Origin of the sequence: Aquabacterium sp. (assembly GCF_049274795.1) — a bacterium.
Lineage (GTDB): Bacteria > Pseudomonadota > Gammaproteobacteria > Burkholderiales > Burkholderiaceae_C > Aquabacterium.
The window spans coordinates 57,062-114,732 of sequence record NZ_JBASTH010000088.1; the positions used below are offsets into that span (position 1 = coordinate 57,062).

Sequence of the window (57,671 nt, forward strand, 5' to 3'; positions counted from 1 at the left end):
CATTTTCGCCGATCGCGCCATCACAATCTCGGGTCGTTGAAAGGGCCCAATCCGTCAATAACGATCAGAACGCGACCCTCGCCGACAAGACGGCCCAACAAACGGACGCCCGCCCCCGCTGCCCTCCATGAGCACACCACACGAGATCTCGCTGCTGCGCATCAATTACCTGCGCGGCCCCAACATCTGGACCTACCGTCCGGTGCTCGAAGTCTGGCTAGACCTTGGCCGACTCGAAGAGTTCCCCTCCAACAAGCTGCCCGGCCTGAACGATCGCCTGACCAACTGGCTGCCCAATCTGGTCGAGCACCACTGCGGCGTCGGCGAGCGCGGCGGCTTCCTGCAACGCCTGGAAGAAGGCACCTGGGCCGGCCACATCCTGGAGCACGTGGTCATCGAGCTGCTGAACCTGGCGGGCATGCCCACCGGTTTCGGCCAGACCCGCGAGACCAGCACATCCGGCGTCTACCGCATGGTGTTCCGCGCCCGGGATGAGCAGGTCGCGCGCAGCGCCCTGACCGAGGGCCACGCCCTGCTGACGGCCGCCATCAATTTCAAGGAGGGCGATGCGCCCTTCGACGTGGCCGCCGCCGTGACCCGCGTGCAGGGCCAGATCGACGACTGCTACCTGGGCCCCAGCACCGCGGCCATCGTGAACGCCGCCATCGACCGGGGCATCCCGCACCTGCGCCTGAACGAGGGCAACCTGGTCCAGCTGGGCCACGGTGCCGCCCAGCGCCGCATCTGGACGGCCGAGACCGACCTGACCAGCGCCATCGCCGAGGGCATCGCCCGCGACAAGGACCTGACCAAGACGCTGCTGCAATCCTGCGGCGTGCCGGTGCCTCAGGGCGAGATCGTCTCTACGGCTGAAGAGGCCTGGGAAGCCGCCGAAAACATCGGCCTGCCCGTGGTGGTCAAGCCGCTGGACGGCAACCATGGCCGGGGCGTCTCTCTTGAATTGAGCACCCAGGCCGATGTGGAAGCCGCTTTCCACGTGGCGCAAAAAGAGGGCAGCGAGGTCATCGTCGAGCGCTTCGTGCCCGGCAACGAGCACCGCCTGCTGGTGGTCGGCGGCAAGGTGGTGGCTGCTACCCGTGGCGAGAGCCTGTGGATCACCGGCGATGGCCGCCACACCGTGGCCGCCCTGATCGACAGCCAACTCAACAGCGACCCCCGCCGCGGCGAGGCCGAGGAGTTCCCGCTGGAAACCATCGTGCTGGCGCGTGAGCCGGCCATGCGCCTGCTGCTGCAGCGCCAGGGCCTGGACGCCGACTCGGTGCCCGCCGCCGGCCTGCGCGTGCTGATCCAGCGCAACGGCAACCTCACCATCGACTGCACGGACGACGTGCACCCCGAGGTGGCCTATGCCGCCAGCCTGGCCGCCCGTGTGGTGGGCCTGGACATCGCCGGTATCGACATGGTGGCCCAGGACATCGCCAAGCCCCTGCAGTTCCAGGGCGGCGCCATCGTCGAGGTGAACGCCGGCCCCGGCCTGCTGATGCACCTCAAGCCCGCACTGGGCCTGCCCCGCCCCGTGGGCCGCGCCATCGTCGACCACCTGTTCGATGAAGACGCCACCGGCCGCATCCCCATCGTGGGCATCGCCGGCTCGCAGGGCACCAACACCATCGCCCGCCTGGTGGCCTGGCTGCTGCACCTGAGCGGCCGCCACGTGGGCCTGGCCTGCCAGGACGGCCTGTTCCTGGGCAGCCGCCAGATCGACCAGCGCCCCGGTGCCAATTGGGCCGCCGGCCGGCGCCTGCTGATGAACCGCGAGGTCAACACCGTGGTGCTGGAAACCAGCCCCGCCGCCATCCTCGACGACGGCCTGGCCTATGACCGCTGCCTGGTCGGCATCGTGACCGACCTGCAGGACATCACCGGCCTGGAGCGCCATGACATCCGCGAGACCGACCAGCTCTTCAAGGTGCTGCGCACGCAGGTAGACGTGGTGATGCCCGAGGGCGTGGCCGTGCTCAACGCCGACGACGCCCGCCTGGTGCAGATGGCCGAGCTGTGCGACGGCGACGTGATCTTCTACAGCCAGGATCCCTCGCTGCCCGCCATCGCCGACCACCGCGCCAAGGGCGGCCGGGCCGTGCTGGCCCAGCATGGCCGCCTGGTGCTGGCCGAAGGCGCCGCCCAGATCCCCAGCGTCCCGCTGGACAGTCCCGCCGTCAAGCGCCTGTGCGAAGACTACGGCCCGCCGGTGCTCATGGCCGCCATCGCCACCGCCTGGGCCCTGGGCATCTCGCCCGAGCTGATCGCCGCCGGCATCGAAACCTGCCTGACCGCACCGGCACCGGCGCCCCAACCGCTGGGCACCATCCACCAGGCCCGCTGAGCCGCCAGAAAGAAGACACGCCACCATGGACGTATCCCGCATCCGGGCCCTGCGCGGCCCCAACCTCTGGAGCCGCCACACCGCCGTCGAGGCGATCGTGCGCTGCGAACCCGAAGAGCGCTCCCTGGCCACCCTGCCCGGCCTTGAAAAGCGCCTGCGTGAACTCTTCCCCGCCATCGGTGCGCTGCGCCCGGATGGCCGCCCGGATCAGATCCCGTTGGCCCACGTGCTGGAGGCCACGGCCCTGGCGCTGCAAGCCCAGGCGGGCTGCCCGGTCACCTTCAGCCGCACGGCCGCCACGGTCGAGCCCGGCATCTACCAGCTGGTGGTCGAGTACACAGAAGAAGCCGTGGGCCGCCTGGCCCTGGAGTTGGCCGAAGCGCTGGTCCAGGCCGCGCGCCAGGGCGCTGAGGGCCAGTTCGATGTCGAGGCCGCCATCGGCCGCCTGCGCGAACTCGATGAAGACGTGCGCCTGGGGCCCAGCACGGGCTCCATCGTGGACGCCGCCATCGCCCGCGGTATCCCCTTCCGCCGCATGACGACCGGCAGCCTGGTGCAACTGGGCTGGGGCTCGCGCCAGCGCCGCATCTGGGCGGCCGAGGTCGACTCCACCAGCGCCGTCTCCGAATCCATCGCGCAAGACAAGGACCTGAGCAAGACCCTGCTGGCTGCCGCCGGCGTGCCGGTGCCCATCGGCCGCCCGGTCACAGATGCCGACGATGCCTGGGCCGCCGCCCAGGAGATCGGCCTGCCCGTGGTCTGCAAGCCGCAGGACGGCAACCAGGGCAAGGGCGTGACGGTCAACATCGTCAGCCGCGAGCATCTGGACATGGCCTACCGCGCCGCCGCCGAGATCGGCGAGGTGATGGTCGAGAAGTACCTGCCCGGCAGCGACTTCCGCCTGCTGGTGGTGGGCGACAAGCTGGTGGCCGCCGCGCGCCGCGATCCGCCCCATGTGATCGGCGATGGCGAGCACACCGTGCGCGAGCTGGTCGACCTGGTCAACGCCGACCCCCGCCGTGGCGAAGGCCACGCCACCTCGCTCACCAAGATCCGCTTCGACGAGATCGCCGTGGCGCGGCTTGATGTGCAGGGCCTGACGCCCGAGTCCGTGCCCGACAAGGGCCGCCGCGTGATCCTGCGCAACAACGCTAACCTGAGCACCGGCGGCACCGCCACCGACGTGACGGACGACGTGCACCCCGAGGTGGCCGCCCGCGCCATCGCGGCCGCACAGACGGTGGGCCTGGACATCTGCGGCGTCGACGTGGTGTGCGAGAGCGTGCACAAGCCGCTCGAAGGCCAGCATGGCGGCATCGTCGAGGTGAACGCCGCGCCCGGCCTGCGCATGCACCTGTCGCCGTCCTACGGCAAGGGCCGCCAGGTGGGCGAGGCCATGATCTCGCACCTGTTCAAGAACGGCGATGACGGCCGCGTGCCCGTGGTCGCCGTGACAGGTACCAACGGCAAGACCACCACCACCCGCCTGATCGCGCACCTGATGGCCACCAGCGGCCTGCGCGTGGGCATGACCAACACCGATGGCGTCTATGTGGACGGCCGCCAGATCGACAGCGGCGATTGCTCCGGCCCCAAAAGCGCCCGCAATGTGCTGATGCACCCCGACGTGGACGCGGCCGTGCTGGAAACCGCGCGCGGCGGCATGCTGCGCGAGGGCCTGGGCTTCGACCGTTGCCAGACCGCCGTGGTGACCAACATCGGCGCCGGCGACCACCTGGGCCTGAACTACATCACCACGGTGGAAGACCTGGCCGTGCTCAAGCGCGTGATCGTGATGAACGTGGCGCCCACGGGCTACGCGGTGCTCAACGCCGCCGACCCCATCGTGGCGGCCATGGCGCCCAAGTGCCCGGGCGGCATCATCTTCTTCGCGGCGGACCACCACCACCCCATCCTGGCCACGCACCGTGCCCAGGGCAAGCGCACCTTGAGCGTCGATGGCGACAGCATCGTGGCCTGCGAAGGCGCCTGGCGCGAGAACATCCCGCTGCGCGACATCCCGCTCACGCGCAACGGCACCATCGGCTTCCAGGTGGACAACGCCATGGCCTCCATCGGCGCGGCCTGGAGCACGGGGCTGGATTGGGACACCATCCGCCGCGGCGTGGCCAGCTTCTCCAACGACGCTGACAACGCCCCCGGCCGCTTCAACGTGATGGACTACAAGGGCGCCACCGTGATCGCCGACTACGGCCACAACCCGGACGCCATGCGCGCCCTGGTCGAGGCTGTGAACGCGATGCCGGCCAAGCGCCGCAGCGTGGTGATCAGCGGTGCCGGCGACCGCCGTGACGACGACATCCGCGAGCAGACCGCCATCCTGGGCAAGGCCTTCGACGAGGTGATCCTGTTCCAGGACGCCTGCCAGCGTGGCCGTGAAGACGGCGAAGTACTGAGCCTGCTGCGCGACGGCCTCAAGGGTGCGCCGCGCACCAAGCACGTCGAAGAGATCCATGGCGAGTTCATCGCCATCGATGCGGCCCTCAAGCGCCTGGAGCCAGGCGACCTGTGCCTGGTGCTGGTGGACCAGGTGGAAGAATCGCTGGCGCATCTGGCGCAGCGCATCGAAGAGACCTGCTGAAGCAGGTGCCCGCCCTACCCTGAGGACGCTGAGGGCGGGCCGATGCAACACGCGGCCTCAACTGGCCACGCGGTTGCGCCCGTCCATCTTGGCCTGGTAGAGCAGCTCGTCGGCCCGGGCATAGATGGCATCAGGCGCCAGGCCCGTGTCCTGCGGGCCCAGCAGCATCAGCCCGAAGCTGGCGGTGACCACGCCGTGGGCTGAGTCCTCATGCGTGATGGCCATGGCCTCGATGGCCTCGCACAGCTCCTCCACGAAGGTGCGGCCACCTTCCAGCGTGTGCTCCACGCTCAGCAGCACGCCGAACTCCTCGCCGCCCAGGCGGAACAGCAGATCACCGCTGCGGCGCAGGCGCTGGCGCACGGCCTGCGCGATGCTGCGCAGCACCTCGTCCCCGGCCTGGTGGCCATAGCGGTCGTTGTAGGCCTTGAAGTGGTCCACATCGAACAGGCTGAAGACCAGCGGCGTGCCGTGGCGCTGGTGACGCGCCACCTCGTCGGCGAACACCTGGTTGAAGTGCCGCCGGTTGAAGGCACCCGTGAGTTCGTCCGTGATGGACAGGGCCGCCAGGCGCTGGTTGGCCTGCTCCAGATCCTCGGTGCGCTGGCGCACCAGGGCATCGAGCCGCGTGGCCAGTGCTTTCTGCGCCATCAGGGCCTCATGCTCGGCCCGCAGCTTCTGTGACTTGAGCGTGTTGAGCCGGTCGGCCACACCGAAGGCCAGCAGCAGAGCCTGCAACGAGGCGCCCACTTCCAGGCCGTACTCCGTGACCCAGCCGGCGGGCAGCACGCCCAGCACGCTGAAGTAGTACAGCAGCATGCCCGTGCTCAGGGCCGCGAAGGACAGGGTCATGTAGAAGGCCGGGCGGGACCCCTTGCTCAACAGGTACAAGGTGCACACGCCGCCCACCACCACGAAGGCGAAGCCCGCCAGCATGATCAACCCGAAGGACAGTGCATAGACGCCGAACAGCGGCGGCAGCATGCACAGCAGGTTCAGCACCACCACGGCCACCAGCAGTTTGAACAGCCGGGGCGCCTGGCGCCGCACATCCAGGTAGTAGATCTGGAACAGCCCCACGGTGGCCATGGCCGCGCCCACGCTGGCCGCCAGGATCTGGTTGTTCAGATCGGGGTGCTCCGGCCACAGGTAGCGCAACCCGAAGCCACGGAAGGTGAAGGACCACACCAGAAAGCTGGCCAGGTGCAGCACGTAGAAGCCGAAGGCCCGGGAACGCGCCGACACGCACAGGAAGGTGTTGTAGGCCAGCATGCCCATCAGCAGGCCGAAGTACAGGCCGAACGCCAGCGATTCGTTGCCGGCATGAGAGGCTTGGGCTTCGGCCGTGCGCAGCACTGGCGTGATGGCCTCCTGCAGGCCATCGTGGCTGCTCAGGCGCAGGTAGAGATCGCGCTGCTCGCCAGCGTCGAGCCACACGGGAAAGGCCGGCGTGCGCTGGCGCAGCGGCCATTCATCCAGCGGCACACGGTCGCCCGCCACATCCTGGCGCAGCACATTGCCCGCCATGTCGAGCTGCCAGACCTCGATGCGGTCCGGCAGCGAAGAGCCTATATCCAGCACGGCCTGCAGGCGCTGCCCCTGGTCATTGCTCACCCGCACGCGCACCCACCAGCGGCCAGGCGAGAAGCCTGGGCTGAAGGTCGATCGATCGTGATCGCGCCAGCGTGTGGCGTCGGCACGGGCGTGCGCCACATCCAGGGTGCCATCGGGATCGTGCAGCACCTGCAGCTCCGTCCCCAGCGCCACGCTCTGGATCTGATCCCCGATGGGCTGGCTTGATGGCGTGGACGCCTGGGCCCTCAGCCCCGAGAAGGCCAGGGCCATGAACAGCAGGCAGGCCAGCCCGAAACGCCAGATGGCGGCGCGCTCTGCCCTCCCACGCCAAGGCTGGATGCACGGGAGACTCATGCCGCTGCCTTCAAGGCGATGCCGCGGCTTGCGAGACAGAGCAGCATGGCCACGAGCTTACGTTACACCGTCTCACAAAGGGGCGTGTTTTCATTTTTCGGACAAGCCGATGGTCCGGTTTTCCACGGTTTGCAGGGTTTCGGCGTGCTGGCCAAGCCTCAGGCTGCCGTGCGGGCGATCTCCTCGCGCAGCCAGTCACGCAGCAGGGCTGCCCACCGTGCCTGCGCGGCGTCCATGGCCTGGTGCTTGATCGGGCCGAAGCCACGGATGTCTTCCGGCACACGGGCGATCTCGACGGCGCGGGCCAGCCGCTCGGCGTTGAGCTGGCCCAGCAGGCCCTGGATCAGTCCGCGGTACTGGGCGATCAGGGCGCGCTCGGCACGGCGTTCGGCGCTGTGGCCGAAGGGATCGAGCGGCGTGCCGCGCAGGCCCTTGAAGCGCGCCAGCAGGCCCATGGCGGGCTGCATCCAGGCACCGAAGCGCCGCTTGGCCGGGCGGGTGCCGTCTTTCGCTTCACCCAGCGTGGGCGGTGCCAGGTGGAAGGCCACCTTGTAGTCGCCCTCGAAATCCTGAGCGATCTGCGCCTGAAAGGCGGGATCGCTCAACAGGCGCGCCACCTCGTACTCGTCCTTGTAGGCCATCAGCTTGAAGAGGTTGCGGGCCACGGCCAGCGTGAGCGCCTGGCCACCCAGAGGTTGCTCGACCTCGGCCACGCGGTCGATGAAATCGACGTACTGGCGGGCGTAGGCGGCATTCTGGTAGGCCGTGAGGTACTCGGCGCGGCGGTTGACCACGGCCTCCAGCGACTCATGCTTGTCAGCCTTCTTGGGTGTCCACTGCACGGGCTGCGCGGGCAAGGCCAGTCGCTGCACGGCGGCCAGGTCGTGCGCGGCGCAGCGCCCCCATTCAAAGGCGGCCTGGTTGTTGGCCACCTGCACCTCGTTGAGCTCGATGGCGCGCAGGATGGCGGCGCGGCTCAGCGGCACCCAGCCCTTCTGCCACGCATAGCCCAGCATCAGCGGGTTGGCATAGATGGTGTCGCCCAACAAGGCCGTGGCGAGCTGGTTGGCATCGAGCCGGCCCACGGCGTGGATGGGCTGGTCATCGGCGCCCAGGGCCTCGCCATCAGCCATGGCGCCATCACCGGGGCCGGCCACGGCAGCATCGATCAGGCTGTCGCAATGCCCGCCAGGGAACTGCCACTGCGCGTTCTTCACGAAGGCGGCCGAGGGCGTGCCGTGTACGTTCAGCGCCACGCGGGTGCGCCCATTGGCCATGGTGCCCAGCGTGGCCGGTTGCGCCGCCACCAACGGATCACACGCGATGACCAGATCGGCCGCGCCAGTGGACACGCGCGTGGTGTGGATGGCCTGCTGCGAATCGGCGATCTGGATGTGGCTCCAGGTGGCGCCGCCCTTCTGCGCCAGGCCGGCCGCATCCTGCGTGACGATGCCCTTGCCTTCGATGTGCGCGGCCACGCCCAGCAACTGGCCGATGGTGATCACGCCCGTGCCGCCGATGCCGGCCACGACGATGCCGTAGGCGCTGGCGGTGCGCGGTACCGTGGGCTCGGGCAGTTGGTCTGCCGGCAGAACAGGCATGGTCTTGTCGGCCTTGTGCTTCTTGCGCAGCGTGCCGCCTTCGACCGTGACCAGGCTGGGGCAGAAGCCCTTCACGCAGGTGGTGTCCTGGTTGCAGGTGCTCTGGTTGATGCGGCGCTTGCGGCCGAACGCCGTGTCCACCGGCTCCACGCTCAGGCAGTTGGACTGCACCGAGCAATCGCCACAGCCTTCGCACACCAACTCGTTGATGACGACGTGCTTCGTGGCCTGCGCCATGGTGCCGCGCTTGCGGCGGCGGCGCTTCTCGGTGGCGCAGGTCTGGTCGTAGATGATGATGGTGCAGCCGGGCAGCTCACGCATCTGGCGCTGGATGGCATCAAGGTCATCACGGTGGTGCACGGTGGCGCCCGGGGCCAGGTCGGTGCAGTTGTCGTACTTCTCGGGCTCATCGCTGACGATGGCGATGCGGCCCACGCCCTCGGCGTGCAGCTCGCGGCTGATGGCGGGCACGCCCAGGCTGCCGTCCAGCGGCTGGCCGCCGGTCATGGCCACCGCGTCGTTGTAGAGGATCTTGTAGGTGATGTTGACCTTGGCCGCGATGCTCTGGCGCACGGCCAGCAGGCCCGAGTGGAAGTAGGTGCCATCGCCCAGATTGGCGAACACGTGCTGCTCGGTGGTGAAGGGCGCTTGGCCCACCCAGCTCACGCCCTCGCCGCCCATCTGCGTGAAGGTGCTCGTGCTGCGGTCCATCCACACCACCATGTAGTGGCAGCCGATGCCGGCCATGGCGCGCGATCCTTCGGGCACGCGGGTGGAGGTGTTGTGCGGGCAGCCGCTGCAGAACCAGGGCGCACGGTCGGTGGCGGCCTTGCCGCCTTGGGCAGTGCTCACGTTCAGGGCCACGCGCTCCTTGGCCTCGATCAGGGCCAGGCGCTCGTCGATGCGGCGGCGGGTGTCTTCATCGAGCAAGGCCTTCAGGCCCAGCGCATCGAGGCGCTGCGCCACGGCACGCGCCACCAATGATGGGTTCAGGTCGGCCTTGGCGCGCAGCAGCCAGTGGGCCGCCGGGTTGGCGCGTGACCACTCGCCGCCGGTCTGGTCGCCCAGGGGCTCGTCGAACTTGCCCAGCACGTTGGGGCGCACGTCCTCGCGCCAGTTGTAGAGCTCTTCCTTGAGCTGGTATTCGATGACCTGGCGCTTCTCTTCGATCACCAGGATCTCTTGCAGGCCGGTGGCGAACTCGCGCGTGGTGGTCGCCTCCAATGGCCACACGACGTTGACCTTGTGCACGCGCAGGCCGACGCGCGCACAGGTGGCGTCATCAAGCCCCAGATCCACCAAGGCCTGGCGCAGGTCGTTGTAGGCCTTGCCGCTGGCGATCAGGCCCAGGCGCGCGTGCAGCGAGTCGATCACCGTGTGGTTGAGCCGGTTGGCGCGGATGTAGGCCAGCGCGGCGTACCACTTGTAGTCCATCAGCCGCGCTTCCTGATCGAGCGGCGAATCGGGCCAGCGGATGTGCAGGCCGCCGGCGGGCATATAGAAATCCTCCGGCATCACGATGCGCACGCGGTCCGGATCGACCGAGACGCTGCTGGCGGATTCGACCACCTCTTGAATCGTCTTCATGCCGGCCCACAGGCCCGAGAAGCGGCTCATGGCCCAGGCATGCAGGCCCAGGTCCAGGATCTCCTGCACGGTGCTGGGAAAGAACACCGGCAGCCCGCAGGCCTTGAAGATGTGGTCGCTCTGGTGCGCCACGGAAGAGCTTTTGGCCACGTGGTCGTCACCCGCCACGGCGATCACGCCGCCCAGGCGCGCGGTGCCGGCCATGTTGGCGTGCTTGAAGACATCGGAGCAGCGGTCCACCCCCGGGCCCTTGCCGTACCAGAGGCCGAAGACGCCGTCGAAGCGCTTGTGTTCGGGATAGAGATCGAGCTGCTGCGTGCCCCACACGGCGGTGGCGCCCAGCTCTTCGTTCACGCCGGGCTGGAAGACCACGTTGTGTGATTCGAGGTGCTCGCGTGCCTTCCACAAGGCCTGGTCGTAACCGCCGAGGGGCGAGCCGCGGTAGCCGCTGATGAAGCCGGCGGTGTGCAGGCCGGCCATCGTGTCGCGCGTGTGCTGCAGCATGGGCAGCCGCACCAGGGCCTGGATGCCGCTCATGAAGACGCGGCCCTGCTCTTGCGCGTATTTGTCGTCCAGGCTGAGGGAAGCCAGGGCCTTGAGCACCGATTCGGGCAAGGGAGCGTTCATGCGCACAACCTCCGCGGGATGTGCCGTGTCGCTCTCCAGGCCGCTTGTGGCGACCCGTGCGCTCGGCAGGGATCCACGGGTTCAGTGTAGGCAGCACGCGGGCAACGTGGGTACTGGTTTGCTGCCGGAAAACCCTTATTCTTGACCTTCACTCACTATTTTTCGTGTTGTTTTGCCTGTGAACCCCGATTGACGCCAGGCCATGGCTGCTGATAATTGAGCAGCACTCAAATATCAAACCCATGCCCGCCACTGACCTCCAGCAGCCCCGCACGCCTCTGCAGCGCACCGCCCCCCGGCGAGCCAAGTCGCAGCAGCGCGTGGCCGAGTTGCTGGCCGCCGCCCGCGCGGTGTTCTCGGAGCACGGCTTCCAGCGCGCCACCACCGCGCAGATCGCCGAGAAGGCGGGCGTGTCCGAGGCCACGGTGTTCACCTACTTCGCGGGCAAGCGCGAGCTGTGCATCCAGGTGATCTCCGACTGGTACGACGAGATCAGCGGCGACCTGGAAGCACAGGTGCCTCGTCTGCAGGGCGTGCGCGCCAAGCTGGCCTACGTGATCCGCCAGCACCTGGTCACCCTGCTGGCCGATGGTTCCGGCATGTGCGCCCTGGTGCTGGGCGAGGCCCGCGCCACCGCGCCCGAACTGGCCGAGGTGATCACCGACTGCAAGCGCCGCTACACCGCGCCGCTGATGGAGGCGCTGGCCCAGGCGCGTGATGAGGGCCGCATCCGCCAGGACATGCCGCTGCGGCTGATGCGCGATCTGGTCTACGGCTCGATGGAGCATGTGCTGTGGGATTCGATCACGGCGCAGCGGCGGCCGTCGATCGACGAAACCGCCGAGCAACTGACCACCTTGGTCTGGAGCGCGCTGGTACTGCCGGCCGCTCTGCCCTCCATTACGCAAGATCGTGCTGGCACCGCCCCAGCAGCAGCCAGCGATCCCCCTCTTGATGCTGCCCAGGCCCACGCCCAGTTCCGCGACGAGGTTGCTGCCGCCATGGCACGGCTGAACCAGCACTTGGCGAGTTTCTGACGCCGCCACGTCGCACAGCCATCAAGCCCACGAAAGAACACCGAGCCCGACGCCCACCATGCCCACCATGCCCGCCATCGTCACCCAGCTCAACCCGCGCGCCGAGAGCTTTCGCGCCAACGCCCAGGCCATGCAGGCCCTGGTGGCCGACCTGGATGCTCAGTTCGACCGCATCGCGCAAGGCGGCGGCGAGGCCGCACGCGCCAAGCACCTCTCGCGCGGCAAGCTGCTGCCGCGCGATCGCCTGGCACGCCTGCTCGACCCCGGCTCGCCCTTCCTGGAGATCGCCCCGCTGGCCGCGCTGAACGTGTACGACAACGCGTCACCCTGCGCCGGCGTGATCGCGGGCATCGGCCGCGTGGCCGGCGTGGAATGCATGGTCGTCTGCAACGACGCCACCGTGAAGGGCGGCACCTACTACCCGCTCACCGTCAAGAAGCACCTGCGCGCGCAGGAAATCGCCTGGACCAACCGCCTGCCCTGCATCTACCTGGTGGACAGCGGTGGCGCCAACCTGCCCAACCAGGACGAGGTCTTTCCTGATCGCGATCACTTCGGCCGGATCTTCTACAACCAGGCACACATGAGCGCCCTGGGCATCCCCCAGATCGCCGTGGTGATGGGCTCGTGCACGGCCGGCGGCGCCTACATGCCCGCCATGAGCGACGAGACCATCATCGTGAAGAACCAGGGCACGATCTTTTTGGGTGGCCCACCGCTGGTGAAGGCCGCGACGGGCGAGGTCGTGACCAGCGAAGACCTGGGCGGTGGCGATGTGCACACGCGATTGTCGGGCGTGGCCGATCACCTGGCTGATGACGACCTGCATGCGCTGGCCATCGCGCGGCAGAGCGTGGCGCGGCTCAATCGCTCCAGCTACAACAAGCCCGGCGAACTACAGCAAGCACTGCAAGCTGCACGACCGCCTCTGTACGCCGCCGAAGAACTCGACGGCGTGATCCCCACTGACACGCGCAAGCCCTTCGACGTGCGCGAGGTGATCGCCCGCCTGGTCGATGGCTCCGAATTCGACGAGTTCAAGGCGCGCTACGGCACCACGCTGGTCACCGGGTTCGCGCACATCGAGGGCATGCCCGTGGGCATCATCGCCAACAACGGCATCCTGTTCTCGGAGAGCGCCAACAAGGGCGCGCACTTCATCGAGCTGTGCTGCCAGCGCAAGATCCCGCTGGTGTTCCTGCAAAACATCACCGGCTTCATGGTGGGCCGCAAGTTCGAGAACGAAGGCATCGCGCGGGCCGGCGCCAAGATGGTCACGGCCGTGGCCTGCGCGGCGGTGCCGAAGTTCACGGTGATCATCGGCGGCTCGTTCGGCGCGGGCAACTACGGCATGTGCGGCCGGGCCTTCGATCCGCGCTTCGTGTGGATGTGGCCCAACGCGCGCATCAGCGTGATGGGCGGCGAGCAGGCCGCCAGCGTGCTGGCCACCGTCAAGCGCGATGGCATCGAGGGCAAGGGGGGGCAGTGGTCGGCGGATGACGAAGCCGCTTTCAAGGCCCCGATCCGCGAGCAGTACGAAGCGCAGGGCCATCCCTACTATGCCTCGGCCCGCCTGTGGGACGACGGCGTGATCCGTCCCGCCGACACGCGCCGCGTGCTGGCCCTGGGCCTGAGCGCCAGCCTCAACGCACCGATCGCCGAGACGCGCTACGGCGTCTTCCGCATGTGAGCCCGATCACCATGAACTCGACTCTCGACATTCAACGGCAGGACCTGGCCGGCGGCCACGTGGCCACCGTGCGCCTGAACCGCCCCGAGCGCCGCAACGCCTTCGACGCCGACGTGATCACCGAACTCACGGCCACCTTCCAGGCGCTGGCGGCCGAGGATGGCCTGCGCGCCGTGGTGCTGGGTGCGCACGGCAAGGCCTTCTGCGCCGGCGCCGACCTGAACTGGATGCGCGCCATGGCCGACTACAGCTGGGACGAAAACCGCGCCGACGGTGCCCGCCTGGCCGACCTGCTGTGGACGCTGGCCGCCTGCCCTGTGCCGCTGATCGGCCAGGTGCAGGGTGACTGCTACGGCGGTGGCGTGGGCCTGGCCGCCACATGCGATATCGTGGTCGCGGCGCACGAGGCCGTGTTCAGCCTGTCGGAGGTGAAGCTGGGCCTGATCCCCGCCACCATCAGCCCCTACGTGATCCGCGCCATCGGCGAACGCAACGCGCGCCGCTACTTCACCACCGCCGAGCGCTTCGATGCTGCCACGGCGCAGCACCTGGGTCTGGTGCACGAGGTGTGCTCGGCTGACGAGTTGCCCGGCAAGGTCGATGCACTGGTGCAGGCCATCGCGGCCAACGGCCCGCAGGCCGTGCGCGCCAGCAAGCGCCTGATCCACGACATCGCCGATGCCGTGATCGAGCCGGCCCTGAGCGAGCGCACCGCGAAGATCATCGCCGACGTGCGTGCCAGCGATGAAGGCCGCGAAGGCATGCGCGCCTTCCTGGACAAGCGTTCGCCCGCGTGGCAATCCAAGGCGTGAGGACGACAACACCATGTTCAACAAAATCCTGATCGCCAACCGCGGTGAGATTGCCTGCCGAGTCGCGGCCACAGCACGCCGCCTGGGCATCCGCACCGTGGCCGTCTACTCCGATGCGGACGCGAACGCCGCGCACGTGCAGGCCTGCGACGAGGCCGTGCGCCTGGGCCCCGCCGCCGCACGTGACAGCTACCTGCGTGCTGACCTGATCCTGGCTGCCGCGCAGGCCACCGGCGCCCAGGCCGTGCACCCGGGCTATGGCTTTCTCAGCGAGAACGAAGATTTCGCCCAGGCCTGCGCCGATGCCGGCATCGCTTTCATCGGCCCGCCCGCTTCGGCCATCGCGGCCATGGGCAGCAAGTCGGCGGCCAAGCAGTTGATGGAACAGGCCGACGTGCCCCTGGTGCCCGGCTACCACGGCGACCAGCAGGACTCCGCCTTCCTGCGCGAGCAGGCCACACGCATCGGCTACCCGGTGCTGATCAAGGCCAGCGCGGGCGGTGGCGGCAAGGGCATGCGCGTGGTGCGCAGCGAGGCCGATTTCGACGCGGCCCTCGCTTCGTGCCAACGCGAAGCCGCCGCCAGCTTCGGCAGCGCGCAGGTGCTGGTCGAGCGCTACCTGCAACGCCCGCGCCACATCGAGATCCAGGTGTTCGGTGACACGCAGGGCCACTACGTGCACCTCTTCGAACGCGACTGCTCCGTGCAGCGCCGCCACCAGAAGGTGCTGGAAGAAGCGCCCGCCCCTGGCATGAAGCCCGAGCACCGCGCCGCCATGGGAGCCGCAGCCATCGCTGCCGCGCGCAGCGTGGGCTATGTGGGCGCGGGCACGGTGGAGTTCATCGTCGAGCACGATTTCGCCGAGACGGGCCGCTTCTACTTCATGGAGATGAACACGCGCCTGCAGGTAGAGCACCCCGTCACCGAGGCCATCACCGGGCATGACCTGGTTGAATGGCAGTTGCGCGTGGCGGCGGGCGAGCCGCTGCCCGTCACGCAGGATCAGCTGGGCATCCACGGCCACGCCATCGAGGCCCGCATCTGCGCCGAGAACCCGGACCAGCAGTTCCTGCCGGCCATTGGTCACTTGAACCTGCTGCGCACGCCATCAGCATCGGCCTTCACGCGTGCCGACGTACGCATCGACAGCGGCGTGCGCGAGGGAGATGAGATCACGCCGCACTACGACTCGATGATCGCCAAGCTCATCGTGTGGGCACCGGATCGTGCGCAGGCACTGGCCCGGCTGGATACAGCGCTGGCGCACCTGCACATCAGCGATCTGGGCGAGGGCGGGCTGCACACCAACGTGGACTTCCTGCGGCGTGTGGCGGCCACGGAGTCCTTCTCCAAGGCCGAGCTGGACACGGGCTTGATCGAGCGGGAGCAGGCCACGTTGTTTGCACCGCGCGACTCGTCGCCCGCTTGGCTGGCCGCTGCGGCGGCCGCACGCCTGCTGCATCCCGGCGACACAAGCCGTGGCGACAGCGACCGCTCAGGACAAGGCTCTGCCCACAACGCGTCCCCCGCAGCCAACCTCGCCTTCGCCTCGCCCTGGTCACAATCCGACGGCTGGCGCCTGCAAGCCGGCCAAGGCCGACGCTGGCTGGACTTGGCCGTGCAAGGCCAAAGCGAACCGCTGCACGCTGTACTCGCCCACCACCGCGATGGCAGCTTGGCCCTGGAGATCGCCGACGAGCGGCACACGCTCCGGATCCAACCCTTGAGCCACGATCAGTTCGACATCACCATCAATGGTGAACGCCGCCGCCTCAGCATCCACCAGCATGGCGCCACCATCGAGGTGTTCGGCGACACACTGCATACCCGCCTCTCCCTGATCGATCCCTTCTCGCGCAGCACCGGAGGCGACAGCCACGTCGGCCAGCTCGTCACGCAGATGCCCGGCCGCGTGCTGGCCCTGCTCGTGTCCGCGGGTCAGCAGGTCAGCAAGGGCCAGCCGCTGGTCGTCACCGAAGCGATGAAGATGGAACACACGCTCAGCGCTCCGCGCGACGGCACCGTGGCCGAGCTGCTGTGCCAGGTCGGCGACCAGGTGGCCGAAGGCACGGAGCTGCTGCGCCTGGATGCCTCCGCCTGAACACGCACAACACAGACACCCCCAGGACACGCCCCATGCTCCCCACCCATGTCCAGCTCGTCGACGTCGGCCCGCGCGACGGCTTGCAGAACGAAGCCCAGCCCGTCGCCGCTGCCCACAAGATCGAACTCGTGCACCGCCTGCAGGCTGCCGGACTGAAACAGATCGAGGTCACCAGCTTCGTCAGCCCCAAGTGGGTGCCGCAGATGGGCGACAACACCGAGGTCATGGCCGGCCTCCAGCGCCAGCCCGGCGTACGCTACTCAGTGCTCACGCCCAACATGAAGGGCTTCGAAGGCGCCATCGCCGCCAAGGCCGACGAGGTCGTGATCTTCGCGGCCGCGAGCGAAGCCTTCAGCCAGCGCAACATCAACTGCTCCATTGCCGAGTCCATCGAGCGCTTCCGCCCGGTGGCCCAGGCCGCGCGTGAGCATGGCCTGCGCGTGCGCGCGGCCGTGTCCTGCGCGCTGGGCTGCCCCTACGAAGGCGAGATCGCCATCGACAAGGTGGTGGACGTGGCCCGCCGCCTGCTGGACATCGGCAGCGACCACATCGGCATCGCCGACACCATCGGCGTGGGCACGGCCGGCCGCGTGAGCGCGGTGATGGAGGCCACGCTCAAGCACGTGCCGCTGGCCGAATTGAGCGGCCACTTCCACGACACCTACGGCCAGGCCCTGACCAACATCCACGCCTGCCTGCAGTTGGGCATCCACACCTTCGACGCGAGCATCGCCGGCCTGGGCGGCTGCCCGTATGCCAAGGGCGCCACCGGCAACGTGGCCACGGAAGACGTGGTCTACCTGCTGCACGGCCTGGGCATCCACACCGGGCTGGACCTGGACGCGCTGGTCGATGCCGGTGCCTTCATCAGCGGCGTGCTGGGCCGCCCGCCCGCCTCGCGCGTGGCCCGTGCGCTGCTGGCCAAGCGCGCCAGCGCCTGAACACACCGACCAACGACACGGACACTCACCGAGGAGACACCATGAGCGCCACCCTGCCCGGCCTGAACCACATGCTCGGCGACGACATCGATGCGCTGCGCGATGCTGTACGCACCTTCGCCGAGCGCGAGATCGCGCCGCGTGCCGCCGCCATCGACCGCGACAACTTCTTCCCAGCCGACGTGTGGAAAAAGCTGGGCGACCTGGGCCTGCACGGCCTGACCGTGTCCGAGGAGTACGGCGGCACCAACCTGGGCTACACCGCCCACATGGTGGCCATGGAAGAAGTCAGCCGCGCCAGCGCCTCCGTGGGCCTGAGCTACGGCGCGCACTCCAACCTGGCCGTCAACCAGATCCACCGCAACGGCACCGAGGCACAGAAGCGCAAGTACCTGCCCAAGCTGGTCAACGGCGAGCACGTGGGCGCGCTGGCCATGAGCGAGCCCAATGCCGGCTCCGACGTGATCAGCATGAAGCTGCGCGCCGACAAGAAGGGCGACCGCTACGTGCTCAACGGCAGCAAGATGTGGATCACCAACGGCGGTGATGCCGACACCCTGGTCGTCTACGCCAAGACCGAGCCCGAGGCCGGCGCCAAGGGCATGACCGCCTTCATCATCGAAAAAGGCTTCAAGGGTTTCAGCAAGGGCCAGCACCTGGACAAGCTGGGCATGCGCGGCTCCAACACCTACCCGCTGTTCTTCGAGGATTGCGAGGTGCCGGCCGAGAACATCCTGGGCGGTGAAGGCAACGGCGCCAAGGTGCTGATGAGCGGCCTGGACTACGAGCGTGCCGTGCTGTCGGGCGGTCCGCTGGGCATCATGCAGGCCGTGATGGACAACGTGGTTCCCTATGTGCACGATCGCAAGCAGTTCGGCCAGGCCATCGGCGAGTTCCAGTTGCTGCAGGGCAAGCTGGCCGACATGTACACGGTTCAGCAGGCCGCACGTGCCTTCGCCTACACCGTGGCCAAGAACCTTGATGCCATGGGCCCCGCGCACGCGCGTCATGTCCGCAAGGACTGCGCCGCGCTGATCCTATGGACGGCCGAGAAAGCCACCTGGATGGCCGGCGAAGGCGTGCAGATCTTCGGCGGCAACGGCTACATCAACGACTACCCGCTGGGCCGCCTGTGGCGCGACGCCAAGCTCTACGAGATCGGCGCAGGCACCTCCGAGATCCGTCGCATGCTGATCGGCCGCGAGCTGTTTGCCGAAACGGCCTGAGCCATCCCATCGATCAAACCAAAACAGAAAACATCCCCATGAAGATCCAGAACAGCGTCTTCCTCATCACCGGCGGCAGCTCCGGCCTTGGCGCCGCCACCGCATTGGCCGCCTTGCAGGCCGGCGCACGCGTCGTCATTGCCGACCTGCGCGAGCCTCCGGCCGACAGTCCGCTCGCCAACGATGCGAACGCCGTGTTCATCACCACCGACGTGAGCAAGGCCGACAGCGCGCAGAGGGCCGTGGACACCGCCATGAGCCGCTTCGGCCGGCTCGACGTGCTGGTCAATGCCGCAGGCATCGGACCCGCCGAAAAGATCCACGGCAAGAACGGCCCGCACCGGCTGGACAGCTTCGCGCGCACGCTGGAGGTCAACCTGACGGGCAGCTTCAACATGATGCGCCTGGCCGTGCCCGCCATGATCAGCTCCGGCCCCAGCACCGATGATGCGAGCGACAAGAGCGCCTCGCAGGGCGTGATCGTCAACACCGCCTCGGTGGCCGCCTTCGACGGCCAGATCGGCCAGTGCGCCTACGCCGCGTCCAAAGGCGGCATCGTCGCCATGACCCTGCCCGCCGCGCGCGAGCTGGCCCGCGACCGCATCCGCGTGCTCACCATCGCCCCCGGCATCTTCGAGACCCCCATGCTCAAGGGGCTGCCGCAGGAGGTGCAGGACTCACTCGGCGCCAGCGTGCCCCACCCGGCACGCCTGGGCCGCCCCACCGAGTACGCCGCCACCGTGCGCCACATCGTCGAGAACGAGTACCTCAACGGCGAGGTGATCCGGCTGGACGGCGCGATCCGCATGGCGCCACGCTGAGCCGGCAGCATCTGCCCGCACGAACAACACTGACCGGAGCGACCATGAGTGACAACCGCGACCCCATCGTCATCATTGGCGCGCGCCGGACACCCATCGGCAGCTTCCAGGGCGCGCTCTCATCGCTGAGTGGCCCCGCACTGGGCGGTGTGGCCATCGCCGGTGCCCTAGCGCAGGCCGGCGTGCCGCCCGACATGGTCGATGAAGTACTGATGGGCAACTGCCTGATGGCCGGTGTGGGCCAGGCCCCGGCGCGCCAGGCCCTGCGTGCCGCCGGCCTGCCTGTGAGCGTGCCCGCCACCACCCTGAGCAAGATGTGCGGCTCGGCCATGAAGACCGTGATGCTGGCGCATGACCAACTGCTGGCGGGCACCGCCGGTGTGCTGGTGGCTGGCGGCATGGAATCCATGAGCCAGGCCCCCTACCTGCTGCCATCGGCCCGCGCAGGGCAGCGGCTGGGTCACGGCCAGATGGTGGACCACATGTTCTTCGACGGCCTGCAGGATGCTTACGACGGTCAGCTGATGGGCGTGCACGCCGATCGCGTGGCGCAGCGGCTGGGCTTTGATCGCGCCAGTCAGGATGCCTGGGCACTGCGCTCCGTGCAGCGCGCGCAAGCCGCCGTGACCCAAGGCCTCTTCAACGATGAGATCAGCCCCGTTGCCTTGCCTGCAGCGAAAGGCACCTCAAGCCGCACCGTGAACCAGGACGAGGCACCCGGCCAGTGCCAACCCGACAAGATCGGCCGACTCAAGCCCGCCTTCCGATCCGCCGACGATGGCGGCACCATCACACCCGCCAGCTCGGCCTCCATCTCTGATGGCGCTGCCGCCTTGGTGCTGTGCCGTGAGAGCACTGCCATCACCAAAGGCTGGCGGCCACTGGCCAGGCTGCTGGCGCACAGCACGCACGCCGCCGAGCCGGGTGACTTTGCGAGCGCGCCGGTGGGCGCCATCCGCAAGCTGTTCACGCGCACCGGCTGGCAAGCGGCTGATGTGGACCTCTACGAGATCAACGAGGCCTTCGCCGTGGTGCCCATGATCGCTGTCCGTGAACTGGGCCTTGATGACGAGCGCGTGAACGTGCGCGGGGGCGCCTGTGCCATGGGGCATCCCATCGGCGCCACCGGTGCCCGCATCATCGTGACCTTGCTGCACGCGCTGGCACAGACTGGGGGCACACGCGGCGTGGCCTCACTGTGCATTGGCGGCGGCGAGGCCACGGCCGTGGCGCTGGAACGGCTGGGTTGATCAGCGCCCAGCGGGCTTGAACAACGCACCAGGCGTTTTACCGGTCGCCCCGTCGCTCGATGTTGCGGCCCATGAAGCGCCGCTCAGAGGGCGGTGAGCCCTCGCTCCGACCACCCTCCGCATCCTGCTGCCGAGGCTTGCCGCGAGGCACCATGCTCGCCGGTGGGTTGTCTCGATGAGGCACTGACCTGCCGATCAAACCATGGCGAGCCCGTCCGTCGCCCCCTCGGGCCTCGGGGCCTGCCGGAGCGGGTACCGGCGTCGGCAGAGGTGCAGGGGTAGCCGGCATGCCGCTGCTCGGAGGCTGCGATGGTGCCGTCAGCCCTCCAGGCCGGCGATAAGAGCCCCATCGCACGCCTGGCGAAGGGTTATCAGCATCCCTTGGCGCAGTACCCATCGGCGGATGCCCTCCAAGGCCAGGCCGAGGCTCCGTATGTGGGGGCAACGGTGACGATGAGGGCGGTGGCTGCACCGCCTGTGGCGGACGAGGCAGTGGCATGGGCCTCACAGGCGGCCCCACAGGCGGCAACCCATGGGCGCTCCGCACGGGCCGTCGCAGATACGGCGGCGGGGGCGCGAACATGGCATGGGGCGCACACCAGAACCCCGACACGAACACCACGACCCCACCCCGGCGCTCGTAATACGGGTTCATCCAGACATAGCCCGGGCGAGGCGGCGGCAACCAGCGCCCCGGCGCCCAGACCCAGCGCGACTGCCAGCCCCAGTAACCGGGCACCCACACCACCTGGCCATAAGGGCGCGCCGGAATGACCTCGGCCACCAATGGCGGCGGCCCTTCATCGATGAACAGGGGATCCGGCTGCACCATCGGCGCGTTCTCGACCACGTAGCCGCCGGGCGCCGCCCCCCACACCCCGGCGTCGGCTACAGGGGGATAGGGGTTCACCGGCTCATAGGCACACCCAGCCAGCAGCGCGGCGGCCGCCAGACCCAAAATGCCACCGAAGGCTCGCTCAAGACGCATCGTCAACCTTTCAGGGATGCCCCTTTCCCTTAACGCAAGCTGTGCAGCCGGCGTTGACGAGCCCTGTGCATCCAGGGGGCTCAGCGCATTCCAGGCCGGAACATCGACCGCCGACTGATCACCTTGCCTGCCACCATGAACACCCCATTTCCCGTGTAGTGCAATGCCTGCGGATGCCGAGGCGATGCCGCCACATGCGCCGCAACAACCTCGAAGGCAAAGAAGTTGCAACGACCGACCATCGCGTCATCGTGCAAACGGCATTCGAAACTGGCGCGGCAATCGGCTCATGCCCAGGCTCCCTCATCAGCGGACTGCAGCAGATAGTCCACCAGCGCCTGGCACCCCGCCGAAGCCTGGCGGCCTGGATCGGTGCACAACAGCAGACGCCTGCGTGACCAGGCGTCCGACAAAGGCAGCATGCGGACACGCTCATCCTGCCAGCGCCGCGCCGTGCTCAGCGGCACCACCGCTACCCCGGCACCATCGGCCACGATGCGGGCCAAAGCATCCAACGTGCTCACGCGGACGCGGTGATGCGGCAGACGCCCGCCCAGGCTGGCCTGCCGATGCAGAAAGCGGCTGAGCCCGCTGTCCGGTGACAGGCCGATGAACTCTTCGTCGAGCAGATCGGCAAAGGACACGGTACGCGCGGCCTTGCTCCGAGCCATGCCACGCCCTTTGCGGTGCGGCAACAAAGCCACCAGCTGATCGCCCAGCCAGGGCCTCACCTTCAACCCAGAGGGGTCGACATGGTCGGCGACGATACCCAGATCCGCCGCACCACGGCGCAGGCCGTCCAGCACGGCTTCGCTGGGCAGATCCTGCAGGTGCAGGTCCAGATCAGGGTGCTTCGCCAGGAAAGCGCCGAGGCGCGGGGGCAAGGCTTCAGCCACGGCCGCAGTGTTGCCCATCACGCGAACGGTGCCGCGCAGGCCATGGCCGAACGAGGCCATCTCCAGATGCAGCGCCTCCAGATCCCCCAGCACACGGTGGGCATGCCGGGCCAATGCCCGCCCTGCATCGGTTGGCGTGGCACCGGCCTTGGCGCGTACCAGCAGTGTTGCCCCCACCGCATCCTCCAGGGCCTTCAAGCGCGCACTGGTCGCGGCCAGCGACAGGTGCGCCGCACGGGCTGCGGCGGTGATCGTGCCGTGCTCCAGTACCGCGGTGAACAGACGCAGATCGAAAGGGTCGACTCGGTAGGTCAGGGCTTTGGCAGCAGGCATGGGCACATCCTTCGGAATAGGCGAAGGATAAACACAGTGCTTCAAGCTGGTCGGGCTGAGCCGCGTTACGCAAGATGCACGCATGGATTACGCAACGATCTCGCAAACGCTTCTGGTCACCTGCATCTTCACACTGGCAGGGGCCGTCAAGGGCATCTCGGGCATGGGCCTGCCCACGGTGGCCATGAGCCTGCTGGGCCTGTGGATGCCCGCCACGCAAGCGGCGGCACTGCTGATCGCGCCATCGCTGGCCACCAACCTGGCGCAGTGCCATGGCCCCCATGGGCGCTCACTGGCACGCCGGCTGTGGCCTTTGTGGCTGGGCCTGGCGGCCATGACCTTGTGGGCGCCCGGCCTTGGCAGCGGGTCAGAATCCACGGCACGCCGCCTGCTGGGTGTGGCCCTGGTGTCCTACGGCGTGTGGGGTCTGTGGCGACCCACCTTGCCGCAGTTGTCGGCGGAGCAGCGCTGGGTGGGTGCCGTGGCGGGCCTGCTCACAGGGGCAGTGACGGCCGCCACTGCGGTCTTCGTGCTCCCCATGGTGCCCTACCTGCAGGCCCTGCGGCTCGACAAGGACGAGATGGTCCAGGCCCTGGGGCTCTCGTTCGGGGTGGCCACGCTGGCCTTGGCAGTACGTCTGGGGCTGGGGGCAGACACCTCGGCCGGCAGCACTTGGCTGACACCCTTGTCGGCCTGGGCCTTGGGCGCAGCTTTTGCCGGACTATGGCTAGGTACCCGTCTGCGCGCCACCCTGAGCGGTGCAGCCTTTCAGCGCAGCCTGTTCCTGATCTTCATCGGGCTGGGGGCGGCCAACCTGCTCAAGGCGGGTTGATCAGGCGCATCAGTTCAAGATGAAGCCTTGGGGCTCGGCCTCGGGCAAGGCAGGCTCACCGATCATTTCCCGCAGCACGTTCTCGATGCTGCGCGACATCGCATCCAGGGCCAGGTCATTGGCGGCCAGGCCGAAGGGCTCTTCGATCTCGGCGCCCAGCGCCTCCAGCGCGAAGAAGGTGTAAGCGATGAAGGCCACGATCACGGGCGTCATCACGCCGATCTGGTCGACCAGGCCGAAGGGCAGCAGCAGGCAGTACAGGTAAATGGTGCGGTGGATGATGACCGCGTACGTGAAGGGGATCGGTGTGCTGGCGATGCGTTCGCAGCCGCCCAGGGCTTCCGTCAGGCGGCCCAAGTGGTGCTCCATGGCCGGCACCAGCACCGGCGCCAGGGTGCCATCACGGCGTTGCTCGCGCAGCCATTCACCCATCATCAGCAGCAACATCGACGGCTTGCCGCGCGTGCCGGCCAGCCGCGCCAGATCGTCGGGTGCCAGCAAGCGGCGCAGGTCGGCATCGCCATCGGTGCCACGCAACTGGTGGCGCAGGGCGTGCACGAAGGCCATCAACTGCCTGGTCAGGCCCTGCGCCCGGGCCGGATCGTCCGACAGCGTCAGCGCCTGGCGCAGCAAGCTGCGTGTTTCGTTGAGCAGCGAGCCCCACAGCATGCGCGCCTCCCAGTAGCGCGCGTAGCTGGTGCTGTTGCGAAAGCCCAGGAAGATGGCCAGCGTGAGGCCGATCAGCGAGAAAGGCACGAAGGTCAGCGGGATCTTCCAGTTGAAGACCTGGCCGTGCAGCAAGGTCACGGCCACGGCCAGCAGCGTGGTGCAGATGAGCTGGGGCGCGATGTCGGACAGGATGGAGCCGCGCCACACGAACAGCATGCGCAACCAATGGGGGCGGGGTCGGACGATCATCGGGCGGAACCTGGCGGCCTGCATCAGGCCTTCAGGGCGGGCAGTGTACGCCTGCCCTCTGAACCGGCCCATGGCTTTGTACCAAATCAGGCAAAGCGCCCTGCGATGCACTGGGTGATTGCGGACCCGCTAAGCTGATGTCCGGAGCCCCGTGGGCGACCGGCCCGACCGTGGCCGTGGCGCAGGCCCCGACCACCGCTTCCACAAGGGAGACCGCCTGCCCCATGAATGGCGCAGCCGTCAGCATCTGCTCAACGACTGGCACGCCCACCATCTGAAGCGGCCGCCTCGCGGCTACCACTGGGTCCACACCGGCCCAGATTATGTGCTGGCGGCCATCGCGACAGGCGTGATCGCCCAGATCATCCTGTCTCAATGAGCGATGGCCGGCAAGGCCTTCCATCACGCCTCGCCATCGAGTTCCGGGTAGTGCCGGAACAGGCCGTCGGAGAACGGCAGCCTGCGCTCGCTGGCAAGGTAGTCCTGCAGTTCCGGCAAGGCTTGCACCGCGTCACGCAAGGCCGACACCCGCTTGAAATCTGGCGCCAGCATGGCCATGCGACGAGGGAAGGCAAAGCGCAAGCCCTCCACCACATGGAAAAGGGACAAGTCGGCATAGCTCCAGTGCTTGCCGCCCGCCAACCAGTCGCCCCGCTGCAACAGCACACGTTCGAAGTAGTCGAGGAACTTGGGCAGGCGCTTTGAGCGGAATCCCTCTGCCCTGCGAGCGGCTTCGGGCTTCTGGTCTTCGTAGTAGAGGTCCATGCCGACAGGGTGGTGCACGTCGTGCGACTCGGCCACCCAGTCCATCAGCGTGAGCTGCAACTGGTGCACCCAGTGCCGGCCAGCCAGTTCGCGCGGTGCGATGCGCGGGTGCTTTTCGCCCAGGTAGAGCAGGATGTTCGCCGTCTGTGAGATCGCGGCGCCGTCCTCGGTGACCAGGTAGGGCGGCGCAAAGGGCGGATCAACACGCTGGCGAGCCATGTCCTTGACCAAGGCAGCGTCCCCATCGCGCTGCCAGGCCTTCTCCCGGTAAGGGATGCCGGCGGCCTCCAGTGGCAGCCGCACGAACTCACCACGACCGGGGATGCCGCTCCAGTACCAGAGGTCATAGCTCATGGCCATCTCCTTGATGGTTCTCGACTGCGATCATCCCCGGGCGGGGTGCTCACCCAGCTTGAGTGAATTACTTCTTCTTGTCCAGGCTGGCGTGCAGATCGTGCGCCTGCTTGAGGTGCGCCTCCAGCGTGGGCAGGGTCTTGGTGGCGAAGGCCTTCACATCGGCATCGGTGGCTTCGGCCACGGCACGCTTGAACAGCTTGATGCTGCTCTCGTGCGCCTTGATGCCGATGGACTCGACGAAGTGCTTGTCGTAGCCTTCACCATCGCGCAGCGACAGGATCTTGGCCTTGGCCTTTTGCCCGATCGAAGGCGCCTTGGGCAGCTCCACGCCCTTGCTGGACGCCAGGGCCGTCAGCTCGGTGTTGGCCTTGGTGTGGTCGTCGATCAGCTTCTGCGCGAAGGACTTCACGCGCGCGTCCGTGCCCTTTTCCAGCGCGGCCTTGGCACCGTCGATCTCGGCATGGCCATTTTGCGCCACCTGCTCCAGGAAGGCGCCGTCAAAGGCGGACAGCTTGCCGCTGTTGCCGGCCACGCCCGAAGCCATGATGGCGGGCTTGGGTGCGCTGGCCGGCAAGGTGGTCTGGGCCACGGCAGTACCGTCCACAGCGATACCGGCCATGGCCAGGGAGGCCAGCACGGACAGGGTCAGGGGGCGGATGCGTCGGGTCATGAGCGTTCTCCTCGGTGTTGCTTGACAGGAGCAAGCACCTCGGCAAACGCCATGCCCGCCATGTATCGGCCTGCGTCAAATCGTCACAAAGGCATCGCCGCCTTCAAACGCCCGCCATCGAAGTAGTAGCCTCGCAGGTTGTCCAGCGTGAGGTCACCCATGGCTTCACGGGTCTCCTCGGTGGCACTGGCGATGTGCGGCAGCAGCACCACGTTGTCCAGGGCAAACAGGGCTTCGGGCACATGGGGCTCGTTGTCGAACACATCCAGGCCGGCCCCGGCGATCACGCCGTTCTGCAGAGCCTGCACCAGCGCCGCCTCGTCGATCACCGAGCCGCGCGCCACATTCACCAGAAACCCCCGTGGGCCCAGCGCCTGCAACACCCGCGCATCGATCAGGTGGCGGGTGCCTGCCCCGCCCGCCACGATCACCACGAGGAAATCGCTCCATTCGGCCAGTGCCAGCAGCGAGGGCTCGTGGGTCCAGTGCACGTCGGCCACCGGGTTGCGCGAGTGGTAGCGCACGCTCATGTCGAAACCGCTCACACGCCTGGCAATGGTCTGGCCGATGCGCCCCAGGCCGACGATGCCCAGCTTGGCCCCACTGACCTTGCGGCCCAGCCCGATGCTCTTGCCCCCACCGCTGGCCCACTTGCCTGCCCGCACGAAGCGATCAGCCTCCATGCTGCGCCGGGCTACATCCAGCATCAGGCCCACGGCCACGTCCGCCACGCAATCGTTGAGCACATCGGGTGTGTGGCCCACCGCGATGCCGCGCGCCTTGGCCGCCGCCAGGTCGATGCGGTCCACGCCCACGCCAAAGTTGGAGATCACCTGCAGCGAAGGCAATGCATTGATCAACGCTGCATCGGCCCCGGCGAAGGCAGACGTGACCACGCCCGTGAAACGAGCACCCTGATCGCGCAGGAAGGCCGCGCGGTCGGTCTGGGCCTCCAGCAAGGTGATGTCGAACTCGTCGTTCAGACGCTGTTCAAGCCAGAGCGGCAGCCTTCCGACCTGCAGGACGATGGGCTTGCCAGAGGGGGAAACGGCCGATGGGGAGGGGGTTGAAGCAGTCATCAGGACAGCATAGCGGGATGCCCCTGCCCGAGCGAAACCAGGGGTCGATCGCTACACTGCCCGCACCATGCTGTCCCACCTTGCCGACCTGATCGCCCAGCGCCAGTTCATTCGCTTCTGGGTGGCCCGATTGGCCGGCACCATCGCCAACCAGATGCTGATGGTGGCGGTGGCTTGGCACATGTACGACATCACCTCCAGCCCCTGGGATCTGGGCCTGGTCGGCCTGTTCCAGTTCGTGCCCGCGCTGGTGATGACCCTGCCCGCCGGCCATGTGGCCGACCGCGTGCACCGCGGCCGCATCTTTGCCGGCTGCATGATGACGCAGGCGCTGATGGCCCTGCTGTTGCTGGTGGCCACCCACGAACACGCCACGACGCGGGAACTGATCCTGGGCATCTCGATCGTGCTGGGTGTGTGCCGGGCCTTCCAGATGCCCGCGCAGCAGGCGCTCACGCCCCAGTTGGTGCCACGCGAACTGCTGCCCCGCGCCATCGCCCTGAGTTCCAGCGGCATGGAGGCCGCCATCATCGGCGGGCCGGCGCTGGGCGGGGTGCTCTACGTCACCGGGGCCAACACCGTCTACGCCACCTGCATGGTGCTGTTGCTGGCGGCCTGCACGCTGGCCCTGTTCGTGCGCTACGCCCACCAGCGCGCCACGAGCGCGGCCAACTGGGGCACCTTCTTCGCGGGGCTGGGGTTCGTGTGGCGGCACAAGCTGATCCTTGGCGCCACCTCGCTGGACCTGTTCGCGGTGCTGCTGGGCGGCGCCACGGCCCTGCTGCCCATCTACGCGCGGGACATCCTGCACATCGGCCCCGTGGGCCTGGGCCTGCTGCGCGCAGCACCCGCCGTGGGTGCCTTGTGCATGTCGCTGGTGCTGGTGCACTGGCCACTGGAACGCCACGTGGGCCCCAAGCTGATGGGCGCGGTGGCCGTGTTCGGGCTGGCCATGGTGGTGTTCGGCCTGTCCGAGCACTTCGTGCTGTCGCTGCTTGCGCTGGCCGTCACGGGCGCGGCGGACAACGTCAGCGTGGTCACGCGCTCCACCCTGGTCCAGCTGGAAACACCTGACGAGATGCGCGGCCGCGTGTCGGCCGTCAACTCCATCTTCATCGGGGCGTCCAACCAGTTGGGCGAGTTCGAGTCCGGCGCCACCGCGGCCCTGATGGGGCCGGTGGGCTCCGTCGTGTTCGGCGGCACCGGCACACTGCTGGTGGCCGCGCTGTGGTTCCGCCTGTTCCCGACCCTGGCGCGCCGCGACCACATGGTCGAGCCCGGGCCTCAGCCCGCCAGGGTGGCCTGAGCGCGCAGCTTACTTGCGCAACAGCACGTTCAGGCCGGGCACCAGATCGGTCTCATCCAAGTAGCCGATGGCACCGGGCGTTCGGCCCACCATCTCGATCATCTCCGATGGCTGCTTGACCTCGGGCGGCGGCGTGCCCTTGCCCACATAGCGGCGCACCGTCCAATAGCCCATGTACTGGTCCTCATCGGTCTGCAGGTACTGGCTCAGGAAGCGCTGGCGCACAGGCAGGCCAGGCGCGGCATTGACGGGCTGCACCCGCACACCGTCGACCTCGATGGTCTTGCCGGTGAAGATGCGCTGCAGCGTGGCGGCATCGAGCTTGCGCACAGTGGGGTGGCCGATCACCACCACGCGGTCGGCCGCATGGGCCAGCGTGACACCGGCCAGCAGCATGGCGCACAGGAGGCGGTTGAATTTAAGGCGTGTCATCGTGGCACTCCTTAAAATGCGAAGCTGTAGCTCAGCGAGAACACGTCCACCGTCTCGTCGGAGACCGACGCTCCGAACGCTGGCGAGTCGATCATGATCGACCCCTTGTCCACCCAGGTGCGCAGCCATTCGGCCTTGATCTTGCTGTGCGGCGACAGCGAGAACGAGGTGCCCAGGGCCAGGGAGTGCTGGTCATAGAAGGGCACGGCATCGGCCAGCATGCGCTGCCCGGCATTGATCACATCGGCCTGAGGGATGAATGCCGGCACGGAAGACTGGCTCAAGGCCTCCTGCAGGCGCTTGGGCGCGCCCACGGACTTCAGCGCGGAGACCATCACATACGGGGTCCAGCGGTCCAGGTTCTTGAGCACAGCCACATAACCACCCAGCGTGTTGGCGCCGAAATCGGTCTTGTGCTGGACGTTGCGGCCCACCTCTGCCATCACACGCCAGTTCCCTGGCAGTTGCTGGTCCACCCCCACAGTGATGATGTCGTTGCTGATCTCGGAGGGGCTGCCTTCAGGCGTGTAATAGCCCACACCAGGCATCACGGCGTTGTAGCGCGCCGTGCTGCTGAAGCCGTTCGGACCGCGCGGCTGCGTCGCTGCATGGTGCCAACCCATGCGCAGCGTGGTTTCGTCGCCGCGCCACGTGAGCACCACGCCACTGACCCGGGTGCTGAACTCGCTGTACAAGGCACCAGTGTCTCGCGTGTAGACCCGGTTCCAGACGCGCGCCCCACCCGTGTAGGCATCCAGGCTCAAATCTGCATCACCAAGCACCCAGTTGCGCGTGAGGAACAGCCCGATCACATCGGTGGTGGGCGCAATGGAATACATGTCCGTGGGCAGCCGGGCCAGGTCGTAGCTTTGGCCTACATCCAGGTTCTCCGAAGCCAGGTACAGCGGGATGCGCAGCTTGCCGGCCCGCACCAGCCAGTCATTGTTGGGCCGCCACGAGACAAAGGCCCAGCTCGCATTCAGGTCCCAGCGGCTGTCCCTGCGCATCGAGGGTGCCGCCTTCGCCTGCACGGTGGCGGACCACTCGGGCGTGAACTGCACATCCACCTGGGCGCCCAGCACGCTGTCGCGCGAGAGCGTGCCGTCCGAATCGATGGCGCGCTGAAACTTGTAGTCCTTGTTGGACACCGCCGCCCCCATGGTGCCGAACAGCGAGTAGGACATCTTCTGCTGGGCCTGTGCGCCCATGGCCGCCAGCGCGAGCAGGCTGGCCGTGGCCAGTCTCCAGGGTTGTAGGTCCGTCATGGTCATCTTTCCTCTCGATGATGTGATGGTGTGGTGGTCAGTCCTGCCATTCGCGTGCGATGGCGGCGATGGTGTCCTGGATGTCGTGCAGCGCCTGCACGATCTGCGGATCGAAATGCTTGCCCCGGCCTTCCTCGATCATGCGCAGGGCCGTCTCGTGCGGGAAAGGCTCCTTGTAGGGGCGCCGGCTGATCAGGGCGTCGTACACATCGGCCACGGCCATCAGGCGGGCCGACAGCGGGATGCGCTCGCCCACCAACTGGTCCGGATAGCCCGAGCCATCCCACTTCTCGTGGTGCGAGCGGGCAATCTCCATGGCGTAGCGCAGGAAGTCGGTGTCCTCGCCCAGCCGCGACGCGGCGCGGTGCAGCATGTCCCAGCCATGCATGGGGTGGCGCTTCATCACCTCGAACTCCTCAAGCGTGAGCTTGGCCGGCTTGAGCAGGATGTTGTCGGGGATGGCCACCTTGCCGATGTCGTGCAGCGGCGCGGACTTGGCGATCAGGCAGATGCGATGGGGATCGAGCTCATCGTGGTGCAGGCCCTGCTCCCACAGGCGGGTGGCCAGCACGCGCACGTACTCCTGCGTGCGCTTGACGTGGTTGCCCGTGTCCTCGTCGCGGAACTCCGCGAACGAGATCATGATGTGCAAGGTCGAATCGCGCAGCCGGTCCAGCTGGGCGATCTGCTCCTGCAGCTGCGATTGCAGCGTCTCGTTGCGCTGGCTGAGGAAATCCTGGAAAGCCTTGTTCTGCAGGTGCGTCTTCACGCGCGCCTTGACCACCACGGGCGTGATCGGCTTGGTGATGTAGTCGGCACCGCCCACCTCGAAGCCCCGGGTTTCGTCTTCCGCAGCCTGCATCGCGGTCAGGAAGATCACAGGCACGTGGCGCGTGCGTTCATCGTCCTTGAGCTGTCGGCACACCTCGTAGCCGTCCATGCCGGGCATCATCACGTCCAGCAGGATCAAATCCGGCGGCGAGCGCTGCGCCAGGTCCAGGGCCTTGGCTCCAGACGAGGCCAGCTTGACGCGGTAGGTCTGGTCCAGCAGGCCGGCCAGCAAGGTCAGGTTGGCCGGGGCGTCGTCCACCACCAGGATGGTCTGCGGGCCGGACAGTCCCGGCGCCAGTTCATGAAACGGCATGTGCTCCTCCCTCTTCCTGAAGCAGGCCCAATGCGGTGTCGAAGTCGCACTGCTCGATGGCGGTGTCCAGGCGGTTGAACACCAGCGGGTGCAGCATGGCGCGGTAGGCCTCTCGGGTCTGGCGCCACAGGCCGATGGCCGCGCTGTCGGCATCTTCCAGCAGGCGTTCGAGTTCCTCGTGCTGCGGGGGCGGCTCCTGCAAGGGCGTGCCCGTTGCTGCAAGCGGTGTCGCTGGCGTCGATGTGGGGGCCGTCAAAGGGTCGATAGCACCGCGCAATTGCGGGCGCAGAACCTCGACGAACTCACCGAGCTGGTCGAACAGCAGGCTGGCGGCCGTGGCGATGGAGGATTCGTCGCGCTGCCCTGCGGCCTGCTCCAGCCCCGAAGCCAGTTGAGCCAGCGCGTAAGCGCCGATCGTGGCGCACAGGCCGCGCAGGGTGTGGGCCTCGCGCTGCACGGTGGCCCAGCCTTGCACTTCCAGCGCGGCACGCAGCAGCGGCACACTGGTGTCGGCATGGGTCACGAAGCCTTGCGCCACCTGCAGGTACAGGCGCAGATCGCCGTCGAGGCGGTCCAGCGCGGAGCGCGTGTCCAGGCCTGGCACGCGCGGCAGTGCTGAGGGCTGATCTGCCGACACGGTCGGTGCGGCCGATGCCTTGTCAGACGATGAGGGTGCCAATGCCACAGCACCGTGATCGGTCACGCGGGGATGCACATAGGCCGCCAGCGTGGCGTACAGCCTGCGGGGCTCCAGCGGCTTGCTGATGTGGTCCTGCATGCCGATGGCCAGACACTGCTCACGCTCTTCGTCGAGCGCGTGCGCCGTCATCGCCAGGATGGGCAATTGCCGGAAGCGTTCGTCGGCGCGGATCTGCCGGGTGGCTTCACGGCCATCCATCACGGGCATGTGCAGGTCCATCAGCACCACGTCGAACGCGGTCGGACCGGTCATGCGCAGGTGCTCCACGGCCTCGCTGCCATTGTCCACCAAGGTGACACTGGCCCCGCGACGCGTCAGCAGCTCGATGGCCAGTTGCTGGTTCAAGGGGTTGTCCTCGACCAGCAATATGCGCAGGCCATCCAGGCGCACGGCCGCATCCATCGGCGCCGCGGCAGATGGCCCGGCCACGGCCACGCCGGTCAAGCGCGCGAACAGGCCGCGCAGGGCCGCTGGCAGGATGGGCTTGGGCAGGAAGCTGTCGATGCCCGCCTGCGATGCGGGCGTCTGCAGACTGTCCCAGCCATAGGCGGAGATCACCACCACATCGAGCGAGGGCTGCAGCGTGCGCAGGGCCTGCAGCACCTTGTCTCCCTGCATGTCGGGCAGCAGCCAGTCCAGCAGCACCAGATCGAAAGGCTGGCCCTGGGCTGCGGCCTCCTGCGCCAGGGCCAGTGCCTGGGCGCCGCCTTCGGCCACGGCTACCGCGCCCACGCGCCCGTCGCGCTGGCCCTGCCCCACGCCCATGGTCTGCAGCAGGCCCGCCAGGGATTCCCGCGTATCAGACTGGTCGTCCACCACCAGCACACGCAGGGTATCGACCGGCAAGGGGCCCGTAGCGCTGGCAGTGGAGGCATCGATCACGGTCACAGGCAAGGTCACGGTGAAGGTCGAGCCGGCCCCCAGTTGGCTAGCCACCTCGATGGTGCCGCCCATCATCGTGGCCAGGCGCTGGCTGATGCTCAGGCCCAGGCCCGTGCCACCATAGCGCCGCGTGGTACTGTCGTCGGCCTGGGTGAACTCCTGGAACAGGCGGCTCACCTGCTCCGGGGTCATGCCGATGCCGGTGTCGCTGATCTGAAAGCACAGCCGGGCCTGCTCGGCCTGCCGATCCTGCAAGGCCACGCGCAGGCGCACATGGCCGTGGTGCGTGAACTTCACGGCGTTGGACAACAGGTTGGTGAGCACCTGCCCCACGCGCAGCATGTCGCCCTGCACCACCGCCGCATCGGCCAGCAAGGCGGCATCGGCAAACTCGCACAGCAGCTCGATCTCGCGCTCCTGGGCCTTCTGGCGCACCAGCATCAGGGCATTGCCGACCACATCCTCCACCCGATAGGGCGCACTCTCCAGCGTCATGCGGCCGGCCTCGATCTTGGAGAAATCGAGGATGTCGTTGATCACACCCAGCAGGATCTGCGAGGCAGCGGCCACCTTGTCCAGGTAGTCCTTCTGCTGCTCGGTCAGCAAGGTCTGCTGCGCCAGGTGCGTCATGCCGATGATGGCGTTCATCGGTGTGCGGATCTCGTGGCTCATGTTGGCCAGGAACAGGGACTTGGCCTTGGTGGCCGATTCGGCCTGGTCACGCGCTTCCTGCAGCGCGGCCTGTGCCTGGGCACGCGCCGCCAGGTCATCCTGGATGGAGCGCGCCATGGCGTCCATCGTGGCGCTCAGCGACACGATCTCGCGCACGGCATCGGCCCGCAGGGGGCTGCGCTGGGCATAGTCGCCCTCGGCGAAGGCCTTGGCCTGCCGGCCCAGGGCATCGATGGGCAGCAGCACGCGGCGGCGGATCACCAGCAGGGCGCCGGCCATCACGGGCAGCAGCAGCAGGTCCACCGCCACGGCCATGCCGATGAAGCGGGAGACGCGGGTCGAGGCTTCGCGCACGGCGGCCTCGGTGCGGGCATCGACGCGCTGGGTCAGGTCGGAGATCGCGCGGGTCAGGTCAGCACCGTCACGCTCGTAGGTGCGCGAATGCACCAGCTGGGTGGCGTAGGCCAGGTTCGGCTCGCCTTCCGACACGAAGGTGTGGCTCTGCGCGTCGTACAGGCCCTGCGTGGCCGCGAAAGCCACCTGCTCGGTCTTCTTGAGCCGCTCGGTGGCGTCCATCACATGCCGCAGGCTGCTCAGCTCGTCGCTGCTCAGTTGCAGCGCCTTCATGCGCTCGATCAGGGACTGCTTGTTGCCCTGCTCGGGCAGTGGCTGCGGGCGCTCGTGGACGAGGCGGTCCTCCCAGAAGGCGGTGGGATCGGGCACGTCCAGCGTGGCCTTGTCTCCCTGGCGAATGGCATAGATGTCGTAATAGGTCAGCAGGTACTTGGTGCTGCCCGTGGCCGTGTAGGCCCGCACCAGGCGGCGCAGCAGTTCAGCCTCCTGGCGCAGGTGCTCCAGCGCACGGATAGTCTGCTCGCGCTGCCCGGCGACCTGTGCGCTGTGGTCGAACGCCGAGCGGATCAGGAGCAAAAAGGCGAAGTTGGCCAGGAGCGCCAGAATGGCGCCCACGAACATGGTGTGAGAGACCGCTTTGAGCTTCACGCCCCGCCCCCGTCGCCTGCTCGCAGGCAACGTCCCATCCCTTGGACATGCAATAAGGCCATGAGGCGGTATCGGACATGCCCCTGGCCTCTGTAGGCCTACTGCGGCCTAAACCGTCAAAGTGTCGACGGACCACCCTGCGAGCGTGAAATAGTAAGCATGTTTTTCAGCCTTTGCCAACGTTGTCAACACCTCAAAACACCATTCATTTCGCGAAAATCACTTAACGCGCTGCTTCTCAAGTTTGCGCGCCAGGGTGCGCCGGTGCATGCCCAGGCGCCGGGCGGTTTCGGAGATGTTGAAGTCCGTCTCGGCCAGGGTTTCGTGGATGCGCTCCCACTCCAGGGTCTTGATGGACGTGGAGCGGTTGGTCAGTTCGACCTCGACATTGCCCTCGGCCCGTCCGAAGGCGGCCTCGATATCGTCGGTGTTGGAGGGCTTGGCCAGGTAGTGGCAGGCGCCCAGCTTGATGGCCTCCACCGCCGTGGCGATGCTGGCAAAGCCCGTCAGCACCACGATCAGCATGTCGGGGTTGTGGGCGTTGAGCTTTTGCACGCAGGACAGGCCCGAGGCCTCGCCATTGATCTTGAGGTCGACCACGGCGTAGCCGGGCGAATGCCGCTGCAGCAGTTCGCCCACCTCGTCCAGACTGCCGGCGATCAGCACCGTGTAGCTGCGGCGCTCGAACGAACGCGTCAGCGTCCGCGCGAACGCGGCATCGTCTTCCACGATGAGCAGCACGCGCTCATCACTCATGAATCGTCTCCTTCTTCCAGCGCGATGGCCGCCAGCGGCAGGGTCAGCGTCACCACGGCGCCGCCGCCCACGCGGTTGCGGGCCGTGACCCGGCCGCCCAGCGTGCGCGCCACATTGACGACGAGGAACAGCCCCATGCCCCGCCCGGGGCGCCCCTTGCTCGACTGGTAGGGCTTGCCCAGTTGCGCCAGCATCTCGGGCGGGAAGCCCGAGCCGTTGTCCTTGACGGTGATGCGCAGCGCATCGGCATCGCGCTCGACCTCCAGGCTCACATGGTGGGGCGAGGCCTCCAGCGCATTGTCCAGGATATTGCAGATGGTCTGCTTGAGGGTGGAGTCCGACACCACGGGCACGTCCAGCCCGAAGCGGTTGTCGTAGACAAAGGACGTGACCGGGCGCGAGGCCCGCCACTCCTCGACCAGCTCATCCAGGAAGGTGCAGATGCTGGTCTCTTCGGAAGATTCACCGCGCGCCTCGCCCGCCGACATCAGGATGCCGCTGACGATGGCCTTGCAGCGCTGGATCTGGGCCTGCATCTCGATCACCTCTTCCAGCAACTCCGGGTCGGAGGTGAAGGTGGGCAGCCGGGCCCAATCACCCAGGATCACGGCCAGCGTGGCCAGCGGCGTGCCCAACTCGTGCGCGGCCCCGGAAGCCAGCAGGCCCATGCGCACGATGTTCTCTTCTTCCGCCGCGCGCTGGCGCAGATCGGCCAGGTGCGCATCGCGCTGACGCAGGTTGCGCGTGATGCGCACGATGAAGGTGACCAGCAGCCCTGCATTGAGCGCAAAGCACACCAGCATGCCCTGCATGTAGGGGTTGGCCAGGCCGCCGTCCATGTGCGTGGGCATGGGCAGGGGCCGCGCCAGCAGGGCCAGCCAGGCGAAGCACAGAGTGGTGGCGATCACCATGATCCACGTGGCCTGCGGCGTGAGCAGCATCGCCCCCAGGGTGATCTGCAACAGGTACAGCCACGCGAAGGGGTTGGCCGCTCCCCCTGTGAAGTACAGCATCAGGGTGAGCATGCCCACGTCCACCAGCAGGGCCAGCAGCAGTTCGCCCTCCGTCACCACCTGCTGCACCTGCCAGCGCAGGCGGCTGGCCAGGTTGAACACCGTGATGGCACCCAGCACCACCAGCAAGGGCTCCAGCGGCAACATGATGCCCAGCAGGAAGTGCACCACCGCGATGGTGATGATCTGCCCCACCACGGCAATCCAGCGCAGCTGGATCAGCAGTTGCATGTTCTTGCGGCCCGTCGCTTCGGAGAAGCGGCGGATGCGCGCCGCCGCCACACCCTGGGGCTGGCGGCTGTCCGGCGCGTCAGCGGGGCGCGGGATCTTGGCTGGAACGGGCGTCTGCATGGCCCGCATTGTCGTGCATGGCTTGATCACGGCGCAGGCCACGCTCGACGCGCGCCACGTACCACACGGCCGCGGCCACCATCAAGGCCAGGGTGTACCAGGTGATGGCGTACACCAGATGGTTGTTCGGGAAGGACAGCACCGTGAGCCCCCCCACGGGCGCGCCCGTGGCCTCGGGCGATGAGCCGGCATCCGCGTCAATGAAGTACGGTGCCACACCGCTCAGTTGGTGCGCCTGGGCCATGGCCGGCACATCACGCGAGTACCAGCGTCCCGCTGCGGGGTCGTTGTCGCGCAGAAAGCCGCCGCCGGGCTCGCTCAGGCGCAGCAGGCCGCTGACCGCCACCTGCGTGGTCGGGTTGCGCGATTCGCGCTTGGCGCGCGCCTTGAACTCCGGTGGCACGAAACCCCGGTTGATCATCACCAGGCTGCCATCCGGCGTGCGCAGGGGCGTCAGCACCCAGAAGCCGGCGCCACGCACGGTGCTGGCCTGCACCAGGGATTCCTGGTCGTGCAGGTAGGTGCCTGTCAGGCGCACGTGGCGGTATTCGTGCTCGGCCTTGCTGATGCCCGGCCATTGCGATGGCCCGGGGGCCGCCTCGGCCGGGGCGTTCACGCGCTGCGTGACACGCTCGATCAGGTCGAGCTTCCAGGCGCGGCGCTGCACCTGCCAGGTGCCCATCGCAATCAGCCCCGCAAACAACAAGGCCGCACAAACCGCCATGGCGATCAGCGCGGCCCGGGATCGGGGGCCGCGGCGCGTGGGCGCCGCTGCCTCAAGGTGCTGCATGTGCTGTAGCCCCGCCCTTTCAGTTGGGGTGCGTCATCTCGTGACTGTGCACCTGCATCATGTTGGTGTTCATGTGGAACATCACCCAGAGCGAACCCGCCAGCGTGATCACCACCAGCACCACAGTGAAGATGGTGGACAGCATGGTCCAGCCGGCTTCGGCCTTGGAGTTCATGTGCAGGAAATAGATCATGTGGACCACGATCTGCACCGCGCCGAAGCCCAGCAGCACCAGGGCCAGCGTGCCCGAATCGGCGATCACGTTGTTCATGACCAGCCAGAAGGGGATGGCCGTGAGGATGACCGACAGGACGAAGCCGATGGCATAGCCCTTGAGCGTGCTCTCGGGATGACCGTCGTCATGGTGATGGTCGTCGTGACCACCGTGGTGGGCGTGTTGTTCGGTATGCGCGCTCATGGCAGCACTCCCATCAGATAGACGAAGGTGAAGACGCCGATCCAGACCACGTCCAGGAAGTGCCAGAACATGGACAGGCACATCAGGCGGCGCTTGTTCTCGTGGATCAGGCCGTGCTTGCTGATCTGCACCATCAGCACCACCAGCCAGATGCAGCCGAAGGTGACGTGCAGGCCGTGAGTGCCCACCAGCGTGAAGAAGGCCGACAGGAAGGCGCTGCTCTGCGGCGTGGCGCCGATATGGATCAGGTGATAGAACTCATAGAGTTCCAGGGTCAGGAAGCCCAGGCCGAACACCAGGGTGACGGCCAGCCAGATCAGCGTGCCGCTCTTGTCGTTCAGCTGCTTGCGCAGCATGGCGAAGCCGAAGGTGATCGACGAGATCAGCAGGAAGGCCGTGTTGATGGCCACCAGCTTGAGGTCGAACAGCTCCGCGCCGCCGGGTCCACCGGCGTAGTTGCGACCCAGCACGCCATAGGTGGCGAACAGCGCCGCGAAGATGAGGCAGTCGCTCATCAGGTACATCCAGAAGCCCAGCGCGGTGCCGTTCTCCGGATGCGGTTCATGCGCGAGGTGGTACTCGCGGGCGGTGCCGGCCGTGCCGGCGGTATGGGCGAGATCAGACATGGCGGGCCAGCAGTTCGGTGCGTGCGTTCTCGGAGGCCGTCACTTCGGCCGCCGGGATGTAGTAGTCACGCTTGTAGTTGAAGGTGTGGATGATCGCGCCGGCCACGATGGCCGCGAACGAGGCGATGGCCAGAGGCCACATGTGCCAGATCATCGCGAAGCCCCAGATCAGCGACAGCGCCGACAGCACCACGCCCGAACCCGTGTTCAGCGGCATGTGGATGGACTGGTAACCCTGCAGCGGACGCTGGTAGCCGTGCTGCTTCATGTCCCACCACGCGTCCAGTTCGTGCACCACGGGGGTGAAGGCGAAGTTGTAGTTGGGCGGCGGCGAGGAGGTGGCCCATTCCAGCGTGCGGCCATCCCACGGGTCGCCGGTCTCGTCACGCAGCTCTTCACGCTTGAAGTAGCTCACGATCAGCTGCAGCAGGAAGCAGCCGATGCCGGCGGCGATCAGTGCGGCGCCGATGGCGGCGATCACGAACCAGATCTGCAGGGACTGGTCTTCGAAGTGGTTGACACGGCGGGTGACACCCATCAGACCCAGCACGTACAGCGGCATGAAGGCCACGTAGAAGCCGACCAGCCAGAACCAGAACGAGCACTTGCCCCAGAACTCGTCGAGCTTGTAGCCGAAGGCCTTGGGGAACCAGTAGTTGATGCCCGCCATCAGGCCGAACAACACGCCGCCGATGATCACGTTGTGGAAGTGGGCGATCAGGAACAGGCTGTTGTGCAGCACGAAGTCAGCCGGGGGCACGGCCAGCAGCACGCCGGTCATGCCGCCGATGGCGAAGGTCACCATGAAGCCGATCGTCCACAGCATGGGCACCGTGAAGCGGATGCGGCCACGGTACATGGTGAACAGCCAGTTGAAGATCTTCGCGCCCGTCGGGATCGAGATGATCATGGTCGTGATCCCGAAGAACGAGTTCACGCTGGCACCCGAGCCCATGGTGAAGAAGTGATGCAGCCACACCAGGTAGGACAGGATGGTGATACACACCGTGGCGTACACCATGGAGGTGTAGCCGAACAGGCGCTTGCGGCAGAACGTGGACACCACTTCGGAGAAGATGCCGAAGGCGGGCAGGATCAGGATGTAGACCTCGGGGTGGCCCCAGATCCAGATCAGGTTCACGTACAACATGGGGTTGCCGCCCAGGTGGTTCGTGAAGAAGTTCGTGCCGGCGTAGCGGTCCAGGGACATCAGCACCAGGGCCGCCGTCAGGATCGGGAACGAGGCCACGATCAGGGCGTTGGTGCACAGCGAGGTCCACGTGAACACGGGCATCTTCATCATGGTCATGCCGGGCGCACGCATCTTGACGATGGTGACCAGCAGGTTGATGCCCGACAGCGTCGTGCCCACCCCCGCGATCTGCAATGACCAGATGTAGTAATCCAGCCCCACCCCGGGGTTCTGGTTGCCCAGGTTGGACAGGGCCAGCCAGCCAGCGGTGGAGAACTCGCCCAGGAACAGCGACACCATCACCAGCACGGCGCCGGCAGTCGTCATCCAGAAGCTGAAGTTGTTCAGGAAGGGGAAGGCCACGTCACGCGCGCCGATCTGCAGCGGCACGACGAAGTTCATCAGGCCCGTGACCAGCGGCATCGCGACGAAGAAGATCATGATCACGCCGTGGGCGGTGAAGATCTGGTCGTAATGCTGTGGGGGCAGATAGCCCATGTTGTCGCCGAAGGCCATGGCCTGCTGCAGGCGCATCATGATGGCGTCGGCGAAGCCGCGCAGCAGCATCACGATGCCCAGGATCATGTACATGATCCCGATCTTCTTGTGGTCGATGCTGCAGAACCAGTCGCGCCACAGCGGGCCCCACAGGCGCAGCTTGGTCAGCAGGCCGACGAGGCCGACGCCGCCGAGCATCACGGCGATGAAGGTGTACAGCACGATGGGCTCGTGCGCCATCGGGATCGAGTCCCAGGTCAGCCGCCCCAACAGCCAGTGGGGCGCTACGGAAGAATGTTCATACATGGCTAGTCACTCAAAAAGGGGCTCGCGGGGGCGTTCTGCTGAACGCCCCACTCGATCTCAATGCTTGCCACCACCGTGGTCGTGGTGGGCTTCGGCATCCGTGGCATCGCTGGCGGCGCCTTGACCGTGGGCAGCGTGGTCAGCACCTTGGCCGGCATGCTCGGGGCTGGCTTGCGCGCCGCCCTTGGCCACCTTGTTGCGCACGGCATCCTTGGCCATCATTTCGTGCATGCACTGCTGGCCGTCCTCGACGCACATGTTCAGGGCGCGCTTGTAGAGGTTGGGTTCGACCGTGGAGAACAGCTCGACCGGGTTGCGCTCGCTGGGCTTGACCAGCTCACGGTAGACATCGCGCGTCAGGGGCTTGCCTTCGGCCTTGGCCTTGGCGACCCACTTGTCGAAGTCTTCGTTGCTCAGACCGTGGAACTTGAAGGTCATGCCGGCGAAGCCCGAGCCGCTGTAGTGCGAGGACATGCCCTGGTACACGCCAGGCTTGTTGATCACCGCGTTCAGCTCGGTCTGCATGCCGGGCATGGTGTAGATCATGCCGGCCAGGGCGGGCACGTAGAACGCGTTCATCGTGGTGCTCGACGTGAGCTTGAAGCGGATGGGGCGATCCACCGGCGCTGCGATCTCGTTGACCGTGGCGATGCCCTGCTCAGGCAGGAAGAACACCCATTTCCAGTCCAGGGAGATCACTTCGACCTCGAGCGGCTTGACGTCGGCAGGCAGCGGCTTGTCGGCGGCGATGCGGTCCAGCGGGCGGTAGGGGTCCAGCTTGTGGGTGCTGATCCAGGTCAGGGCGCCCAGGGCGATGATGATCATCAGCGGGGCGGCCCAGATCACCAGTTCGAGCTGCGTGGAGTGGTCCCAGTCGGGGGCGTAGTCGGCCTCTTTGTTGGACTGGCGATAACGCCAGGCAAACAGCAGGGTCAAGAAGATCACCGGTACGATGATCAGAAGCATCAACACGGTCGAGATGACGATGAGGTCTCGCTGCTGAAGCGCCACATCACCGGAAGGGCTCATCACGACCGCATTGCAACCAGCCAGCAGGGCGATGACGGGGGCCAGGAGGAGGGCCCGGTAGTTCTTGATGGAAGGCATTGCCGGAACAGGAAAATTTGGAGCGCAGGACGCCCAGGAGCCGCAAAATCTACACCCAATGAGATGAGCTGGGAATTGGACGTTTTGTCCATGGTCAATTTTCCCGAATGGTGCGACTCTTGAGTTGTCCGAATGGAACAACATCCGATAACGGAGAACGCATGATGACCAGTATCAGCAGTACCCCCACGGAGCTCAATTCCAGCAACCTGGAGCACGATGCGCGCCAGATCAATGCCAACGGGCACTCCCCCGTGGCGCCCAGCGAGATCGCGGTGGGCGTGGTGATCGGACGAGCGTCCGAATATTTCGACTTTTTCGTCTACGGGATCGCCTCGGTCCTGGTGTTCCCGGCGGTGTTCTTTCCGCACATGGACCGGCTCACGGGCACGCTCTGGTCCTTCGTGATCTTCTCCTTCGCCTTTGTTGCACGACCGTTCGGTACCGCCCTGTTCATGGCGGCCCAGCGGCGCTGGGGGCGAGGCGCAAAGCTCACCATGGCCCTGTTCCTGTTAGGGTTCTCCACGGCCGGAATCGCCTTCCTGCCCGGGTACGCCAGCCTGGGGTTCAACGCCATCTTGCTGCTGTCAGCCCTGCGCGTGCTGCAGGGACTGGCGCTGGGCGGCTCCTGGGACGGCCTGCCCTCGCTGCTGGCGCTGAACGCCCCTGAGGGGCGGCGCGGCTGGTACGCGATGCTGGGGCAACTGGGCGCCCCGGTGGGTTTCGTGATCGCCAGCGCCCTGTTCCTGTTCCTGCACAGCAACCTGAACCAAGCGGATTTCCTGGCCTGGGGCTGGCGCTTCCCCTTCTACGTGGCCTTTGCCATCAACGTGGTGGCGCTGTTCGCCCGCCTGCGCCTGGTGGTCACGGAGGAGTACACACAGCTGCTGGAAGAGCGTGAACTGGAGCCTGTGCCCCTGCACCAGCTGATGCGTGACCAGGGCTACAACATCTTCCTGGGCGCCTTCGCCGCACTGGCCAGCTATGCACTTTTCCACATCGTGACGGTTTTCCCCCTGTCGTGGATCGTGCTGAGCAACACCCAGACCGTCGATGAGGTGCTGTCGGTGCAGATCGTGGGTGGCGCGCTAGCGGTGGTCGGCATGCTGGCCTCCGGCCGCATCGCCGACAAGATCGGCCGCCGACGCACCCTCGGTGCCTTGGCCGTGGCGATCGGTGTGTTCAGCGCCGTGGCGCCCATGCTGCTCAATGGCGGCCCGGTCATGGAAGATGCCTTCATCCTGATCGGCTTCGTGCTGCTGGGCCTGTCCTATGGCCAGGCGGCTGGTGCTGTGACGGCGAACTTTGCGACCAAGTACCGCTACGCCGGCGCGGCCCTGACGGCCGACTTCGCCTGGCTGATCGGCGCGGCCTTCGCCCCGCTGGTGGCCCTGGGCCTGTCGGCGCACTTCGGTCTGGCCTATCTGAGCCTGTACCTGCTGTCCGGCTCGGTGTGCACGCTGGCGGCGCTACGGGTGAACCGCTCGCTGGAAATCAAGGATTGAGCTAGAACGGCCCGGATCGCCCGGCCTGCCAGCGCGGGGCCGGATGGACAAAGCCCCCGCGGTTGCGGCCGCTAGGGGCTTTGTCCATGGAGGGGAGCCAGGCAAGCGTCAGAACAGCTGCATGCTGATCCAGTAAGCCACCGCCGCCACGAAGGCGGAGGCGGGGATTGTCAGGATCCAGGCCCACACGATGTTGCCGGCCACACCCCAGCGCACGGCACTGGCGCGCTGCACCGAGCCCACGCCCACGATGGCACCGGTGATGGTGTGCGTGGTGGAGACGGGAATGCCCATGGCCGTGGCGATGAACAGGGTGAGTGCCCCGCCGGTTTCGGCGCAGAAGCCGCCCACGGGCTTGAGCTTGGTGATCTTCTGGCCCATGGTCTTGACGATACGCCAGCCTCCGAACATGGTGCCGGCCGCGATGGCCATGTAGCAGGTGATGATGGTCCACATGGGCGGGGACGATGAGTCAGCCGCGGCATAGCCGGTGGAGATCAGCAGCATCCAGATGATGCCGATGGTCTTTTGCGCATCGTTGCCGCCGTGGCCCAGGCTGTACGCCCCGGCCGACACCAACTGCAGCCGGCGGAACCAGCGGTCAGCCTTGAGTGGCGTGGTACGGCGAAACAGCCAGGCCACGATCACCATCATCATCGAGCCCAGGATGTAGCCCAGCAGCGGCGACACGAAGATGAACAACACCGTGCGCAGGATGCCCGTGGCCATCAGTGCATCGGCGCCGGCCTTGGCGATCACGGCCCCGACGATGCCGCCGATCAGCGCGTGTGACGAACTGCTGGGGATGCCGTAGTACCAGGTGACCACGTTCCAGGTGATGGCGCCGGTGAGCGCCCCGAACACCACGTGCGCATCGACCACCCCCGGGTCGGCGATGCCCTTGCCCACCGTGGCCGCCACGCTGAGGTGGAACACGAAGATGGCGATGAAGTTGAAGAAGGCCGCGAAGACCACGGCCTGCGTGGGCCGCAGCACCCCGGTGGACACCACGGTGGCGATGGAATTTGCTGCATCATGAAATCCATTCATGAAGTCGAACAACAGCGCCATCCCCACCAGCAGAAGGACGACCCACAGGGCCACCTGCATTTGTTCCATGGTCCGACCCGCCGATCAGGAGTTCTCGAGGATCACGCCCTCGATCAGCTTGGCCACGTCGTCGCACTTGTCGGTGACGGTCTCCAGCAGCTCGTAGATGGCCTTGAGCTTGATGACCTCGCGCACATCGGGCTCTTCACGGAAGAGCTTGCTCATGGCGGCGCGCATCACGCGGTCGGCATCGCTTTCGAGCTGGTCGATCTCTTCGCAGGTTTTGAGCGCGGCGGCGGCGGTTTCGGCATTGCCGATGTCGTGCAGCAGGGCCACAGCATCCTTCAGGCGCTGGGCGCTCTTGACGCACAGGTCGGTCAGGCGCTCGATCTCGCTGGTCATGCGGCGCACGTCGTACAGCGCCATGGTCTCGGCGGCGTCCTGCATCAGGTCGGCCACGTCGTCCATCGTGTTGATCAGCGAGTGGATCTGCTCACGGTCGATCGGGGTGATGAAGGTGGTGTGCAGCAGGCGGTTGACTTCACGCGTGATGCTGTCGGCGGCGCTTTCCGCGACATCGACCTCCTGGTTGTGCTTTTCGCGCAGTTCGGGGTCGTTGTAGTGCTTCACCAGCAGGGCAAAGGCATGGGCGGCGGTCACGATGTGGCCGGCGTGCTGGTTGAACAGCTCAAAAAAATTGCCCTCACGGGGCAGCAGCTTTCCAAAGATCATGGCTTTTCTCGTGCGCCTGGGTGGGGCCGGGCTGGTGGAGCGAATCCGGCATTTTAGCCCGCCATGATCCGATTGGACTATTTAGTCGGCCCTGCAAAATTCACCGATGGAGTTGGAGTTGCCACGCGCTTGGCTTGATCAGCGGGGCGCGTACTCCGGCACCAGCGCGTGCAGGCGCGCACGCAGATCGCCTGCCTGCAGGCCCTGCCCTTCGACCGCCAGCGCCTGCATGCGCTCGATCCAGTCCGCCGCCAGTTCGCCCTTGAGCTGCGCCAGGCGCAGGCGCGGGTGGGGCGTGGGCAGCGTGGTGTCGTCATCGGCCAGCAGCTCTTCATAGAGCTTTTCGCCCGGCCGCAGGCCGCTGAACACGATGGGGATCTCGGCCTCGGTGTGGCCCGAGAGCTTGATCAGCTCGCGCGCCAGATCGGCGATCTTCACCGCCTGGCCCATGTCCATCACGAACACCTGACCAGATTCAGCCAAAGCCGCGGCCTGCAGCACCAGCTGCGCCGCCTCGGGGATGGTCATGAAGTAGCGGGTGATCTCTGGGTGGGTGACGGTGACCGGCCCGCCCTTGGCGATCTGTTCCTTGAACTTGGGGATCACGCTGCCGCTGGAGCCCAGCACGTTGCCGAAGCGCACAGCCATGAAGCGCGTACACAGCGCCTGCTGCGCCCAGTGCGACACCACCATCTCTGCGGCGCGCTTGGTGGCGCCCATCACGTTGGTGGGGTTCACGGCCTTGTCGGTGGAGATCAGCACGAAGCGCTGCACGCCGTGTTCGGCCGCAGCTTGCGCCGCCAGGAAGGTGCCCAGCGTGTTGTTGCGCACGGCGATCCAGGCGTTGTCGTCCTCCATCAGCGGCACGTGCTTGTAAGCGGCGGCGTGGAAGACGATGTCCGGGCGGTGCTGGGCCATCACGCGGCGCAGCGCCTCCAGATCCTTCACATCGCCCACCAGGCGCACCAGCGGCAGGCGCGGGAAGTGCTCGCCCAGATCCTGCTCGACGTTGTAAAGCGCGAACTCGCTGAGCTCGAACAACACGATGCGCGCGGGCCCGAAGCGGGCGATCTGGCGGCACAGCTCCGAACCGATGGAGCCACCCGCGCCGGTGACCAGCACCGTCTGCCCGCTGATCAGCGAAGACACGGCCGATTCATCGAGCTTGACGGGCTCGCGGCCCAGCAGGTCTTCTGGCTCGATGTCGCGCACACGGTCGATGCGCGAGCGGCCTTCACGCAGTTCGTCCGCGCTGGGCACGGTCACCACGGGCAGGCCGGCGGCCACCGCCAGGTCCAGCGCACGCTTGCGCTGCGCCCCGCTGGCCGATGGCATGGCCAGGATCAGGTGCGAGACACCATCGAGCGTATCGGGCTGCGACAGCAGCTCCAGCCCACCCCAGACGGACACGCCGGCCACGCGGGCACCGTGCTTGCGCACATCGTCATCGAGCAGGCCGACCACTGTCCAGCCGCGGTGCTGGATGCCCGCGATCAGCAGCTTGGCCGCCGCACCCGCGCCCAGCACCAATGCGCGCTGGCCGCTGTCCTTGGTGCCGGTGCGCCTGGCCCGTGCATGCTCATGCCCCATGCGCAGCAGCATGCGCGCCAGCGTCAGGGCCATCAGGGCGAGCAAAGGGTGCAGGGCCAGCACGGCGCGCGGCACCTCCACCAGTTGCGCCATCAGCACCAGCACGGCCGACACCAGGCCGGCGCCCAGGCACATCCAGCCCAGGCGTGAGACCTCGCTGAAGCTCACGTAGCGCCAGGCCGCCTTGGGCACGCCCAGCGCCCACGACCACAGGCTGTAGATCAGGATCACGCCCAGCAGCACGGCCGCATCGTAGTGAGGCGGCTCATGCAGCCAGCGCTCCACCCCCATGCGGAACAGGTAGGTGGCATGCCAGGCCAGCGCGATCAGCACGGCATCGACCAACATGACGACCAGTTGACGGCGCGGGCGCAGGCGGTCCAGCAGGCGGTCGAGGCGGCTCCAGAGCATGGTGAGGTAGATCGGTGTCGGCGTGTCAGGCGAAGGTCAACCCGGCATTGTGCCAGTTGGGCCCGGCCAGCCTGACCCTCCGCCAGCGTCCGAAGCACCGATCCCCGAGGCGCCTCAATCGTAACAATTCATTTATCAACGAAACAAATGTGAACGCACCAGATCCACAGACACCCCGGCCCCCCTCGGGGTCAGGCCCCTTCCACTAAGCTGCCTTGGTTGACAAGAAAGACATACCGTTCAGAACACATGCATGCTCACGCGCCTCCCGCTCACCGCCGGCTGCGGGGCCTGTCCTTTCGGCAATCGCTGCTGGCGGCCTTCCTGGTGATCACGGCCCTGCTCGGCGGTGCAGCCGTGCAGGCCTTGCTGGCGCTCGAACACGTGGCACGGCAAAGCCGTGAAGCCGCGCACCATGCCGTGCGCCTGACCGAAAGCGCCCAGCGGCTGGCCGAGCGCACCGTGGCCATGGAACGCAGCGCGCGCCAGTTCCTGGTGCTCGATGACGCCAGCCTGCGCGAGCGTTACCAGGCCGCCTGGCAGGAGGCCCTGGCCACGCAGGATGTGATCGCCAAGGCCCTGCCCACCGAGCAGCAGGCCCTGCGTGATTGGGAGGCCCAGGCCCAGGCCGCCTGGGACATCCTCAACGGCACGCCCCGCCAGGCTGCCTTGCCACTGCTCACGCCCCTGTTCAGCCGCCTGCATGCGCTCAACGAAACCCTGGCCCAGCGCAGCCAGCAGGAGGTCGACCGCCGCAACGATGCCCTGCTGACGGATCTGGAGCACGAACGCCAGTTGATCAGCGGGCTGGTCATCGGGGCCCTCGGCCTGGCCGCGCTGTTCGCCTTCGGCTTCGGCTGGTGGCTGTCACGGCCCATGAAGCGCATCGGCCAGGCCATCGAGCGACTGGGCGGCAACCAGTTCGACCAACCCATCACCGTGAAGGGCCCGGTCGATCTGCAACGCCTGGGCGCGCAGCTCGACTGGCTGCGCCTGCGTCTGGCCGCGCTCGAATCCGACAAGACACGCTTCGTGCGGCACATCTCGCACGAGCTCAAAACCCCGCTGGCCTCGATCCGCGAAGGCGTGGCCCTGCTGCAGGATGGCGTGGCCGGCCAGCTCACGCCCGACCAGGCGGAGATCGCCCGCATCCTGCGCGACAGCACCGTCGCGCTGCAAGGCCAGATCGAAGACCTGCTGCGCTTTCATGCCACCGCCTTCGAGGCCCAGAAGCTGCGCTGCCAGCCCCTTGATGTGAAGGCGCTGGTAGAGCGCATCGCCGAAGCCCAACGCCTGCAGTGGCAGGCCAAGAACCTCAGCGTGAACATCTCGGGGGCACAGGGCCGTGCCCAGCTCGATGCCGACAAGCTGTCGGTGGTGCTGGGCAACCTGTTGTCGAACGCCGTGCGCTTCAGCCCCGAAGGCCACCCCATCAATTTCATCGTCTCGGAGAACCGCCGCCGCCTGACCATCGACTGCATCGATGAAGGCCCCGGCGTGGCCCCGGAAGACGCCGACCGCATCTTCGACCCCTTCTATCAGGGCCGCCATCAACCGGCCGGTGCCCGCCATGGCAGCGGCATCGGCCTGTCCATCGTGCGCGAGTATGTACGGGCCCATGGCGGCTCGGTGCGCCTGCTGCCACGCGAAGGTGGCGCCCATTTCAGGATTGAACTGCCTCATGAAAAAGCCGCTGCATGACCCTCGCTGGCCTGCGCGCGGGCGCTCAGGCGCCCTGGCCTTGCTGGCGCTCTTGCTGAGCGCCCTGCTGGGTGCCTGTGCCACATCACCGCCACCGCTGCCCGCCGAGCCCCCGCCCCCCGTGCCGCCCACGGTGGCCAGTGAGCCCGCGCCTGCGGCCGACGTGCCCATCACGCCCTCCGGCGTGGAGATCTTGCTGGCCTACCACCAGAACCTGCGCGCACTGAACCCGGTCGAGATCGCACGTGAGGTGAACAACCTCAATAGCCAGGCCAAGACGCCGATGTTGGCCATGCGCAAGGCCATGGCGCTCAGCATGAGCCGCACCACCAATGACCTGACCCTGGCACAGATCCACCTGGATTCCGTGCTCAGCAGCACCGACCAGGATGCCGAGGCCTTGAAGCCCCTGGCGCGCCTGCTGGGCACGCAGTGGAGCGAACAGCGCCGCCTGAGCGATTCGCTCGACCGGCTCAACACCCAGGCCCGCGACAACCAGCGCAAGACCGATCAACTCAACGAGAAGCTCGAAGCGCTCAAGGCCATCGAACGCACATTGCCGGCCTCACCCGCCGCACCGGGCCCCGCGACCGGCGCCTCCTCCGTCAAGCAACAAGGTGGATGACCATGCCCCAACAAGCCCCCTCGATCCTGCTGGTGGATGACGACACCGACCTGCTGCGCCTGCTGACCATGCGCCTGAGCGCCGCCGGCTACCAGGTCAGCACCGCCGAATCCGCCGAAGCGGCCCTGGCCCAGTTGGCCGTGGCCCAGCCCACGCTGGTGATCAGCGACGTGCGCCTGCCCGGCCTGGACGGCCTGCAGCTGTTCGACGAGATCCGCGCCCAGCACCCCGCGCTGCCCGTGATCCTGCTGACGGCGCACGGCACCATCCCCGATGCGGTGGACGCCACCTCGCGCGGCGCCTTCGCCTACCTGACCAAGCCCTTCGACAGCCACGAGCTGCTCGACAAGGTCTGCCAGGCCACCAGCCTGAGCCCCGGCGCCCAGACCGATGACGGCGGCGACAACCGCTGGCGCGAGGAGATCATCAGCCGCAGCCAGGCCATGGCCGATGTGCTGGCCGAAGCGCGCCTGGTAGCCGCCACCGATGCCAGCGTGCTGATCGCCGGCGACAGCGGTGCCGGCAAGGAACTGCTGGCCCGCGCCATCCACCGCGCCAGCCCGCGCGCGCGCAAGCCTTTCGTGGCCATCAACTGCGGCGCCATCCCGGAGCAGTTGCTGGAGTCGGAACTGTTCGGCCACGTCAAGGGCGCCTTCACCGGCGCGCAGACCAGCCGCCAGGGCCTGTTCCAGACGGCCGATGGCGGCACGCTCTTTCTGGATGAGATCGGCGACATGCCCCCGGCTCTGCAGGTCAAGCTGCTGCGCGCGCTGCAGGAGCGCACCGTGCGCCCGGTGGGCAGCAACGAAGCCATCCCCGTGGATGTGCGCGTGCTCTCGGCCACCCACCGCGACCTGGACGGCGCCATGGCCGAGGGCCAGTTCCGCCCCGACCTGTTCTACCGCCTGAACGTGGTCCGCCTGCGCCTGCCTTCACTGGCCGAGCGCCGCGAAGACATCCCCCTGCTGGCCCAGCACTTCCTGACACAACTGGCCGAGAAGTACCGCAAGACGCTGCACGGCTTCGCGCCCGATGCGCTGGAAGCCCTGGTGGCCGCGCCCTGGCCGGGCAACGTGCGCCAGCTCGTCAACGCGGTCGAGCAGATGTGCGCGCTGGCCACCTCGCCACTGATCCCCTTGACGCTGGTACAGCGTGCCCTGCAGGCCGAATCGCCCACGCAGGTGCTGAACTACGCCAATGCCAAGCAACGCTTCGAACGGGGCTACCTGAGCCAGTTGCTCAAGCTCACTGCGGGCAATGTCGCCGATGCTGCACGCCTGGCTGACCGCAACCGCACGGAGTTCTACCGCCTGCTGCAGCGCCATGGCCTGGTGCCGCAGCATTTCCGGGGTGACGTAGTGCCCATGGACGAGGCGTCGGGCTCAGGCGACAAGAAAAGCGCTTTGAATTCAAGCACTTAGCTTGCACGCAACACACTGCTGTCGCCACATGGCGACGCAAAACAGGGGTTTGGCGACCAGTTTGCGCCTGGACCGCCCACCGGTGATTCGCAAGTTGTTGATTCACATGAATTTTTCTGAACTGGCACGGACGTTGCCCTAGCAAGAGTGTGATGCCCTCGACGGCATCGCGATTCTTTCCATGTCAATGCACAGAAGGAGATTCCTATGCAACAACGCTCTGCCATCGCCAGCCTGATCGCCGCCGCCGCCCTGATGGCCGGTGCCACTGTCCACGCTGCTGACGTGACCGCCCCGGCTTCGCCGCAGGTCCAATCGCCGGCAGCCACGGAAGCTTCTCCCGCTGGCGATGCTGCGGTGACCAGCCAAGTGAAGGCCGCCCTGCAAGAGAACAAGCAGTTGTCTTCGCAGAAGATCGACGTGTCCACCACGGACGGCGTCGTGGTGCTCAAGGGCTCGATCCCCAGCGCTGAAGCCGCTCAACAGGCCATCGAAGCCACCTCGGCTGTGCCTGGCGTCAAGGACGTCAAGAACGAGCTGAAGCTGGGCAAGTGATCGTTTGATCCTGCCTTGGCCTTGATCGGTCAGCCAGACGGGCTGCTCAGGGTCGCGAAAGAAGGAGATCTCTCTTTGCTGGGGGTCTCCTTTTTTTGTTTTGCGCTGGTTTTTGCGCTTTGTCGTAGCAGCACCCGACGCAGTCAAAACAGCCAAGCAACTCAACGCCGAACAATCGCCCCAATCGTCCGCAGGATCAACCACACATCCAGCGCCAACGAGGATCGGTCCACATACCGCGCTGCCAGCATCAACTTGTGCGGCAACACCTCCCGCAGATAAGCCTGCTCCGGATCACTCGCCCGCGCCAGCACCGCACTCTCATCCCGGTATTCGATCGACGCAATGTCGGTGATCCCCGGCCGCACCGACAGCACCTTGTCGCGCAAGTCAGCCGGGTAATGCGCCACATACCGCGGCACCTCCGGCCGCGGCCCCACCAGGCTCATGTCGCCCAGCCAGACGTCGATCAACTGCGCCAGTTCATCGAACTTGCTGGCCCTGAGAAAACCGCCCACCCGCGTGATCCGCGCATCCGCCCCCACCGTGATCTGAGGCCCCGCCCCCACCGGGTCGTGCCGCATCGTGCGGAACTTGTGAATGCGAAAAGCCTTGCCGTACCGCCCCACCCGCTCCTGCCGGAAGAACACCGGCCCGGGCGAATCCAGCTTGACCAGCAGCGCAATCGCCAGCAGCAGCGGCGACAGCGCCAGCAGGCCCAGCGAAGACAACACCCAGTCGAACAGGCGCTTGGCCATGGGCAACCTCAGCAACCGCGCCGGCTCAGGCCCGGCCCAGCGCCTTGCGCACTGCGGTGATCACACGCTCGACATCGGCATCCGTCATGCGCGTGTACAGCGGCAGCGTCACCATGCGCTCATAAGCTTTCTGGCTGTGCGGGAACTGCTCGGGGCGCAGGTCGTAGCGCTCCTTCCAGTAGGGGTGCAGGTGCAGCGGGATGTAGTGCACGCTCACGCCGATACCGTCGGCGAACAGGCTGTCGATGAAGGCATCGCGGTCGATCGGTGCGTCATCGGCCAGGCGGGTCACGTACAGGTGCCACGAATGCGTGTCACCTGCGTGCACAGGGCGCGGCGGGCGGATGATGGGCAGGTCGGCAAAGGCCTCGTCGTAGCGCTGCGCGATCTGCTCGCGGCGCACCTGGAAGCCCGGCAGGCGCTTGAGCTGGTGCAGGCCCAGTGCAGCAGCGATGTCGGTGAGGTTGTACTTGAAGCCGGGCGCCACGATCTCGTAGTACCAGCTGGGCACTTTGGCCGTGAAGCGGTCGAAGGCATCGCGGTTGATGCCGTGCAGGCGCATCACCTTGGCGCGCGCGGCCAGGTCCTTGTCGCGCGTGATCAGCATGCCGCCTTCGCCCGTGGTCATGGTCTTGTTGGCGTAGAAGCTGAAGACCACGGCGTCGCTCTTGAGCGTGCCGACCAGTTGGCCCTTGTAGGTGGTGGGCAGCGAATGGGCCGCGTCCTCGATCACCTTCAGATTGTGCTTTTGCGCGATGGCATGGATGGCGTCCATGTCCACCGCCAGGCCCGCGTAGTGCACCGGCATGATGGCCTTGGTGGCAGGCGTGATGGCGGCTTCGATGGCGACCGGGTCGATGTTGAGCGTGGCCGGGTCGATGTCGACCAGCTTCACGTCGGCGCCCAGGTAGCGCACCACCTCGGCCGTGGCCGTGAAGGTGTGCGTGGTGGTGATGACCTCGTCGCCCGGGCCGATGCCCACGGCTTCGAGCGCCAGGTGCAGGCCGGCGGTGGCCGAGTTCACGGCGATGGCCTGCAGGCTGTCATCGCCCAGGAAGGCCACGAAATCCTGCTCGAAGCGGCGCGTCTTGGGCCCGGTGGTGACCCAGCCCGAGCGCAGCGCATCAGCCACCTCGGCGATTTCTTCTTCACCGATCTCGGGCAGGGCAAAGGGCAGGAAGGGCAGGCTTTGGTCGGTGCTCATGGGTCGGTGCGAATGGCAGGGAGACGCGAGGCAGGAGGGAGGTCAGTATGCAGGCCATCACGCCGAAGCGCGCGAACGAGCCGAGGTCATCGACGGGATGGGCCGCGTGTGAGTTTGCCGAACGCGGGATCAGGGCGGCCCTTGAGGATCACATCCCACCAGCCGCGCAGCGAGCCCAGGCCGTAACCCAGATGGTAGGCCGCAATCACCCGGGGCAGGTAGGGCCACAGCTCGCGCCCCTGCTGGGTGGCGATCAGACCGCTCATCACCAGCACAGCCGCGACATAGAGCAGGTTCAGGCCCACGAACAGCCCTGCGGACAAGCCAGCAAAGATCCAGCCCAGCCATGGCCCGTGGCACACCTTGCCCCCCGCGGCACCCATCACCGGCGGCGTGGAAGGCACCCAGGGCGAGGCCACCCACAGCATCGAGGCCATCATGAGGAAGGCCAGCACCAGCCACACCCCCACGAACAGGCCCGGCACCAGGTGGCGCAGCGAGGCCGCCTGGCCATGCTTGCGCATCACGAAGGGCTTCCAGTAGCCGTACTGGCGGTACTGGCGGAACACATCGGACACATGCGCACGCGGGTGGTAGGTAGAGCGAATGGTGGACGACTGCCACACCCGCCCGCCCCCTTTGTGGATGCGCAGGTTGTGCTCGTCGTCCTGGTTGCGTACCAGGGCTTCGTCGAAGCCGCCGAAGCGCTCGAAGGTGTCGCGCGGCCAGGCGCCCAGGTAGACCGTGTCGACCGGGCCTTCATAGCCCAGATCGCGGGAGCGTGCACCGCCAGCCACCCAGCGCGACTGGAAGGCCGCCGCGATGGCGCGCTGCACACGCCCTTCGGGGCCGGCCGCGCCTTCGGCCCGCCAGGGGCCGCCCACATTGTCGGCGCCGGTGGCATGCCAGGTGTCCAGGCAGCGCGCGATGTAGTCGCCCGCGTAGACGGTGTGCACGTCCAGCCGCACGATGAAGCGGCCCTGCGCACGGTCGATGCAGCGGTTCAGCCCGCACGAGACGATGCGCCCGGGGTTGTCGATCATCACGAAGCGCGGATCACGCTGGCAGAAAGCGGCCAGGCGCTCGCGCGTGCCGTCATCGCTCTGGCCGTCGGCGATCAGCACCTCCAGCGTCCAGCCCTCGGGTACCTGCTGGGCGGCCACGCTGGCGCAGAAGGCTTCGATGTGGTCACGCTCGTTGCGGCAGGGCACGATCACCGAGACGGTGCCGCCCTCCAGCCTGCTGGGCGCGACGGTGGAAGGACCGCTCAAGAGGCATCTCCCTGCGGCCGGGCCTTGCGCCCCTTGAGACCCTTGCCGTTGGGCTTGAGGATCTGCAGGTACAGCTGCCACATGCGGTCCATCTGCCCCCGGCGCGAGGCTTCGCGCTCGATGCGGCGGCGGTTGTGCACGCCCTTGAGCGTGGCGGCGGTCGGATCGTCATGCGCGTCCAGCAGGGCCTGCGTGAGTGCGTCGATGTCGCGCACCGGGGTCAGCCAGCCACCGCGGCTGTCCACCCACTGGCGGTTGGCCGGCAGATCGGACGCGATGATGGGCAGGCCGCAGGCCATGGATTCGAGCACCGACACCGAGGTGGCATCACTGGTGGGCACGGACACCGAGGCACGGCAGCGCTGGATGGCTTCGATCATCTCGACATCGCCCAGGCGGCCATGGAAGCGCACCTGCTGCAGCAGGCGCAGGGCGGCCACACGCTCTTCCAGCGCGCCCTGCAGCGGGCCACCGCCCAGCAGGTGCAGGCGCGCCTGCGAATGCGGGCGCAGGCTCACGAAGCGCGCGAAGGCCTCGATGATCAGGTCGATGTTGTAGTTGGGCTCCCACACGCGCAGGCTGACCACCTCGAAATCCGGCGCGGGCGGCGCGGGCAGGAACTTGCCCGTGTCGGCGCCCCACAGGATCTGGTGCACCGGTGCACTGGGGTGGTAGGAGGCGATCTCGTCGACCATCTCGATCGAATCGGCCGTGATCAGATCGGCCCGGCGCAGCGACCAGCGCACGATCATGCGCATCAGCCGGCTCTCACGCGGGGTGACCAGGATGTCCGAGCCCCAGGCCGTGAGCACCTTGGGCACGCGCAGGCCGCAGGCGGCAGCCCACAGCCCGTACGAGGTCACGTAGTGCCCATGCACCAGGTGCGGCTTGAAATCGGCCGCCACACGGCGGGCCACGCGGCGCACTTCGGGCAAGGCCTTGAACCAGCTGGCCTTGTCCTGGCCCGGGGCGATGGCGATGACCTCGCGCGCGCCCGGCACTTCGGCCGGCGAACGGGTGATCACGATGGCCTCGGCGCCACGCTCGACCATGGACGCCACCCAGCGCCGCGTGTGAACACTGGCCGCATCGGCGAAGAACAGGATGCGCAAGGGCTCGCTCACGAAGCGCGACCTCCATGGGCCAGTGCGCGCCGCAGGTTGTCCTGACCGGCCCAGGCGGCGTAGACCTCGTGCAGCTCGGGGTGCTGGGCCAGCAAGGTGGCGTCCATGTCCCGCGTATCACCCATCACCACGGCGGGCTGGCCAGGTTGGCGCGTGCCCACCAGGGCGAAATCAGGCACCTCGCCAGAGACGAAGCTGTAGCCCTGCACGATCACGCCCTTGCCGATGCGCGCACCGGGCGCGATCACGCAGTGCGGCCCGATGAAGCTGTAGGCACCGATGTGGGTGGCGCGGCGCACGTAGCCCACCGGATCATGGTGCCCCAGGTACTGCCGCCCCATCACGCGCACCGAGCGGTGGCTGGAATGGCTGAGGATGGACACGTAGTTGGTGACCTGGCAGCCCTCGTCGATCACCAGGCCGTTGGAGCCATCGATGCGGTTGAAGTGGCCGATGAAGACGTGGTCGCCCAGCACCAGGCCGGCGTGCCCGTCGATCGAGGTGTGCGTGCTGATGCGCGTGGCCGGGCAGTACACCCCGTTGGCGTTGCGCCAGCCATAGACGATGCGCGGCCCCGTGAACACCGACAGCAGTCGGGCCAGCGGGCGGATCAGGCTTTGGCGCAGAACGGTCATGGGCACGGCAGGGGCGCGGGGTGCGACATCACACCACGGAACGGGAACAGGGCAACGCGGGTTGGGTGGGCAAGCCCGCGATTGTCTCCGCTTTGGCCCACCCCGGACCGCCAGCCAGGCCCCGGCCCCCGCATTTCGGGGCACCCGGCGGGCTCAAACATGCGCCCCGCGCGTCCACAGGGCCCGCAGCGGCAATCCCGCGTGACGCAAGAACACCGCATAGGCCACCACGATGGCCAGGATGTAGCCCGTGCTGCTGCCGATGGCCGCGCCCACGGCGCCCATGGTCGGCACCAGCGCCAGCGCCACCGACACGCTGATCAGGAGCGACAGGCTGGCCACCATGCCCGACAGCTGTGGCTTGCCCAGGTGGTTGGTGTAGAAGGCCGACAGGCTGGAAGCCGCCGCATAGGCCGCCACGCCCGGCAGCAGCCAGGCCAGCGGCTCCACCGAGGCCACGTAGGCCTCGCCCATCACGCGGGGCACGGCCCACCAGGCCCCGGCCAGCAGCAAGGGTGCCGCCACCAGGGTGGACAGCACGTTGATGCGCACCGCCTGCACCGTCATGGCGGCCGACACGGCCCGGTCCGGATGCCCGATGCGCGAGTAGGCCGACACCGTGACGGAAGACGACAGCAGCCACAGCAGCTCCGCCACCGTCACCGCCACCGAATAGGTGCCCACCACCGCCAGGCCGTGGTAGTGCTCCACCAGGAACAGCGAGGCACGGTAATTGAGCAGGCTGATCACATTGGTGATGCCGATGGTGGCCACGAAGCCCCACTCCATCCACCACCGGGGGCGCTGCCCCTGGAACACCAGGCTGGCCGGCGCCCGCTCCTCATCATGCCGGGCGCTGTCGTGCAGGGCGTAGATGGCCGTCAGCACCGCCACCAGCGATTTGCCGCTGACCCAGGCCGTGAGCACCAGCACCGCCGTCGGCGTCTTCCAGGCCACGTCCTGCATCAGCCACCACACCACAGCCAGGCCCGACAGCACCGAGGCCGGCGCCGCCACCTGCGCCAGGTTCAGCGGCCACATCCGGCCCTGCCCCATCCACAAGCCCGTGGCCGTGGGCACCAGCAGCAGGAAAGGCGCGGCCAATGCCAGCAGCCACAACTGCGCGTAAGGCAGGGTGTCGGCCCACCAGGACACGGCCAGCAGCACCAGCGCCGCCACCAGGCCCAGCCCCACGGCAGCCCGCAGCACACTGCGCA

The 57,671-nt window shown here is 67.3% G+C and carries 45 protein-coding genes (1 of these 45 cut by a window edge); 18 read left to right on the forward strand and 27 right to left on the reverse strand.

Going from position 1 to position 57,671, the window contains the following annotated elements:
* The first annotated feature begins 127 nt into the window (after positions 1 to 127).
* Together cphA (WAQ08_RS14435) and cphA (WAQ08_RS14440) are read left to right on the forward strand one after the other, a co-directional pair.
* Positions 128 to 2,347 (forward strand): cyanophycin synthetase, encoded by a 2,220-nt coding sequence (gene cphA, locus WAQ08_RS14435; protein WP_422192358.1) that lies wholly within the window; start codon positions 128 to 130, stop codon positions 2,345 to 2,347.
* 25 nt (positions 2,348 to 2,372) lie between these two features.
* On the forward strand, positions 2,373 to 4,949 hold the full coding sequence (gene cphA / locus WAQ08_RS14440; protein WP_422192359.1) for a cyanophycin synthetase: 2,577 nt from the start codon (positions 2,373 to 2,375) through the stop codon (positions 4,947 to 4,949).
* A gap of 57 nt (positions 4,950 to 5,006) precedes the next feature.
* Here the strand turns inward: cphA (WAQ08_RS14440) and WAQ08_RS14445 are convergent, their stop codons facing one another.
* The gene (locus WAQ08_RS14445) at positions 5,007 to 6,878 is read right to left on the reverse strand and encodes a sensor domain-containing diguanylate cyclase (protein ID WP_422192361.1); all 1,872 of its coding nucleotides are present in this window, start codon (positions 6,876 to 6,878) and stop codon (positions 5,007 to 5,009) included.
* 158 nt (positions 6,879 to 7,036) lie between these two features.
* Positions 7,037 to 10,693, reverse strand: coding sequence for an indolepyruvate ferredoxin oxidoreductase family protein (locus tag WAQ08_RS14450; RefSeq protein WP_422192362.1), 3,657 nt, complete (start codon positions 10,691 to 10,693; stop codon positions 7,037 to 7,039).
* 242 nt (positions 10,694 to 10,935) lie between these two features.
* Between WAQ08_RS14450 and WAQ08_RS14455 the strand changes: the two genes are divergently transcribed.
* The 8 genes from WAQ08_RS14455 (at position 10,936) to WAQ08_RS14490 (ending at position 20,574) form a co-directional block, all read left to right on the forward strand.
* Positions 10,936 to 11,730 (forward strand): TetR/AcrR family transcriptional regulator, encoded by a 795-nt coding sequence (locus WAQ08_RS14455; protein ID WP_422192364.1) that lies wholly within the window; start codon positions 10,936 to 10,938, stop codon positions 11,728 to 11,730.
* Positions 11,731 to 11,797: 67 nt separating this feature from the next.
* A complete protein-coding gene (locus WAQ08_RS14460; protein WP_422192448.1) occupies positions 11,798 to 13,420 on the forward strand; it encodes a carboxyl transferase domain-containing protein in 1,623 nt (540 codons plus the stop codon).
* 11 nt (positions 13,421 to 13,431) lie between these two features.
* Positions 13,432 to 14,232, forward strand: a complete 801-nt coding sequence (locus WAQ08_RS14465) for an enoyl-CoA hydratase/isomerase family protein (protein WP_422192366.1) — start codon at positions 13,432 to 13,434, stop codon at positions 14,230 to 14,232.
* 13 nt (positions 14,233 to 14,245) lie between these two features.
* Complete coding sequence (locus WAQ08_RS14470) at positions 14,246 to 16,333, forward strand: acetyl/propionyl/methylcrotonyl-CoA carboxylase subunit alpha (protein ID WP_422192368.1); 2,088 nt, start codon at positions 14,246 to 14,248, stop codon at positions 16,331 to 16,333.
* Between the two features lie 35 nt (positions 16,334 to 16,368).
* Positions 16,369 to 17,277, forward strand: a complete 909-nt coding sequence (locus WAQ08_RS14475; RefSeq protein WP_422192370.1) for a hydroxymethylglutaryl-CoA lyase — start codon at positions 16,369 to 16,371, stop codon at positions 17,275 to 17,277.
* A gap of 41 nt (positions 17,278 to 17,318) precedes the next feature.
* Positions 17,319 to 18,503 (forward strand): isovaleryl-CoA dehydrogenase, encoded by a 1,185-nt coding sequence (locus WAQ08_RS14480; protein WP_422192371.1) that lies wholly within the window; start codon positions 17,319 to 17,321, stop codon positions 18,501 to 18,503.
* A 38-nt stretch (positions 18,504 to 18,541) separates the two neighbouring features.
* Complete coding sequence (locus WAQ08_RS14485; RefSeq protein WP_422192373.1) at positions 18,542 to 19,324, forward strand: SDR family NAD(P)-dependent oxidoreductase; 783 nt, start codon at positions 18,542 to 18,544, stop codon at positions 19,322 to 19,324.
* A gap of 44 nt (positions 19,325 to 19,368) precedes the next feature.
* The gene (locus tag WAQ08_RS14490; protein WP_422192375.1) at positions 19,369 to 20,574 is read left to right on the forward strand and encodes a thiolase family protein; all 1,206 of its coding nucleotides are present in this window, start codon (positions 19,369 to 19,371) and stop codon (positions 20,572 to 20,574) included.
* Positions 20,575 to 21,849: 1,275 nt separating this feature from the next.
* Here the strand turns inward: WAQ08_RS14490 and WAQ08_RS14495 are convergent.
* A complete protein-coding gene (locus WAQ08_RS14495) occupies positions 21,850 to 22,791 on the reverse strand; it encodes a LysR family transcriptional regulator (protein ID WP_422192376.1) in 942 nt (313 codons plus the stop codon).
* Positions 22,792 to 22,873: 82 nt separating this feature from the next.
* Here WAQ08_RS14495 and WAQ08_RS14500 point away from each other — a divergent pair, with 82 nt between their 5' ends.
* Positions 22,874 to 23,623, forward strand: coding sequence for a sulfite exporter TauE/SafE family protein (locus WAQ08_RS14500; RefSeq protein WP_422192378.1), 750 nt, complete (start codon positions 22,874 to 22,876; stop codon positions 23,621 to 23,623).
* Positions 23,624 to 23,632: 9 nt separating this feature from the next.
* Here WAQ08_RS14500 and WAQ08_RS14505 read toward each other — a convergent pair whose 3' ends face one another.
* Complete coding sequence (locus WAQ08_RS14505) at positions 23,633 to 24,541, reverse strand: bestrophin family protein (protein WP_422192380.1); 909 nt, start codon at positions 24,539 to 24,541, stop codon at positions 23,633 to 23,635.
* 151 nt (positions 24,542 to 24,692) lie between these two features.
* Here WAQ08_RS14505 and WAQ08_RS14510 point away from each other — a divergent pair, with 151 nt between their 5' ends.
* Positions 24,693 to 24,920: an RcnB family protein gene (locus WAQ08_RS14510; RefSeq protein WP_422192382.1), complete on the forward strand. Its 228-nt coding sequence runs from the start codon at positions 24,693 to 24,695 to the stop codon at positions 24,918 to 24,920.
* 23 nt (positions 24,921 to 24,943) lie between these two features.
* Here WAQ08_RS14510 and WAQ08_RS14515 read toward each other — a convergent pair whose 3' ends face one another.
* From WAQ08_RS14515 to WAQ08_RS14525, 3 genes are all read right to left on the reverse strand, one after another.
* Positions 24,944 to 25,660 carry a glutathione S-transferase gene (locus tag WAQ08_RS14515; RefSeq protein ID WP_422192383.1) on the reverse strand — a complete coding sequence of 239 codons (717 nt, stop codon included), beginning with the start codon at positions 25,658 to 25,660 and terminating at the stop codon, positions 24,944 to 24,946.
* A gap of 67 nt (positions 25,661 to 25,727) precedes the next feature.
* A complete protein-coding gene (locus WAQ08_RS14520) occupies positions 25,728 to 26,333 on the reverse strand; it encodes a DUF4142 domain-containing protein (protein WP_422192385.1) in 606 nt (201 codons plus the stop codon).
* An 83-nt stretch (positions 26,334 to 26,416) separates the two neighbouring features.
* Positions 26,417 to 27,412 (reverse strand): 2-hydroxyacid dehydrogenase, encoded by a 996-nt coding sequence (locus tag WAQ08_RS14525; RefSeq protein ID WP_422192386.1) that lies wholly within the window; start codon positions 27,410 to 27,412, stop codon positions 26,417 to 26,419.
* A gap of 67 nt (positions 27,413 to 27,479) precedes the next feature.
* Between WAQ08_RS14525 and WAQ08_RS14530 the strand changes: the two genes are divergently transcribed.
* Positions 27,480 to 28,718, forward strand: coding sequence for an MFS transporter (locus WAQ08_RS14530; protein WP_422192387.1), 1,239 nt, complete (start codon positions 27,480 to 27,482; stop codon positions 28,716 to 28,718).
* A 9-nt stretch (positions 28,719 to 28,727) separates the two neighbouring features.
* Here the strand turns inward: WAQ08_RS14530 and WAQ08_RS14535 are convergent, their stop codons facing one another.
* The 11 genes from WAQ08_RS14535 to cyoA all read right to left on the reverse strand — a co-directional run bounded on the left by WAQ08_RS14535 (position 28,728) and on the right by cyoA (position 41,872).
* Positions 28,728 to 29,150 carry a hypothetical protein gene (locus tag WAQ08_RS14535; RefSeq protein WP_422192388.1) on the reverse strand — a complete coding sequence of 141 codons (423 nt, stop codon included), beginning with the start codon at positions 29,148 to 29,150 and terminating at the stop codon, positions 28,728 to 28,730.
* An 11-nt stretch (positions 29,151 to 29,161) separates the two neighbouring features.
* Positions 29,162 to 30,415, reverse strand: a complete 1,254-nt coding sequence (locus tag WAQ08_RS14540; RefSeq protein WP_422192389.1) for a hypothetical protein — start codon at positions 30,413 to 30,415, stop codon at positions 29,162 to 29,164.
* 37 nt (positions 30,416 to 30,452) lie between these two features.
* Positions 30,453 to 31,559: an HD-GYP domain-containing protein gene (locus WAQ08_RS14545; protein ID WP_422192390.1), complete on the reverse strand. Its 1,107-nt coding sequence runs from the start codon at positions 31,557 to 31,559 to the stop codon at positions 30,453 to 30,455.
* Positions 31,546 to 34,815: a response regulator gene (locus tag WAQ08_RS14550; RefSeq protein ID WP_422192392.1), complete on the reverse strand. Its 3,270-nt coding sequence runs from the start codon at positions 34,813 to 34,815 to the stop codon at positions 31,546 to 31,548. The genes WAQ08_RS14545 and WAQ08_RS14550 overlap by 14 nt, the downstream gene beginning before the upstream one ends.
* Before the next feature lie 219 nt (positions 34,816 to 35,034).
* Positions 35,035 to 35,571 (reverse strand): response regulator transcription factor, encoded by a 537-nt coding sequence (locus tag WAQ08_RS14555; RefSeq protein ID WP_422192394.1) that lies wholly within the window; start codon positions 35,569 to 35,571, stop codon positions 35,035 to 35,037.
* Positions 35,568 to 36,935, reverse strand: coding sequence for an ATP-binding protein (locus WAQ08_RS14560; protein ID WP_422192396.1), 1,368 nt, complete (start codon positions 36,933 to 36,935; stop codon positions 35,568 to 35,570). Before WAQ08_RS14560 ends, WAQ08_RS14555 begins: the two co-directional genes overlap by 4 nt.
* The gene (locus WAQ08_RS14565; protein WP_422192397.1) at positions 36,895 to 37,725 is read right to left on the reverse strand and encodes an SURF1 family protein; all 831 of its coding nucleotides are present in this window, start codon (positions 37,723 to 37,725) and stop codon (positions 36,895 to 36,897) included. The genes WAQ08_RS14560 and WAQ08_RS14565 overlap by 41 nt, the downstream gene beginning before the upstream one ends.
* 19 nt (positions 37,726 to 37,744) lie before the next feature.
* Positions 37,745 to 38,143: a cytochrome o ubiquinol oxidase subunit IV gene (gene cyoD / locus WAQ08_RS14570; protein ID WP_422192399.1), complete on the reverse strand. Its 399-nt coding sequence runs from the start codon at positions 38,141 to 38,143 to the stop codon at positions 37,745 to 37,747.
* The gene (gene cyoC / locus WAQ08_RS14575) at positions 38,140 to 38,769 is read right to left on the reverse strand and encodes a cytochrome o ubiquinol oxidase subunit III (protein ID WP_422192401.1); all 630 of its coding nucleotides are present in this window, start codon (positions 38,767 to 38,769) and stop codon (positions 38,140 to 38,142) included. The genes cyoD and cyoC overlap by 4 nt, the downstream gene beginning before the upstream one ends.
* Positions 38,762 to 40,765, reverse strand: a complete 2,004-nt coding sequence (gene cyoB, locus WAQ08_RS14580) for a cytochrome o ubiquinol oxidase subunit I (RefSeq protein ID WP_422192403.1) — start codon at positions 40,763 to 40,765, stop codon at positions 38,762 to 38,764. Before cyoB ends, cyoC begins: the two co-directional genes overlap by 8 nt.
* A gap of 57 nt (positions 40,766 to 40,822) precedes the next feature.
* Positions 40,823 to 41,872, reverse strand: a complete 1,050-nt coding sequence (gene cyoA / locus WAQ08_RS14585; RefSeq protein ID WP_422192405.1) for a ubiquinol oxidase subunit II — start codon at positions 41,870 to 41,872, stop codon at positions 40,823 to 40,825.
* A gap of 161 nt (positions 41,873 to 42,033) precedes the next feature.
* Between cyoA and WAQ08_RS14590 the strand changes: the two genes are divergently transcribed.
* Complete coding sequence (locus tag WAQ08_RS14590; RefSeq protein WP_422192407.1) at positions 42,034 to 43,377, forward strand: MFS transporter; 1,344 nt, start codon at positions 42,034 to 42,036, stop codon at positions 43,375 to 43,377.
* A gap of 108 nt (positions 43,378 to 43,485) precedes the next feature.
* On the opposite strand, the gene WAQ08_RS14595 is transcribed toward WAQ08_RS14590, so the two are convergent.
* The 3 genes from WAQ08_RS14595 to WAQ08_RS14605 form a co-directional block, all read right to left on the reverse strand.
* The gene (locus WAQ08_RS14595; protein WP_422192409.1) at positions 43,486 to 44,496 is read right to left on the reverse strand and encodes an inorganic phosphate transporter; all 1,011 of its coding nucleotides are present in this window, start codon (positions 44,494 to 44,496) and stop codon (positions 43,486 to 43,488) included.
* 15 nt (positions 44,497 to 44,511) lie between these two features.
* Complete coding sequence (locus WAQ08_RS14600) at positions 44,512 to 45,159, reverse strand: DUF47 domain-containing protein (RefSeq protein ID WP_422192411.1); 648 nt, start codon at positions 45,157 to 45,159, stop codon at positions 44,512 to 44,514.
* Between the two features lie 138 nt (positions 45,160 to 45,297).
* Entirely contained in the window at positions 45,298 to 47,160 is a 1,863-nt protein-coding gene (locus WAQ08_RS14605; protein ID WP_422192412.1) for a polysaccharide biosynthesis protein, read from the reverse strand.
* A gap of 249 nt (positions 47,161 to 47,409) precedes the next feature.
* On the opposite strand from WAQ08_RS14605, the gene WAQ08_RS14610 reads away from it, so the two are divergent.
* The 4 genes from WAQ08_RS14610 to WAQ08_RS14625 all read left to right on the forward strand — a co-directional run bounded on the left by WAQ08_RS14610 (position 47,410) and on the right by WAQ08_RS14625 (position 51,462).
* Positions 47,410 to 48,861, forward strand: a complete 1,452-nt coding sequence (locus tag WAQ08_RS14610; RefSeq protein ID WP_422192414.1) for an ATP-binding protein — start codon at positions 47,410 to 47,412, stop codon at positions 48,859 to 48,861.
* Positions 48,842 to 49,486 carry a hypothetical protein gene (locus WAQ08_RS14615; protein ID WP_422192415.1) on the forward strand — a complete coding sequence of 215 codons (645 nt, stop codon included), beginning with the start codon at positions 48,842 to 48,844 and terminating at the stop codon, positions 49,484 to 49,486. Before WAQ08_RS14610 ends, WAQ08_RS14615 begins: the two co-directional genes overlap by 20 nt.
* Positions 49,487 to 49,488: 2 nt before the next feature.
* The gene (locus WAQ08_RS14620) at positions 49,489 to 50,907 is read left to right on the forward strand and encodes a sigma 54-interacting transcriptional regulator (RefSeq protein WP_422192416.1); all 1,419 of its coding nucleotides are present in this window, start codon (positions 49,489 to 49,491) and stop codon (positions 50,905 to 50,907) included.
* Between the two features lie 207 nt (positions 50,908 to 51,114).
* A complete protein-coding gene (locus WAQ08_RS14625) occupies positions 51,115 to 51,462 on the forward strand; it encodes a BON domain-containing protein (RefSeq protein WP_422192418.1) in 348 nt (115 codons plus the stop codon).
* Between the two features lie 161 nt (positions 51,463 to 51,623).
* Here the strand turns inward: WAQ08_RS14625 and WAQ08_RS14630 are convergent, their stop codons facing one another.
* From WAQ08_RS14630 to WAQ08_RS14655, 6 genes are all read right to left on the reverse strand, one after another.
* A complete protein-coding gene (locus WAQ08_RS14630; protein ID WP_422192420.1) occupies positions 51,624 to 52,220 on the reverse strand; it encodes a sugar transferase in 597 nt (198 codons plus the stop codon).
* A 25-nt stretch (positions 52,221 to 52,245) separates the two neighbouring features.
* Positions 52,246 to 53,424, reverse strand: coding sequence for a DegT/DnrJ/EryC1/StrS family aminotransferase (locus WAQ08_RS14635; protein ID WP_422192422.1), 1,179 nt, complete (start codon positions 53,422 to 53,424; stop codon positions 52,246 to 52,248).
* An 86-nt stretch (positions 53,425 to 53,510) separates the two neighbouring features.
* Entirely contained in the window at positions 53,511 to 54,695 is a 1,185-nt protein-coding gene (locus tag WAQ08_RS14640; protein WP_422192423.1) for a glycosyltransferase family 2 protein, read from the reverse strand.
* On the reverse strand, positions 54,692 to 55,819 hold the full coding sequence (locus tag WAQ08_RS14645) for a glycosyltransferase (protein WP_422192424.1): 1,128 nt from the start codon (positions 55,817 to 55,819) through the stop codon (positions 54,692 to 54,694). The genes WAQ08_RS14640 and WAQ08_RS14645 overlap by 4 nt, the downstream gene beginning before the upstream one ends.
* Positions 55,816 to 56,454, reverse strand: a complete 639-nt coding sequence (locus tag WAQ08_RS14650; protein WP_422192450.1) for an acyltransferase — start codon at positions 56,452 to 56,454, stop codon at positions 55,816 to 55,818. Before WAQ08_RS14650 ends, WAQ08_RS14645 begins: the two co-directional genes overlap by 4 nt.
* A gap of 153 nt (positions 56,455 to 56,607) precedes the next feature.
* Positions 56,608 to 57,671, reverse strand: partial view of a teichoic acid transporter gene (locus tag WAQ08_RS14655; RefSeq protein ID WP_422192425.1) — the 3' portion only. It continues 277 nt past the right edge of the window; only the last 1,064 of its 1,341 coding nucleotides appear in the window; the start codon falls outside the window, past its right edge; its stop codon occupies positions 56,608 to 56,610.

Excerpts from the sequence above, each read along its gene's own strand:
- WAQ08_RS14560 (WP_422192396.1), bottom strand. The coding sequence starts at position 36,935 with ATGCAGACGCCCGTTCCAGCCAAGATCCCGCGCCCCGCTGACGCGCCG.
- WAQ08_RS14450 (WP_422192362.1), bottom strand. The coding sequence starts at position 10,693 with ATGAACGCTCCCTTGCCCGAATCGGTGCTCAAGGCCCTGGCTTCCCTC.
- WAQ08_RS14465 (WP_422192366.1), top strand. The coding sequence starts at position 13,432 with ATGAACTCGACTCTCGACATTCAACGGCAGGACCTGGCCGGCGGCCAC.
- cyoC (WP_422192401.1), bottom strand. The coding sequence starts at position 38,769 with ATGTCTGATCTCGCCCATACCGCCGGCACGGCCGGCACCGCCCGCGAG.
- cphA (WP_422192359.1), top strand. The coding sequence starts at position 2,373 with ATGGACGTATCCCGCATCCGGGCCCTGCGCGGCCCCAACCTCTGGAGC.
- WAQ08_RS14495 (WP_422192376.1), bottom strand. The coding sequence starts at position 22,791 with ATGCCTGCTGCCAAAGCCCTGACCTACCGAGTCGACCCTTTCGATCTG.
- WAQ08_RS14565 (WP_422192397.1), bottom strand. The coding sequence starts at position 37,725 with ATGCAGCACCTTGAGGCAGCGGCGCCCACGCGCCGCGGCCCCCGATCC.
- WAQ08_RS14610 (WP_422192414.1), top strand. The coding sequence starts at position 47,410 with ATGCATGCTCACGCGCCTCCCGCTCACCGCCGGCTGCGGGGCCTGTCC.
- WAQ08_RS14505 (WP_422192380.1), bottom strand. The coding sequence starts at position 24,541 with ATGATCGTCCGACCCCGCCCCCATTGGTTGCGCATGCTGTTCGTGTGG.
- WAQ08_RS14600 (WP_422192411.1), bottom strand. The coding sequence starts at position 45,159 with ATGATCTTTGGAAAGCTGCTGCCCCGTGAGGGCAATTTTTTTGAGCTG.
- WAQ08_RS14620 (WP_422192416.1), top strand. The coding sequence starts at position 49,489 with ATGCCCCAACAAGCCCCCTCGATCCTGCTGGTGGATGACGACACCGAC.
- WAQ08_RS14470 (WP_422192368.1), top strand. The coding sequence starts at position 14,246 with ATGTTCAACAAAATCCTGATCGCCAACCGCGGTGAGATTGCCTGCCGA.
- WAQ08_RS14515 (WP_422192383.1), bottom strand. The coding sequence starts at position 25,660 with ATGAGCTATGACCTCTGGTACTGGAGCGGCATCCCCGGTCGTGGTGAG.
- WAQ08_RS14460 (WP_422192448.1), top strand. The coding sequence starts at position 11,798 with ATGCCCGCCATCGTCACCCAGCTCAACCCGCGCGCCGAGAGCTTTCGC.
- WAQ08_RS14535 (WP_422192388.1), bottom strand. The coding sequence starts at position 29,150 with ATGACACGCCTTAAATTCAACCGCCTCCTGTGCGCCATGCTGCTGGCC.
- WAQ08_RS14595 (WP_422192409.1), bottom strand. The coding sequence starts at position 44,496 with ATGGAACAAATGCAGGTGGCCCTGTGGGTCGTCCTTCTGCTGGTGGGG.
- WAQ08_RS14520 (WP_422192385.1), bottom strand. The coding sequence starts at position 26,333 with ATGACCCGACGCATCCGCCCCCTGACCCTGTCCGTGCTGGCCTCCCTG.
- WAQ08_RS14625 (WP_422192418.1), top strand. The coding sequence starts at position 51,115 with ATGCAACAACGCTCTGCCATCGCCAGCCTGATCGCCGCCGCCGCCCTG.
- cyoA (WP_422192405.1), bottom strand. The coding sequence starts at position 41,872 with ATGCCTTCCATCAAGAACTACCGGGCCCTCCTCCTGGCCCCCGTCATC.
- WAQ08_RS14530 (WP_422192387.1), top strand. The coding sequence starts at position 27,480 with ATGCTGTCCCACCTTGCCGACCTGATCGCCCAGCGCCAGTTCATTCGC.
- WAQ08_RS14555 (WP_422192394.1), bottom strand. The coding sequence starts at position 35,571 with ATGAGTGATGAGCGCGTGCTGCTCATCGTGGAAGACGATGCCGCGTTC.
- WAQ08_RS14445 (WP_422192361.1), bottom strand. The coding sequence starts at position 6,878 with ATGAGTCTCCCGTGCATCCAGCCTTGGCGTGGGAGGGCAGAGCGCGCC.
- cphA (WP_422192358.1), top strand. The coding sequence starts at position 128 with ATGAGCACACCACACGAGATCTCGCTGCTGCGCATCAATTACCTGCGC.
- WAQ08_RS14630 (WP_422192420.1), bottom strand. The coding sequence starts at position 52,220 with ATGGCCAAGCGCCTGTTCGACTGGGTGTTGTCTTCGCTGGGCCTGCTG.
- WAQ08_RS14485 (WP_422192373.1), top strand. The coding sequence starts at position 18,542 with ATGAAGATCCAGAACAGCGTCTTCCTCATCACCGGCGGCAGCTCCGGC.
- WAQ08_RS14635 (WP_422192422.1), bottom strand. The coding sequence starts at position 53,424 with ATGAGCACCGACCAAAGCCTGCCCTTCCTGCCCTTTGCCCTGCCCGAG.
- WAQ08_RS14605 (WP_422192412.1), bottom strand. The coding sequence starts at position 47,160 with ATGCTCTGGAGCCGCCTCGACCGCCTGCTGGACCGCCTGCGCCCGCGC.
- WAQ08_RS14525 (WP_422192386.1), bottom strand. The coding sequence starts at position 27,412 with ATGACTGCTTCAACCCCCTCCCCATCGGCCGTTTCCCCCTCTGGCAAG.
- WAQ08_RS14455 (WP_422192364.1), top strand. The coding sequence starts at position 10,936 with ATGCCCGCCACTGACCTCCAGCAGCCCCGCACGCCTCTGCAGCGCACC.
- WAQ08_RS14490 (WP_422192375.1), top strand. The coding sequence starts at position 19,369 with ATGAGTGACAACCGCGACCCCATCGTCATCATTGGCGCGCGCCGGACA.
- WAQ08_RS14590 (WP_422192407.1), top strand. The coding sequence starts at position 42,034 with ATGATGACCAGTATCAGCAGTACCCCCACGGAGCTCAATTCCAGCAAC.
- WAQ08_RS14650 (WP_422192450.1), bottom strand. The coding sequence starts at position 56,454 with ATGACCGTTCTGCGCCAAAGCCTGATCCGCCCGCTGGCCCGACTGCTG.
- cyoD (WP_422192399.1), bottom strand. The coding sequence starts at position 38,143 with ATGAGCGCGCATACCGAACAACACGCCCACCACGGTGGTCACGACGAC.
- cyoB (WP_422192403.1), bottom strand. The coding sequence starts at position 40,765 with ATGTATGAACATTCTTCCGTAGCGCCCCACTGGCTGTTGGGGCGGCTG.
- WAQ08_RS14500 (WP_422192378.1), top strand. The coding sequence starts at position 22,874 with ATGGATTACGCAACGATCTCGCAAACGCTTCTGGTCACCTGCATCTTC.
- WAQ08_RS14615 (WP_422192415.1), top strand. The coding sequence starts at position 48,842 with ATGAAAAAGCCGCTGCATGACCCTCGCTGGCCTGCGCGCGGGCGCTCA.
- WAQ08_RS14545 (WP_422192390.1), bottom strand. The coding sequence starts at position 31,559 with ATGCCGTTTCATGAACTGGCGCCGGGACTGTCCGGCCCGCAGACCATC.
- WAQ08_RS14480 (WP_422192371.1), top strand. The coding sequence starts at position 17,319 with ATGAGCGCCACCCTGCCCGGCCTGAACCACATGCTCGGCGACGACATC.
- WAQ08_RS14475 (WP_422192370.1), top strand. The coding sequence starts at position 16,369 with ATGCTCCCCACCCATGTCCAGCTCGTCGACGTCGGCCCGCGCGACGGC.
- WAQ08_RS14540 (WP_422192389.1), bottom strand. The coding sequence starts at position 30,415 with ATGACGGACCTACAACCCTGGAGACTGGCCACGGCCAGCCTGCTCGCG.